50 protein-coding genes (2 of these 50 running past the window's edge) are annotated in these 57,135 nt (G+C 63.5%); 29 read left to right on the top strand and 21 right to left on the bottom strand.

Features of this window, described 5'->3' with window-relative positions; all coding sequences use genetic code 11:
- The 5 genes from mmsA to araD all read left to right on the top strand — a co-directional run.
- Nucleotides 1-549, top strand: the 3' end of a protein-coding gene (mmsA, locus tag AC0C6X_RS18900) for a multiple monosaccharide ABC transporter ATP-binding protein (RefSeq protein ID WP_472954590.1). It extends 987 nt beyond the left edge of the window; 549 of the gene's 1,536 nt are visible here — the last part of the coding sequence; its start codon lies off the left edge, out of view; its stop codon occupies nt 547-549.
- Nucleotides 549-1,757 carry a multiple monosaccharide ABC transporter permease gene (gene mmsB, locus AC0C6X_RS18905; protein WP_472954592.1) on the top strand — a complete coding sequence of 403 codons (1,209 nt, stop codon included), beginning with the start codon at nt 549-551 and terminating at the stop codon, nt 1,755-1,757. Before mmsA ends, mmsB begins: the two co-directional genes overlap by 1 nt.
- Before the next feature lie 170 nt (nt 1,758-1,927).
- Entirely contained in the window at nt 1,928-2,923 is a 996-nt protein-coding gene (gene araD1 / locus AC0C6X_RS18910; RefSeq protein ID WP_173517492.1) for an AraD1 family protein, read from the top strand.
- Nucleotides 2,924-2,990: 67 nt separating this feature from the next.
- Nucleotides 2,991-4,424, top strand: coding sequence for an aldehyde dehydrogenase family protein (locus tag AC0C6X_RS18915; RefSeq protein WP_472954596.1), 1,434 nt, complete (start codon nt 2,991-2,993; stop codon nt 4,422-4,424).
- 54 nt (nt 4,425-4,478) lie between these two features.
- Nucleotides 4,479-6,224 carry an L-arabinonate dehydratase gene (gene araD / locus AC0C6X_RS18920; protein ID WP_173517490.1) on the top strand — a complete coding sequence of 582 codons (1,746 nt, stop codon included), beginning with the start codon at nt 4,479-4,481 and terminating at the stop codon, nt 6,222-6,224.
- Nucleotides 6,225-6,365: 141 nt separating this feature from the next.
- Here araD and AC0C6X_RS18925 read toward each other — a convergent pair whose 3' ends face one another.
- The 4 genes from AC0C6X_RS18925 to AC0C6X_RS18940 all read right to left on the bottom strand — a co-directional run bounded on the left by AC0C6X_RS18925 (nt 6,366) and on the right by AC0C6X_RS18940 (nt 10,851).
- On the bottom strand, nt 6,366-7,190 hold the full coding sequence (locus AC0C6X_RS18925) for a transglutaminase family protein (protein ID WP_472954598.1): 825 nt from the start codon (nt 7,188-7,190) through the stop codon (nt 6,366-6,368).
- 15 nt (nt 7,191-7,205) lie between these two features.
- Nucleotides 7,206-8,144, bottom strand: a complete 939-nt coding sequence (locus AC0C6X_RS18930) for an alpha-E domain-containing protein (protein ID WP_173517488.1) — start codon at nt 8,142-8,144, stop codon at nt 7,206-7,208.
- Nucleotides 8,145-8,147: 3 nt separating this feature from the next.
- Nucleotides 8,148-9,542 (bottom strand): circularly permuted type 2 ATP-grasp protein, encoded by a 1,395-nt coding sequence (locus tag AC0C6X_RS18935; protein WP_472954713.1) that lies wholly within the window; start codon nt 9,540-9,542, stop codon nt 8,148-8,150.
- 223 nt (nt 9,543-9,765) lie between these two features.
- Nucleotides 9,766-10,851: a YeiH family protein gene (locus AC0C6X_RS18940; protein WP_472954601.1), complete on the bottom strand. Its 1,086-nt coding sequence runs from the start codon at nt 10,849-10,851 to the stop codon at nt 9,766-9,768.
- A gap of 81 nt (nt 10,852-10,932) precedes the next feature.
- Here AC0C6X_RS18940 and AC0C6X_RS18945 point away from each other — a divergent pair, with 81 nt between their 5' ends.
- The 3 genes from AC0C6X_RS18945 (at nt 10,933) to AC0C6X_RS18955 (ending at nt 13,401) form a co-directional block, all read left to right on the top strand.
- A complete protein-coding gene (locus AC0C6X_RS18945) occupies nt 10,933-11,802 on the top strand; it encodes a LysR substrate-binding domain-containing protein (RefSeq protein WP_472954603.1) in 870 nt (289 codons plus the stop codon).
- Between the two features lie 80 nt (nt 11,803-11,882).
- The gene (locus AC0C6X_RS18950) at nt 11,883-12,338 is read left to right on the top strand and encodes a GyrI-like domain-containing protein (RefSeq protein WP_210266457.1); all 456 of its coding nucleotides are present in this window, start codon (nt 11,883-11,885) and stop codon (nt 12,336-12,338) included.
- Nucleotides 12,339-12,522: 184 nt separating this feature from the next.
- Nucleotides 12,523-13,401: a DMT family transporter gene (locus AC0C6X_RS18955; RefSeq protein WP_472954605.1), complete on the top strand. Its 879-nt coding sequence runs from the start codon at nt 12,523-12,525 to the stop codon at nt 13,399-13,401.
- Nucleotides 13,402-13,511: 110 nt separating this feature from the next.
- On the opposite strand, the gene AC0C6X_RS18960 is transcribed toward AC0C6X_RS18955, so the two are convergent.
- From AC0C6X_RS18960 to AC0C6X_RS18970, 3 genes are all read right to left on the bottom strand, one after another.
- Nucleotides 13,512-15,050, bottom strand: a complete 1,539-nt coding sequence (locus tag AC0C6X_RS18960; protein WP_173517484.1) for a DEAD/DEAH box helicase — start codon at nt 15,048-15,050, stop codon at nt 13,512-13,514.
- Nucleotides 15,051-15,345: 295 nt separating this feature from the next.
- On the bottom strand, nt 15,346-16,446 hold the full coding sequence (locus AC0C6X_RS18965) for a DNA alkylation repair protein (protein ID WP_472954607.1): 1,101 nt from the start codon (nt 16,444-16,446) through the stop codon (nt 15,346-15,348).
- 34 nt (nt 16,447-16,480) lie between these two features.
- A complete protein-coding gene (locus AC0C6X_RS18970) occupies nt 16,481-16,780 on the bottom strand; it encodes a hypothetical protein (RefSeq protein WP_173517482.1) in 300 nt (99 codons plus the stop codon).
- Nucleotides 16,781-16,925: 145 nt separating this feature from the next.
- On the opposite strand from AC0C6X_RS18970, the gene AC0C6X_RS18975 reads away from it, so the two are divergent.
- Nucleotides 16,926-17,600, top strand: coding sequence for a helix-turn-helix transcriptional regulator (locus AC0C6X_RS18975; RefSeq protein ID WP_173517481.1), 675 nt, complete (start codon nt 16,926-16,928; stop codon nt 17,598-17,600).
- A gap of 127 nt (nt 17,601-17,727) precedes the next feature.
- On the top strand, nt 17,728-18,177 hold the full coding sequence (locus tag AC0C6X_RS18980) for a host attachment protein (RefSeq protein WP_173517480.1): 450 nt from the start codon (nt 17,728-17,730) through the stop codon (nt 18,175-18,177).
- A 54-nt stretch (nt 18,178-18,231) separates the two neighbouring features.
- Here the strand turns inward: AC0C6X_RS18980 and AC0C6X_RS18985 are convergent, their stop codons facing one another.
- Together AC0C6X_RS18985 and mnmC2 are read right to left on the bottom strand one after the other, a co-directional pair.
- A complete protein-coding gene (locus AC0C6X_RS18985) occupies nt 18,232-19,818 on the bottom strand; it encodes a trimethylamine methyltransferase family protein (protein ID WP_173517479.1) in 1,587 nt (528 codons plus the stop codon).
- A gap of 171 nt (nt 19,819-19,989) precedes the next feature.
- Complete coding sequence (mnmC2, locus tag AC0C6X_RS18990; RefSeq protein WP_173517478.1) at nt 19,990-20,706, bottom strand: tRNA (5-methylaminomethyl-2-thiouridine)(34)-methyltransferase MnmC2; 717 nt, start codon at nt 20,704-20,706, stop codon at nt 19,990-19,992.
- Between the two features lie 39 nt (nt 20,707-20,745).
- Between mnmC2 and AC0C6X_RS18995 the strand changes: the two genes are divergently transcribed.
- Nucleotides 20,746-21,888 carry an NAD(P)/FAD-dependent oxidoreductase gene (locus AC0C6X_RS18995; RefSeq protein WP_472954611.1) on the top strand — a complete coding sequence of 381 codons (1,143 nt, stop codon included), beginning with the start codon at nt 20,746-20,748 and terminating at the stop codon, nt 21,886-21,888.
- A gap of 63 nt (nt 21,889-21,951) precedes the next feature.
- Here the strand turns inward: AC0C6X_RS18995 and AC0C6X_RS19000 are convergent, their stop codons facing one another.
- Nucleotides 21,952-22,338 carry a PRC-barrel domain-containing protein gene (locus AC0C6X_RS19000; RefSeq protein WP_472954613.1) on the bottom strand — a complete coding sequence of 129 codons (387 nt, stop codon included), beginning with the start codon at nt 22,336-22,338 and terminating at the stop codon, nt 21,952-21,954.
- Between the two features lie 242 nt (nt 22,339-22,580).
- Here AC0C6X_RS19000 and AC0C6X_RS19005 point away from each other — a divergent pair, with 242 nt between their 5' ends.
- From AC0C6X_RS19005 to uraH, 5 genes are all read left to right on the top strand, one after another.
- Nucleotides 22,581-23,381: a DUF1045 domain-containing protein gene (locus tag AC0C6X_RS19005; protein ID WP_173517475.1), complete on the top strand. Its 801-nt coding sequence runs from the start codon at nt 22,581-22,583 to the stop codon at nt 23,379-23,381.
- 126 nt (nt 23,382-23,507) lie between these two features.
- Nucleotides 23,508-24,437, top strand: coding sequence for an allantoinase PuuE (gene puuE, locus AC0C6X_RS19010; RefSeq protein ID WP_173517474.1), 930 nt, complete (start codon nt 23,508-23,510; stop codon nt 24,435-24,437).
- On the top strand, nt 24,437-24,940 hold the full coding sequence (gene uraD / locus AC0C6X_RS19015) for a 2-oxo-4-hydroxy-4-carboxy-5-ureidoimidazoline decarboxylase (protein WP_173517473.1): 504 nt from the start codon (nt 24,437-24,439) through the stop codon (nt 24,938-24,940). Before puuE ends, uraD begins: the two co-directional genes overlap by 1 nt.
- Before the next feature lie 96 nt (nt 24,941-25,036).
- Nucleotides 25,037-25,534 (top strand): ureidoglycolate lyase, encoded by a 498-nt coding sequence (locus AC0C6X_RS19020; protein WP_247958562.1) that lies wholly within the window; start codon nt 25,037-25,039, stop codon nt 25,532-25,534.
- Nucleotides 25,535-25,577: 43 nt separating this feature from the next.
- Nucleotides 25,578-25,940, top strand: a complete 363-nt coding sequence (uraH, locus tag AC0C6X_RS19025; protein WP_247958561.1) for a hydroxyisourate hydrolase — start codon at nt 25,578-25,580, stop codon at nt 25,938-25,940.
- Between the two features lie 226 nt (nt 25,941-26,166).
- On the opposite strand, the gene AC0C6X_RS19030 is transcribed toward uraH, so the two are convergent.
- From AC0C6X_RS19030 to AC0C6X_RS19045, 4 genes are all read right to left on the bottom strand, one after another.
- Nucleotides 26,167-27,303, bottom strand: a complete 1,137-nt coding sequence (locus AC0C6X_RS19030) for an alpha-hydroxy acid oxidase (RefSeq protein WP_173517470.1) — start codon at nt 27,301-27,303, stop codon at nt 26,167-26,169.
- A 114-nt stretch (nt 27,304-27,417) separates the two neighbouring features.
- The gene (gene guaD, locus AC0C6X_RS19035) at nt 27,418-28,734 is read right to left on the bottom strand and encodes a guanine deaminase (RefSeq protein WP_247958560.1); all 1,317 of its coding nucleotides are present in this window, start codon (nt 28,732-28,734) and stop codon (nt 27,418-27,420) included.
- Nucleotides 28,731-29,969 carry a urate hydroxylase PuuD gene (gene puuD, locus AC0C6X_RS19040; RefSeq protein ID WP_247958559.1) on the bottom strand — a complete coding sequence of 413 codons (1,239 nt, stop codon included), beginning with the start codon at nt 29,967-29,969 and terminating at the stop codon, nt 28,731-28,733. The genes guaD and puuD overlap by 4 nt, the downstream gene beginning before the upstream one ends.
- Before the next feature lie 253 nt (nt 29,970-30,222).
- Nucleotides 30,223-31,137 carry a LysR substrate-binding domain-containing protein gene (locus AC0C6X_RS19045; RefSeq protein ID WP_173517467.1) on the bottom strand — a complete coding sequence of 305 codons (915 nt, stop codon included), beginning with the start codon at nt 31,135-31,137 and terminating at the stop codon, nt 30,223-30,225.
- Between the two features lie 101 nt (nt 31,138-31,238).
- On the opposite strand from AC0C6X_RS19045, the gene AC0C6X_RS19050 reads away from it, so the two are divergent.
- Complete coding sequence (locus AC0C6X_RS19050) at nt 31,239-31,487, top strand: hypothetical protein (RefSeq protein ID WP_247958558.1); 249 nt, start codon at nt 31,239-31,241, stop codon at nt 31,485-31,487.
- 79 nt (nt 31,488-31,566) lie between these two features.
- On the opposite strand, the gene xdhB is transcribed toward AC0C6X_RS19050, so the two are convergent.
- The 3 genes from xdhB to AC0C6X_RS19065 form a co-directional block, all read right to left on the bottom strand.
- Nucleotides 31,567-33,903, bottom strand: a complete 2,337-nt coding sequence (xdhB, locus tag AC0C6X_RS19055) for a xanthine dehydrogenase molybdopterin binding subunit (protein WP_247958557.1) — start codon at nt 33,901-33,903, stop codon at nt 31,567-31,569.
- Nucleotides 33,904-33,905: 2 nt separating this feature from the next.
- The gene (gene xdhA / locus AC0C6X_RS19060; protein WP_247958556.1) at nt 33,906-35,381 is read right to left on the bottom strand and encodes a xanthine dehydrogenase small subunit; all 1,476 of its coding nucleotides are present in this window, start codon (nt 35,379-35,381) and stop codon (nt 33,906-33,908) included.
- Between the two features lie 105 nt (nt 35,382-35,486).
- On the bottom strand, nt 35,487-36,263 hold the full coding sequence (locus AC0C6X_RS19065) for a 3-hydroxybutyrate dehydrogenase (RefSeq protein ID WP_173517464.1): 777 nt from the start codon (nt 36,261-36,263) through the stop codon (nt 35,487-35,489).
- A 260-nt stretch (nt 36,264-36,523) separates the two neighbouring features.
- Here AC0C6X_RS19065 and glpK point away from each other — a divergent pair, with 260 nt between their 5' ends.
- From glpK to sbmA, 5 genes are all read left to right on the top strand, one after another.
- Nucleotides 36,524-38,011: a glycerol kinase GlpK gene (gene glpK, locus AC0C6X_RS19070; RefSeq protein WP_173517463.1), complete on the top strand. Its 1,488-nt coding sequence runs from the start codon at nt 36,524-36,526 to the stop codon at nt 38,009-38,011.
- Nucleotides 38,012-38,178: 167 nt separating this feature from the next.
- Nucleotides 38,179-39,234 (top strand): LLM class flavin-dependent oxidoreductase, encoded by a 1,056-nt coding sequence (locus tag AC0C6X_RS19075; RefSeq protein WP_472954620.1) that lies wholly within the window; start codon nt 38,179-38,181, stop codon nt 39,232-39,234.
- Between the two features lie 101 nt (nt 39,235-39,335).
- Nucleotides 39,336-40,085, top strand: a complete 750-nt coding sequence (gene map, locus AC0C6X_RS19080; RefSeq protein ID WP_247958554.1) for a type I methionyl aminopeptidase — start codon at nt 39,336-39,338, stop codon at nt 40,083-40,085.
- Between the two features lie 272 nt (nt 40,086-40,357).
- Entirely contained in the window at nt 40,358-41,557 is a 1,200-nt protein-coding gene (locus tag AC0C6X_RS19085; RefSeq protein WP_472954622.1) for an MFS transporter, read from the top strand.
- Nucleotides 41,558-41,764: 207 nt separating this feature from the next.
- Complete coding sequence (gene sbmA / locus AC0C6X_RS19090; RefSeq protein WP_173518183.1) at nt 41,765-43,024, top strand: peptide antibiotic transporter SbmA; 1,260 nt, start codon at nt 41,765-41,767, stop codon at nt 43,022-43,024.
- A gap of 104 nt (nt 43,025-43,128) precedes the next feature.
- On the opposite strand, the gene AC0C6X_RS19095 is transcribed toward sbmA, so the two are convergent.
- Nucleotides 43,129-44,136 carry a polysaccharide deacetylase family protein gene (locus AC0C6X_RS19095; RefSeq protein ID WP_472954624.1) on the bottom strand — a complete coding sequence of 336 codons (1,008 nt, stop codon included), beginning with the start codon at nt 44,134-44,136 and terminating at the stop codon, nt 43,129-43,131.
- Between the two features lie 226 nt (nt 44,137-44,362).
- Here AC0C6X_RS19095 and AC0C6X_RS19100 point away from each other — a divergent pair, with 226 nt between their 5' ends.
- From AC0C6X_RS19100 to der, 3 genes are all read left to right on the top strand, one after another.
- On the top strand, nt 44,363-44,950 hold the full coding sequence (locus AC0C6X_RS19100; RefSeq protein WP_472954626.1) for an NnrU family protein: 588 nt from the start codon (nt 44,363-44,365) through the stop codon (nt 44,948-44,950).
- 177 nt (nt 44,951-45,127) lie between these two features.
- Nucleotides 45,128-45,796 carry a tetratricopeptide repeat protein gene (locus AC0C6X_RS19105; protein ID WP_173517457.1) on the top strand — a complete coding sequence of 223 codons (669 nt, stop codon included), beginning with the start codon at nt 45,128-45,130 and terminating at the stop codon, nt 45,794-45,796.
- Between the two features lie 339 nt (nt 45,797-46,135).
- The gene (gene der, locus AC0C6X_RS19110; protein WP_472954629.1) at nt 46,136-47,569 is read left to right on the top strand and encodes a ribosome biogenesis GTPase Der; all 1,434 of its coding nucleotides are present in this window, start codon (nt 46,136-46,138) and stop codon (nt 47,567-47,569) included.
- A gap of 18 nt (nt 47,570-47,587) precedes the next feature.
- Here der and AC0C6X_RS19115 read toward each other — a convergent pair whose 3' ends face one another.
- Complete coding sequence (locus AC0C6X_RS19115; protein WP_472954632.1) at nt 47,588-48,505, bottom strand: sugar kinase; 918 nt, start codon at nt 48,503-48,505, stop codon at nt 47,588-47,590.
- 164 nt (nt 48,506-48,669) lie between these two features.
- On the opposite strand from AC0C6X_RS19115, the gene bglA reads away from it, so the two are divergent.
- Complete coding sequence (bglA, locus tag AC0C6X_RS19120) at nt 48,670-50,304, top strand: beta-galactosidase BglA (RefSeq protein WP_472954634.1); 1,635 nt, start codon at nt 48,670-48,672, stop codon at nt 50,302-50,304.
- The gene (gene aac(6'), locus AC0C6X_RS19125) at nt 50,304-50,768 is read left to right on the top strand and encodes an aminoglycoside 6'-N-acetyltransferase (RefSeq protein ID WP_173517453.1); all 465 of its coding nucleotides are present in this window, start codon (nt 50,304-50,306) and stop codon (nt 50,766-50,768) included. The genes bglA and aac(6') overlap by 1 nt, the downstream gene beginning before the upstream one ends.
- Before the next feature lie 25 nt (nt 50,769-50,793).
- Here aac(6') and ade read toward each other — a convergent pair whose 3' ends face one another.
- Both ade and aptA read right to left on the bottom strand, forming a co-directional pair.
- A complete protein-coding gene (gene ade / locus AC0C6X_RS19130; RefSeq protein ID WP_472954636.1) occupies nt 50,794-52,491 on the bottom strand; it encodes an adenine deaminase in 1,698 nt (565 codons plus the stop codon).
- A 140-nt stretch (nt 52,492-52,631) separates the two neighbouring features.
- Nucleotides 52,632-53,957, bottom strand: a complete 1,326-nt coding sequence (aptA, locus tag AC0C6X_RS19135) for an omega-aminotransferase AptA (protein ID WP_173517451.1) — start codon at nt 53,955-53,957, stop codon at nt 52,632-52,634.
- Between the two features lie 271 nt (nt 53,958-54,228).
- Between aptA and AC0C6X_RS19140 the strand changes: the two genes are divergently transcribed.
- Both AC0C6X_RS19140 and AC0C6X_RS19145 read left to right on the top strand, forming a co-directional pair.
- A complete protein-coding gene (locus AC0C6X_RS19140; protein WP_472954637.1) occupies nt 54,229-56,481 on the top strand; it encodes a glycoside hydrolase family 9 protein in 2,253 nt (750 codons plus the stop codon).
- 60 nt (nt 56,482-56,541) lie between these two features.
- Nucleotides 56,542-57,135, top strand: partial view of a Gfo/Idh/MocA family protein gene (locus AC0C6X_RS19145; protein WP_210266579.1) — the 5' portion only. The gene runs 495 nt beyond the window's last position; the window shows 594 of its 1,089 coding nt (coding positions 1-594); its start codon is at nt 56,542-56,544; its stop codon lies beyond the right edge, outside the window.

Consider the following 57,135-nt stretch of genomic DNA (forward strand, 5'->3'; position numbering starts at 1 on the left):
GTCGATGTCAGCACCATTCCGCGGGCGATCGATGCGGGTCTCGCTTACGTCACCGAGGACCGCAAGCAACTCGGCCTCGTGCTGATCAACAACATCAAGGAGAACACGACGCTCTCCAACCTGAAGGCGGTTGCCTCGAACGGGGTCATCGACGACCGCAAGGAAGCGAAGGTCGCCTCCGACTATCGCTCGAAGCTGCGCATCCGTTCGCACTCGATCTATCAGGAAACGGTCAACCTTTCGGGCGGCAACCAGCAGAAGGTCGTGCTGTCCAAATGGCTGTTCACCAATCCGGAAGTTCTCATACTCGACGAGCCGACACGCGGTATCGATATCGGCGCGAAATATGAGATCTACTCCATCATCAACCAACTTGCCGCCGAGGGTAAAGGCATTCTGATGATATCATCGGAAATGCCGGAGCTGCTTGGAACCTGTGATCGCATCTACGTCATGAATGAGGGCCGCATCGTCGCCGAGCTCTCGAAGGCGGAGGCGAGCCAGGAATCCATCATGCGTGCCATCATGCGTTCAGGGGAGAAACACTAATGGTCGCCGATACGAGCACCCAAACCAACAAGCCCTCGATCGGGGACTATCTCAAGAACAATATCCGCGAATACGGCCTGCTCGTCGCGCTTGTCGTGATCATGCTGTTCTTCCAGTTCGTGACCGACGGCGTGCTGTTCAAGCCGGTCAACATCACCAACCTGGTGCTGCAGAACTCGTTCATCGTCATCATGGCGCTTGGCATGCTGCTGATCATCGTCGCCGGCCATATCGATCTGTCGGTCGGGTCGATCGTCGCCTTCATCGGGGCGATTTCGGCGATCATGCTGGTCAAGTGGGGTCTGCCGGCCTTTGTCGTCATCCCGGCCTGTCTGATCGTCGGCGGCATCATGGGGGCGGCCCAGGGCTATTGGGTTGCCTACCAGAAGATCCCGTCTTTCATCGTCACGCTTGCCGGCATGCTGGTTTTCCGCGGGCTCACCTATGTCGTGCTCGGCGGCCGCCCGATCGGCCCGTTCCCGAAGGAGTTCCAGCTGCTGTCGACCGGCTTCGTTCCGGATTTCCTCAATTTCCTCAATCCGGCACCCGAGACCATTCAGAACGTGGTGGCACTCATCGCGGTCATCGCGCTCGTCGGCTACGCGATCTACGCGGGGCTTCGCGACCGCAAGATCAACGAGCAGCACGGCACGGAGAACGAGCCCTTCGTCTTCTTCGCGGTGCAGATGGCGGTGATCGCCGCCGTGGCGTTGTTCATCGGTTTCCAGCTTGCGACCTACCGCGGCCTGCCGAACGTGCTGATCGCCATGGCCGTTCTCATCGCGCTCTACACCTTCATCACCACGCGCTCGACGATCGGCCGCCGCATCTATGCCATGGGCGGCAACGTCAAGGCGACCAAGCTCTCGGGCATCAATACCGAGCGGCTGACCTTTTACACCTTCGTCAACATGGGCGTGCTGGCGGCACTTGCCGGCATGATCATCACCGCCCGCCTCAACTCGGCAACGCCGAAGGCCGGTGTCGGCTTCGAGCTTGACGTCATCGCGGCCTGCTTCATTGGCGGCGCCTCGGCATCCGGCGGTGTCGGCAAGATCATCGGCGCGGTGATCGGCGCCTTCATCATGGGCGTGATGAACAACGGCATGTCGATCATGGGCATCGGCATCGACTACCAGCAGCTGATCAAGGGTCTCGTCCTGCTCGCTGCCGTCTTCTTCGATGTCTACAACAAGAACAAGGGTTGAGCCGAAAGCCATAAGACCCGACGCGAACCAGTAACATTCACCGGCAGCCGCGGTTGCCAGGATCGGCGGATTGGCCCGCTGGAATTGGGTGGTGAAAGTCACCCACGGGGACGCTTTTGCCTTGAGAAGGCGAAAACTGCGACCCGAACGACGACAGGAAGGACAGGATCGTGCTGATTTCGCAGATCAGGAACGAAGACGGATCGATAACGGTTGCGGTGCGTTTGCCCGGCGAAACCGCGCATGCGATCAAGGGCGCTGCAAGCGTCTATTCCCTGGCGATGGAAGCGGCCAATGCCGGGCGCAGCCTGAAGGAGACGATAGAGGCCAAGGGTCTCGGGGCGACCGTCGATCTCGACAAGGCCTATGCGGAGGGACGCTTCCTGCCGCCGATCACCCATCCGGATCCGGCGCATCTGCACCTGACCGGCACGGGCCTCACCCATCTCGGCTCCGCCGCGACCCGCGACGCCATGCACAAGAAGACGAGCGAGGCGGCCGAGGAAACGCTGACCGACTCGATGAAGATGTTCCGCATGGGGCTCGAAGGCGGCAAGCCGAAGGCCGGCGAGATCGGCGTGCAGCCGGAATGGTTCTACAAGGGTAACGGCACCAGCGCCGTGGCCCCCGGTGCTCCGCTCGTCTCGCCCTCCTTCGCGGAGGATGGGGGTGAAGAGCCGGAAATGGCCGGCATCTACGTGATCTCCGACAAGGGCGTGCCGTTCCGCATCGGTTTTGCCGTCGCCAACGAATTCTCCGACCACAAGACCGAGCGGGTCAACTATCTCTGGCTGGCGCATTCGAAGCTGCGGCAGGCGAGCTTCGGTCCGGAAATCCGCGTCGGCGCAGCACCGGAAGATATCCGCGGCATGTCCCGGATCCTGCGTGGCGGCAAGGTGCTGTGGGAGAAACCGTTCCTGTCTGGCGAAGCCAACATGTCGCACAGTTTCGCCAATCTCGAGCATCATCATTTCAAGTACGAACTGTTCCGCCAGCCGGGTGATATCCACGTTCACATGTTCGGGACGGCGACGCTTTCCTTCGGCGACGGCATTCGCACCGAGGAAGGTGACGTGTTCGAGATCGAGGCGTCGGGCTTCGGCCTTCCGCTCCGCAACGCCCTTGCCATCGCCGCGGAAGAACAGGTCGCCATAAGCCAGCTCTGACACATCTCCTAAGCGCGACCGTTCACGAGGAACGGTCAAGCGCCTTTATCAAGGAGGCTCGAAGCCTATGACGTTGCACCAGAACCTGATTGCCGGCGAGTGGGTCGGCGGTGACGGGGTTGCCAACATCAACCCGTCGAACACCAATGACGTGGTGGGCGAATATGCCCGCGCCTCGGCTGACGATGCGCGCGCGGCGATCGCGGCGGCCAAGGCGGCGTTTCCCGCCTGGTCGCGCTCCGGCATCCTCGAGCGCCATGCGATCCTGAGGAAGACCGCCGACGAGATCCTCGCCCGCAAGGACGAGCTCGGAAAGCTTCTGTCGCGCGAGGAAGGTAAGACGCTGGTCGAAGGCATCGGCGAGACCGTGCGCGCCGGCCAGATCTTCGACTTCTTCGCCGGCGAGTGCCTGCGCCTGGCCGGCGAAGTCCTGCCGTCCGCCCGGCCCAATATCGGCGTCGAGATCACCCGCGAGCCGGTCGGCGTCGTCGGCATCATCACGCCCTGGAACTTCCCGATCGCCATTCCCGCCTGGAAGATCGCCCCGGCGCTCTGCTACGGCAACACCGTCGTCTTCAAGCCGGCCGAGTTGGTGCCCGGCAGTTCCTGGGCGATCGTCGACATCCTCCATCGCGCCGGCCTGCCGAAGGGGGTCTTGAACCTCGTCATGGGCAAGGGCTCGGTCGTCGGCCAAGCGATGCTCGACAGCCCGGATATCCACGCCATCACCTTCACCGGCTCGGTCGGCACCGGCAAGCGCGTCGCTGCCGCCTCCGTCGAGCACAATCGCAAGTACCAGCTGGAGATGGGCGGCAAGAACCCCTTCGTCGTGCTCGACGACGCCGATCTGTCGGTGGCGGTCGAGGCGGCGGTCAATTCCGCCTTCTTCTCCACCGGCCAGCGCTGCACCGCGTCCTCGCGCATCATCGTCACCGAAGGCATTCACGATCGTTTCGTGGCGGCGATGGGCGAACGGATGAAGGGGCTGACGATCGACGATGCGTTGAAGGCCGGCACCCATATCGGCCCGGTGGTCGACGAGAGCCAGCTCAACCAGGACACCGACTACATCGCCATCGGCAAGCAGGAAGGCGCGAAGCTGGCCTTCGGCGGCGAGCTTCTGAAGCGCGACACGCCCGGCTTCTATTTGCAGCCGGCGCTGTTCACCGAGGCGACGAACGCGATGCGCATCAGCCGGGAAGAGATCTTTGGGCCGGTCGCCGCCGTCATCCGCGTCAGGGATTACGACGAAGCGCTCGCCGTCGCCAACGACACGCCCTTCGGCCTGTCCTCCGGCATCGCCACTACTAGCCTCAAGCACGCGACCCATTTCAAGCGCAATGCCGAAGCCGGCATGGTGATGGTCAACCTGCCGACCGCCGGCGTCGACTTCCACGTGCCCTTCGGCGGCCGCAAGGGCTCGTCCTACGGCTCGCGCGAGCAGGGACGCTATGCCGCCGAGTTCTACACCACCGTCAAGACGGCCTACACCCTGGCTTAAGGGAAGCCGTGCAGGGCCCGCGTGATCTGCGCGGGCTGCTCAAGGAAGGAAAAGATGAAGAAGAAAGCTGAGTGGCCACGCCGGCTCCGTTCCCAGGAGTGGTTCGGCGGTACGGGCAAGAATGCCATCATGCATCGCTCCTGGATGAAGAACCAGGGCCTGCCCGCCGATACGTTCGACGGGCGGCCGATCATCGGCATCTGTAATACCTGGTCGGAGCTGACGCCGTGCAACGCGCATCTGCGTGACCTTGCCGAGCGGGTGAAGCGTGGAGTCTACGAGGCGGGCGGCTTCCCGGTCGAGTTTCCGGTCTTCTCCGTCGGCGAAAGCACGCTGCGCCCGACGGCGATGATGTTCCGCAATCTTGCGGCGATGGACGTGGAAGAGGCGATCCGCGGCAATCCGGTCGATGGCGTCGTGCTGCTCGGCGGCTGTGACAAGACCACGCCGAGCCTGCTGATGGGGGCTGCCAGCGTCGATATCCCGGTCATCCTCGTCTCCGGCGGCCCGATGCTGAACGGCAAGTGGCGCGGCAAGGACGTCGGTTCCGGCACGGCGATCTGGCAATTCTCGGAAATGGTGAAATCCGGCGAGATGTCGCTGGCCGAGTTCATGGATGCAGAGCAGGGCATGGCCCGCTCGGCCGGAAGCTGCATGACCATGGGCACCGCTTCCACCATGGCCTCGATGGCGGAAGCATTGGGAATGACGCTGCCCGGCAATGCGGCAATCCCCGCGGTCGACGCACGTCGGCGGGTGATCTCGCAGCTTTCCGGCCGCCGCATCGTTGAGATGGTCAAGGAGGACCTGAAGCCCTCCGACATCCTGACGAAGCAAGCCTTCGAAAATGCCATCCGCGTCAACGGCGCCGTCGGCGGCTCGACCAACGCCGTGCTCCACCTCCTGGCGCTTGCCGGCCGCATCGGCGTCGACCTGACGCTCGACGACTGGGATCGCCTCGGCCGCGACGTGCCGACGATCGTCAACCTGCAGCCGTCGGGCAAATACCTGATGGAGGAGTTCTACTACGCCGGTGGCCTTCCGGTCGTGATCAAGGCCGTCGGCGAAATGGGCCTCTTGCACAAGGAGGCGCTGACCGTCACTGGCGATACGATCTGGAACGACGTCAAGGATGCGGTGAACTACAACGACGACGTCATCGTGTCGCGCGACAAGGCGCTGACCAAGTCCGGCGGCATCGCGGTGCTGCGCGGCAATCTGGCGCCGAAGGGCTGTGTCCTGAAGCCGTCCGCCGCTTCGCCGCACCTGATGCAGCACAAGGGCCGTGCCGTCGTGTTCGAGAGCATTGAGGACTATCACGCCCGCATCAATCGCGATGATCTCGATATCGACGAGACCTGCATCATGGTGCTGAAGTATTGCGGCCCGAAGGGTTATCCCGGCATGGCCGAGGTCGGCAATATGGGCCTGCCGCCGAAAGTCCTGAAGAAGGGCATCACCGACATGATCCGCATTTCCGATGCGCGCATGTCCGGCACGGCCTATGGCACGGTCATCCTGCATACCGCACCGGAAGCGGCCGATGGCGGTCCGCTGGCGCTCGTGCAGAATGGCGACATGATCGCCGTCGACGTGCCGGCTCGCACCATCCACCTCGAGGTTTCGGATGAGGAACTGGCTCGCCGTCGCGCAGCCTGGGTGTCGCCGGTGAAGCCGCTTGCCGGCGGCTATGGCGGCCTCTACGTCAAGACGGTCATGCAGGCCGATACCGGCGCGGACCTGGACTTCCTCGTCGGTCCGCGCGGCGCGGAAATTCCGATGAACCGCGACAGTCACTGATTTTTCTGGCTGCTGGAATGCAATGCCGCACCGCTTGTCGGTGCGGCATTTCCATTTCATCCAACCGGTCGAAAGGGTGCGCAAGCTTTGCGCGCCTTCGATGGCGCACCATCGCGAAAGTTACTTGCCCTATGACTGGCCCTATGACTGGCTTTGACTCTGGCTTTGCTGCTGTTGTTCGACCGTTACCGATACTTTGAGCGTCTCCTTGGCTTCGCCATGGATCAGCCCCGATATGGGCGCGGCGTCGCGGTAGCAGAGGCCAGAGGCGATCCGGACATAGCGGTCGTCGGGGCAAATCTTGTTGGCGGCGTCGAAGCCGACCCAGCCCAGTCCGTTCAGATGAATTTCCGCCCAGGCGTGGCTCGCCGTCTGGTCGGGCTGACCCTCCATCATCAGATAGCCTGAGATGTAGCGGGCCGGCAGGGCAAGCGAGCGCGCTGCCGCGATCAGGATATGGGCGTGGTCCTGGCAGACGCCGCTGCCGCTTTCCAGCGCATCCTCGGCCGTCGTCTCCGCATGGGTCTCGCCGGGCTTGTACTCCACCGCCTCGTGGACCGTCGCCATCAGCGCATGCATGCGGGCAAGATCGGTGTCGCCCTCGGCGGATTTCGCCAGTTCCCGGATCAATTTGCCGGCCTTGGTCAGAGGCGTCTCGCGGGCATAGAGCCACAGCGGCACGTAGGACTGATGCGGACCGAAGACGCCGGCGCGGTCCTCCGTATGCACCTCGCCCGAGGCCGTGATGCGGATCGCCTCGCGGTCGCCGTCGACGCTGACCAGGTGAACCCGGTTGCCGAAGTGATCGTCATAGCTCACTTCGATCGCGGCGCCATCGACGAGCGTCTGCCAGCCGAGCACGGTCTGGCCAGGCTGGGTCAACGGCGTCAACCGCAGGCGCTGGAGTGCGTATTGCACGGGCTCGTCATAGTGATATTCGGTCGTGTGGCTGATCTTCAGGTGCATGCCATCCTCCCGAACTCAATAGAACCGGTAACCGTCGGAGATTTCCTGTCCCAGACGGTTGTTGTGGCTGATGAAGTCCTCGAGATATTCGTGCAGACCCTGGTCCATGATGTCCTTGATGGACTGGCTGCGCAGCGATGCGAGCGTGCGGTCGGCCGTGTCGTGGGCGGCGTGGCGCTCGCCATATTCCCGCTCGAGATAGCCGAGGTTGCTGGCGATCTTTTCGTAGCAATAGGCAAGCGAGCGCGGCATGCGGCCATTGGAAATCAGGAAGTCGGCGATGTTGGCTGGCCGGAGCTCGGCATCATAGACCCAGCCATAGGCGCGATGCGCCGAGACCGACCGCAGGATCGATTCCCACTGCACATTGTCCATGGACGAGCCGACGGCGGCGACCGCCGGCAGGAGTACGTAGTATTTCACGTCGAGGATCCGGGCGGTGTTGTCGGCCCGCTCGATGAAGGTGCCGATGCGCGAGAAGTTGAAGATCTCGTTTCGGAGCATCGTGCCGTGGAAGGCGCCGCGAATAAGGCCGGCTTGCCGCTTGATCGTGTCGATGATCTCCGGCATGTCGGTCGGGCGCGCCCTCTTGGAAAGCATCGCCTTCATCTCGAGGTAGCATTCGTTGGTCGCTTCCCAGGTTTCGCGGGTGAGCGCGGTGCGCACCATGCGGGCGTTGTGGCGGCCTGCCTCGATGCAGGACATCACGCTCGACGGATTGGCGCGGTCGCGCAGCAGGAAGTCGATCGCGTCGATGCTCGTCAGCTTGTCGTGCACCTCGTCATAGTTTTCACGCACGCCGGCGCTTTGCAGCACGCCGTCCCAATCGTCTTCGCTCGCTTCGCTGCGCGTCAGCGACATGCGCAGGCCGGCGTCGATCAGTCGGGCGCCGTTTTCCGCGCGCTCGATGTAGCGGAACATCCAGTAGAGGCCGTTTGCAGTTCTTCCCAGCATCTCTCAGTCCTCCAGCACCCAGGTGTCCTTGGTCCCGCCGCCCTGGCTGGAATTCACGACCAGCGAACCGGCCTTCAGCGCCACGCGCGTCAGGCCGCCGGGGATGATCTGCACCTTGTCGGAGACGAGGACATAGGGGCGAAGGTCGACGTGCCGGGGCGCAATGCCCTTGTTGACGAGGATCGGCACGGTGGAAAGGGAAAGCGTCGGCTGGGCGATGTAGTTGTTGGGGCGGCTCTTCAGCTTTTCCGCGAAGACGGCGCGCTCCTTCCTGGTCGCCGTCGGCCCGACCAGCATGCCGTAGCCGCCGGAACCGTGCACTTCCTTGATCACCAGCTCTCCCAGGTGTTCGAGCACGTATTTCAGGCTCTGCGGCTCGGAACAGCGCCAGGTGGGCACGTTTTCCAGGAGCGGCTTGCGGCCGGTATAGAACTCGACGATCTCGGGCATGTAGGAATAGATCGCCTTGTCGTCGGAAATCCCGGTGCCTGGGGCATTGGCGATCGTGATGTTGCCGGCGCGGTAGACGTCCATGATGCCGGGAATGCCGAGTGCTGAATCCGGGCGGAAGGTCAGCGGATCGAGGAAGTCGTCGTCGACGCGGCGGTAGAGCACGTCGATCGCCTCGTAGCCGCGGGTCGTACGCATCTTCACCTTGCCGTCGATGACGCGCAGATCCGAGCCCTCGACGAGTTCCACGCCCATCATGTCGGCGAGGAAGGCGTGTTCGTAGAAGGCGGAGTTGTAGATACCGGGCGTCAGCACCGCGACGCGCGGCTTGCCGCTGCAGCCGGGAGGGGCGAGCGAAGCGAGGCTCTGGCGCAGCAGGTAGGGGTAGTTCTCGACCGGGCGCACGCGGTTCTGATGGAAGAGTTCCGGGAACATCTGCATCATCGTTTCGCGGTTTTCCAGCATGTAGCTGACGCCGGACGGTGTGCGCGCATTGTCCTCCAGCACATAGAACTGGTCTTCGCCGGTGCGCACGATGTCGGTGCCGACGATGTGGGTGTAGACGCCGCCCGGCGGCCTAAAGCCGATCATCTGCGGCAGGAAGGCTTCGTTCCTCTCGATCAGTTCGCGCGGGATGCGGCCGGCGCGGATGATTTCCTGCTTGTGGTAGATGTCGTCGAGAAAGGCGTTGAGGGCGATGACCCGCTGTTCGATGCCCTGGGCCAGCTTGCGCCATTCGCGGCCGGAGATGATGCGGGGGATGAGATCGAAGGGGATGAGCTTTTCGGAGCTGTCTGCGTGTCCGTAGACCGCGAAGGTGATGCCGGTTTTGCGGAATATGTTCTCGGCTTCCTTGGATTTCGCTATGAGCCGATTTCTGTCCTGGCTGGCATACCATTCATGATAGGTCGAATATGGCTGGCGCGGACTGCTGTCCGCATTCATCATTTCGTCAAATGCCAAAGGCGTGGTCCCCTTATTTTTGACCATTTGAGTACAACGCTGGTTGCAATGCAAGAAGCGTGCTCAGTCGCCTGAAAAGAAAATTGACGCCTGTTTGCCGGGGAAACTGCCCAACAACCGGGCAGCGGGATGCAGCCGCCGAAAAGCTGCGGCGGCTGCACGGCTACAAAATGTGCACATGCCCTAAAATTGGACTTGAGTTTCGAGGCTAACCGAGACCCAGGCAGGCGATTGCGAGCGCCGACAGAATGCAGAGAACGAGGAGCGAGAGCAGGGCAGCGGCACTGGCGCGCGGGCCGGCATTGGCGAGCGTACGGATGTCGACCTCGAGGCCGAGTGCGGCCATGGCGATGACGGTCAGCCAGGTGGAGGCCTTCACGGCGCCTGTCGCGAGCGGATCGGAGATTACGCCGCTGTTGCGGGCGATGGCGACGGCCAGGAAACCGAGGATGAACCAGGGAACGAAGTGGGCGACGGTGGCGAGGCGCGAACCCGTTTCACGGCGCTCGCCCGGCATGGATCCAGACTCGGCATCGCGGCCGCCGATCAGCGAGAAACAGAAGACGATGGGGCCGAGCATCAGCACACGCATGAGCTTGACGAGCGTGCCGACCTTGACCGAGAGCGAACTGAAAGGGCTGGCAGCGGCCAGCACCTGCGGTACGGCGTAGACCGTCATGCCGGCAAAGACGCCGTAGCCCTGCGGCGTCATGCCGAGCCAGCCGCCGACGAAGGGCAGAGACAGGACGACGGCGATGCCGAGGATGGCGGTAAACGAGATGGCGGCTGCCACCTCTTCGCCGCGGGCGCCGATCGCTGGGGCAACGGCCGCGATGGCGGAGTTGCCGCAGATGGCGTTGCCGCAGGCGATCAGTGTCGCCAGGCGTTTCGGCAGGCCGAGCAGCCTTGCGATCAGGTAGCCGGTCGAGATCGACAGCAACACCATGGAGACGACGGTAGCGAGCAGCGTCGGCCCGCTCGCGGCGATCGCGTCGAAGCTCAGCATGGCGCCGATCAAGACGATCGCGGTCTCCAGCAGAACCTTGGCGGAGAAATGGATGCCGGAGAGGAAGCGGGCGCTGGGCGTCCAGATGGTGCGGACGACGGCGCCAAGAAGAATGGCAAGAACAAGGGCCTCCAGCCAGGCCCGACCTGTCCAGCGCCACTCGATCCATTCGAGGCCGATGGCCGCGAGCGCGACGAGACAGCAGAGGAATAGTCCCGGAAGAATACACGTCAGGCGGGAAATGGAGGACGAAAAAGTGAAGCGAAATGTAGGATGCAATCTGGACATGGCGCGCAACCTACGCCGATCCATGAATCAGTCTAACGGATTATTCTTGTCATTCTGATCGATTTTTGAGATTGATCTGCCATGACACTCGATCAGCTTAGAATCTTCGTCGCGGTCGCCGAGCGCCTGCACATGACCAAAGCCGCCGAGGCGATGAACGTCACCCAGTCAGCGGCAAGTGCTGCAATCGCCGCGCTCGAAACCCAGCACGACGTGCGGTTGTTCGATCGGGTCGGCCGCGGCTTGGCGCTGACGGATGCCGGCAAGGCGTTCCTGCCGGAGGCGAGGGCGGTCCTCGCCCGGGCGACGGCAGCGACTGCCTGTCTCAACGATCTCTCGCAGCTTCGCCGCGGCGAACTCTCGATTGCCGCAAGCCAGACGGTTGCGAGCTACTGGCTGCCGGTGCGCCTCGCCCGCTTCACTCACGACTATCCGCAGGTCGACGTGAAGCTGACCGTGCGCAATACGGCCGTCGTCGCCGAAGCAGTGGAGGAGGGGACCGCACAGCTCGGCTTCGTCGAGGGCCGCGTCGATGGCGCCAAGCTCGACCATCGCCGCGTCGCGATCGATCGCATCGCGGTCTACGCTTCACCCGCGCATCCGCTCGTCGGTGCCCCGGTCAATCTGGCGATGCTGCTTGCGGCGCGTTGGGTGCTGCGTGAAGAGGGGTCTGGTACGCGGGCAATGTTCCTGCAATCGATGGCTGATCAAGGAGCGGACCTCGAGGGGGTGAAGATCGAGCTCGAATTGCCTTCCAACGAAGCGGTGTTGACGGCTGTCGAAAGCGGTCCATTCGTGACGGCCGTCTCCCGGCTTGCCGCCCAGCCCTTCGTCGACAGCGGCCGGCTGGTCGAGCTGCCATTCGGACTGGCGGAGCGCAGCTTCGAACTGCTGACGCATCGTGAAAGGCAGTTCAGCCGCGCGGCGCGCGCCTTCGTGGAACTGCTTTGAAGCAAGCCCGTTCACATCGACGATTGCCATTCGACGTAACCGGTCGATAATTGAGAGATCCTCGACTCGAAGAGGTGATCATGGCATTCGAAATCGTGGAAAGACCCGCGCAGCGGATTGCCGGCGCCTTCTGGGAAGGCACGTTCGTCGAGGCTGCCGATGGCGCCGTGCGCCGGCTGATTACCGAGGTGCAAGGGCATCATCGACGCCTTCACCCCAGGGATCATGCGGCCTTGGTCGGTCTTTCCTGGAACGATCGCCCGGACGGCTTTCGTTACCTCGTCGGCTATGTCTCGGACAAGGCCGAAACAACGATTCACCCCGGGCACGTCGACCTGCCGGCCATGCGCTTCGCCACTGCCCTGCATCATCCGGACAGCGGCGACGCTTTCGTGCACTATCAGAAGATGTTCGATTGGATTGCGGCCGAGGGCTACGCAGTCGATACCGCCCTGCTGCACTATCGCGAGGAGTACGAACCCGGATTCGTCTCGCTGTCGCTTTCCTCGCTGCGGCTGATGGTTCCGATTGGCTGATGCTTGCCATCAGAAAAATTGTTTTGACCATCAACAGGGTCGCGGCTACCTGCTTGAGTGCTCAAATCACAGGGATTTGAGCCGAAATCAACGGCAGATCAAAGTGTTACAGCGGCTTGGAGCTATTCCGGAGGGCGCGTTGCACTGCTCTGCCGTCTGCCACCGTCATCCTGATAGGCCCATCATGCTCGCCCGCCTGGCTCCCGCCATCTTCGTTCTGCTCTGGTCGACCGGCTGGGTCGTCGCGAAATATGCGGCCGCTTACGCCGATCCGCTGACCTTTCTGGTGCTGCGCTATACGCTGGCGATCGCGCTCTTCATCCTGTTCTGTGTCGCGACCGGCGCCCGATGGCCGAAATCCCTGGCGACAGTGGGTCACGCCGTGGTGTCGGGCATGTTCCTGCATGGGCTTTATCTCGGGGCGGTCTGGTGGGCGATCGGCGAGGGCGTGCCCGCCGGCATTTCCGGCATCATTGCCGGCCTGCAGCCGCTGATGACGGCGGTCGCCGCCGCCTTCGTCATCGACGAAAAACTGACGACCCAACAGAAGCTTGGGCTGGTGCTCGGCTTCTTCGGCATAGCGCTCGCCGTGCTGCCGAAGGTGCTGGCGATCGATACCGGCGCGACGCCGATCCATCTCCTGCCCGTCATCGTCAACGTGCTCGGCATGGGCGCCGTCACCTACGGCACGCTCTACCAGAAGCGCCATCTGCAGAGCGGCGATATCCGCACCATCGCGGCGCTGCAATATCTCGGAGCGCTGATCGTCACAGTCCCGCTGGCGCTGCTGCTGGAGGACCTGCATGTCACCTGGAATCTTCAGGTCGTTGCGGCGCTCGCCTGGTCGGTGCTGGGGCTTTCGATGGGGGCGATCGCGCTGCTGCTCTATCTCATTCGGCGTGGCCAGGTGTCGCGCGCGGCGTCGCTGATCTATCTCGTGCCGCCGCTTGCGGCCGTGCAGGCGGCCATTTTCTTCGGCGAGGCGCTGACCCTGCCGATGATCATCGGAACGGTGATCGCCGTTGCCGGGGTCTATCTCACCAACCGCAAACAGCGGGCATAAAGCATGTCGCCCAAAATGTGCGGCGGTTTTGCGATAACCACACGCGAATAACCAAAAACTGAAACGGCGGGCCGAAACAACCCGCCGTCCGTATCGATGATCTTCGGAGATCAGCCCTGGTGGCCGCGGCTGCCACCGGCGCCGCGGCGCATGCCCTGGCCACCGTCGCGGCGCTCGCCGCCAGCGCGGTTTTCGTTGCGGCCGCCATGGTTGCGGTCGCGCCGTTCGCCCTGCTTCTGGCCGGGGCGACCATGGTGCTTCTTGCCTTCGTGGTTGCGGTTACCCTCGCCACGGCCGTCGTTCTGCGGATGGCCATGGTCGCGGCGCTCCTGCTTCTGCGGGCGGCGTTCGTCGCGCAGCAGGTCATCGCCGGTGAAGCCGCTGGTAACGGCAATTGGTTCGCCGGCCGGGCGTTCACGACGCGGGCGACCGCCGTTCTGATGCTGGCCGCCGCCGTTGCCCTTGCGATGGCCATTGCCACGGCCGCTGCGGCCCTTGGCGGCGCGAGCCTGGTCGGCCGGCGCTTCGCCGCTGGCAACGGCGATCGAGATGCCCATCAGCTTCTCGATGTCACGCAGCAGGCGGATTTCGTCCGGGGCGCAGAAGGCGATCGCGATGCCGTCGCGGCCGGCGCGGGCGGTGCGGCCGATGCGGTGAACATAGGCGTCGGGCACTTCCGGCAGGTCGTAGTTGTAGACGTGGGTGACGCCGGGAATGTCGATGCCGCGGGCGGCGACGTCGGTTGCGACCAGCACGCGGATTTCGCCGTCACGGAACGCCTTCAGCGCGCGCTCGCGCTGGCCCTGGCTCTTGTTGCCGTGGATCGAAGCGGCCTTGAAGCCGACGTGGTCGAGATGCTTCATCAGCTTCTCGGCGCCATGCTTGGTGCGGCTGAAGATCAGCGACAGGCCGTCCGGATTATCGGTCAGCGACTGCTTGAGGATCTGCGTCTTCAGGTCCTTGCCGGGCACGAAGTGCACATACTGCTCGACCTTGTCGGCGGCCTTGCCCGGAGGCGTGACCTCGACCTTGACCGGGTTGGTCAGATATTCACCCGCGAGATCCGCGATCTGCTTCGGCATGGTGGCCGAGAACAGCAGCGTCTGGCGGTTCTTCGGCACGAGCTTGGAGATCTTGCGCAGGTCGTGGATGAAGCCGAGGTCGAGCATCTGGTCGGCTTCGTCGAGCACGAGGTAGCGCCCTTGCGTCAGCGTCACAGCCTTGCGGGCGACGAGGTCGAGCAGGCGGCCCGGTGTTGCGACCAGGATATCGACGCCGCGGGCGAGCTGTTCGGTCTGCTTGTTGATGGAGACGCCACCGACGACGACGCCGATCTTCAGCGGAGACTTCCTGACGAAGAGCTTGAGGTTGGCAGCGATCTGGTTGACCAGTTCGCGGGTCGGAGCGAGCACGAGGGCGCGGATGTTGCGAGGATCGGGGCGCCTTCCTTCGGCAACGAGCTTTTCGATCATCGGCAGGCCGAAGGCGGCCGTCTTGCCGGTGCCGGTCTGGGCGAGACCGATGAGATCGTTGCCCTTCAGCACCTGCGGAATGGCCTGCGCCTGGATCGGCGTCGGTTTTTCGAAGCCGTTGGCGGACAGGGTGTCCAGAATGTGCTGGGAGAGGCCGAGATCTTTAAAGGTGGACAAATGCATATACCTTTTGGGGGCGCCAAACGCATTCGCCGGAACCGCATCCTTGCTGTTCCGGTGTCGTTCGGCGTCAAGAACCCCGCGTGAATTGGGAACTTGTGGGTTAAAGAAAGTCGTCAAGCGCCTATGCTATGCCGCCTAGTGCGGCGATGGGTGCGCTATACCTTCTTCTCGGCTTTCAGTGGTTGCCGAGGGCGCGCTCACGCGGCGGCCGGAAGGTGACGCTGGGCACCATGTCGTTGGTTTGGACGAAAAAGTCAAGCTGCATCTTTTCGCAGGTGCGAAATGAGATCTACTCCAGCGCGAGTTCAAAACCGGCTTCCGCCGCTTCCTGTCCGTTGACGAGGATGACGATGCGGTGTGTGCCGGCATAGTAGCGGCGCGTCGTGATCGGCCGGATCGCATGGCGTTTCTCGATCTCGATCGAGCCGCCGGGCGCGAGCGTCGCCGATGTCCATTTGAAGACTTTGGGTGACGTCGAGCCATTCGCCTTGCGATGATGCACCGCGTAGTCGATCATCACCTTTTGGCTGGTTTTGGCCTGATGGCTGATCGCAAGGCGCAGGCCGAGGCTTTCGCCGAGCACGATTTCGGAGCGGTCGAGCGAGAGACGGGCATGGATGCGGCTCGGAGCGGCGAAGCCGAAATTCGAAAGCGCGGCCGAATGCCCCTGTTTCAGGAGCGTGCGCGAGGCGTGGCGCAGAAGCTGGCGGCGCTCCGGCGACGCATCGCCGATATGCTCGGCGACGAAGGCAGCCACCATGTCCGGGTGGTCCTTGGCGATGTCGTTGAGGCTGTTGGCGACCGACCGGCGCACATAGTCTTCGGGGTCGTCGAGGAGCGCCGTCAGGATCGGCAGGATCGGTTTCGGATCACGGATGAGTTTCGGCAGACGCATTGCCCAGGGCAGGCGCGGCCGCGTACCTTCGCTCGCCAGCCGCCGGACGTGATGGTTGGCGTCGCCGGACCAGGTCCGGATCGTTGCCAGTGCGCGATCCTGGTCGTGATCGATGAAGACGCGAATGCCGAACTCGCCGGTGAAATGCGGCGTTAGGGCGCGCAGCAGCGATAGCGACAGGTCAAAGTCCCCGAGACCGCGCAGGGCGACAAACTGGCTGACGGGCAGGAGCGCCCAGCCGTCGATACCGGGAACGCCATCCCGGGGCAGGCAAGCCGCGAGAATCTCGGCGGCTTCGGCAAACGGCTGCGGCAAGGTCTCGACGAGCGCGTCGCGGATCTTGAGCGAACGCTGCATCAGTTCCAGCGCTTCGAGACCGTCGCCTGCGAGCCGCAGGAATTTTTCCCGATCGAAGGCGTTGGTGTCGCGGGCGATCCGGTCGGCAATGTCCATGACGACCCCGGGGTGCAGCAGGTTCTTCAGCGGCTCGGCCATTGTCAGGCAGTCCTTCCCTCGTTTCTCTGGCCGCTCAGATCTTCTGGCCGTCGGTAAAATGCTGCACCAGCATGACCGCACTGATCGTTGCCGCATAAGGCGCAAACTCCGGATCGACCCGAACGCGCTCGCCGGCCGATCGGGCGGCCTCCAGCGTCTCCCATTCGACCAGATCTGCAAACATTCCCGACGTCTCGCACGAATCGACCGCGCGCCAGGAGATGAAGCCAGGATAGCGGGAAACGGCTTGCATCGCCCGGTGGCGCGTGGCTGTCGCCGCGGGTTTGTCGAGGACGATGCAAACGGCAAGCTCGAGGATGTGATCGCTGGTCATGTTCATGCTCCATGTCTGTTGGAGCTTGATTTAGCACAGGGCAACTGACAGCCTTATGGCCATAGTCGATGGTCGCATGCTTGTGCGTGTCGGGCGGCCGCTGTAGCCCTTCAAACGTGCGGCAAGATGGCGAAGGAGGCCACGCATGAGACCTGCCGACCGGCTCTTTCGCATCATCCAGCTCATGCGCGCCACCGGGCGGGCGATGACGGCGCGTGAGATCGCCGAGAAGATGGAGGTCGCTCAACGGACGATCTACCGCGACATGGAGCATCTGATCGCCTCGGGCGCTCCGATCGATGGCGAGCGCGGCGTCGGTTATCTGCTGCGCGGGGCCTTCGACGCGCCGCCGCTCGCCTTCACCTTCGAGCAGCTCGAAGCGCTCGCCTTCGGTGCCCGGGCCGTGCAGATGCTGGGCGACGGGCGGCTTGCCCAGTCGGCGCGCGAGGCGATGGAGAAGATCGCCCACGGTCTGCCTCCCGAACACCGCCAGCGGCTGACGGCGGCACCGCTTCGCGCCTTCCGCTCGGCACTCCAGCCGGAACCGCCGGCATTGCTCGGCGATCTCCGTCAGGCGATCGCCGAGAGGCGCAAGCTTCGGCTCGCCTATGACAGCCTCAAGGACGAGCACTCCGAGCGTACCGTCTGGCCGCTCGGCCTCAGCGTCTTCGGTCATAACTGGCTGCTGACCGGCTGGTGCGAGCTGAGGTCGGACTTCCGGGATTTCCGGGTCGACCGGATCAGTTCGCTTGAGGTCGAGCGCGAGCGCTACGAGGCGATGCCCGAGCGCAGCTTCGAAGCCTATCTTGCACGGATGTAGATGCAACCGCGGGCGCAAACAATTGGCGCGGAAGCGTGCCGCCGATGGAACCGAACCGAGCCTCGTGCGTTTCTTTAAAGGGCCTTTTCGGCCCAACACGATCCACAGCTTTCACTGGGAGACAATCGTGCAGAACCGGACATGGATATTGGTCGCGGACGGCAACACCGCGCGCATCGTCAAGGGCGTTAATCTCTTGAAAGAGTGCCGCCAGCGACCGGACGAGGAGACTTTTCACACCGAACCCAAGCGCGTGCAGGACATCATGGCCGACAAGCCGGGTCGGTCGCACACTTCGGTCGGATACGGCCGATCCGCAATGGAATACAAGAGCGATCCCGTTCGCGAGGAGCAGCAACGCTTCGTTGCCGACGTGGCTGAAAAACTGGAGAGCTACGCCGCCGACCATGCTTTCGACAGCCTGGTGATCTGCGCGGCTCCAAAGACGCTCGGCGATCTCAGGAAGCACCTCTCTGCGCACGTCCGGGAGCGGACGGTCGCCGAGATCGACCGCAATTGCGTCGCTGCAACCACCGAGCAACTGATCGCGACAGCGCGGGCCGCAGTGTTCCCCTAAGCCCGGCGAGGCTGCGCTTTCGCAACGTTCACTGCATCTCTTGGGGGCGTCCCGTCAGAAGTCCGTCGGGACGCCGCCTTCCGCCTTGCGCTTGGCGACGAAGGCATCGAGCTCCTCCTCGATCGCAGGGTCGAGGGGCGGCCGCTCGTATTCGTTGAGCTTCTGCTTGAAGATCCGGTTGGCGTGGTCGTAGGTTGTCGGCCGTCCGGCTTCGGTCCAGGTCTCGAAATTGCGCCAGTCGGAAAGGATGGGCGAATAGAAGGCCGTTTCGTAGCGCTGCAGCGTGTGTAACGTACCGAAGTAGTGGCCACCGGGGCCGACGTCGCGCACGGCGTCGAGGCCGAGCGCATCCTCGCTGACATCGAGCGGCGCCAGATATTCCGCCACCATCTGCAGCATGTCGACGTCGAGGATGAATTTCTCGAAGGAGGCGGTGAGCCCGCCTTCGGTCCAGCCGGCGGCATGCATGACGAAATTGCCGCCCCCTTGCGTCAGCGCCCAGAGCGACATCGCCGACTCGTAGGCCGCCTGGGCATCGAGCGTATTGGCGGCATTGGTATTCGAGGTGCGGTAGGGGATGTTGTATTTGCGCGCGAGCTGGCCGCCGGCGACCACCGCCTTCATGTATTCGGGCGTGCCGAAGGCCGGCGCGCCGGTCTTCATGTCGACATTCGAGGTAAAGCCGCCATACATCACGGGCGCCCCGCGCCGGACCATCTGGGTGAAGGCGATGCCGCAGAGCGCTTCGGCATTCTGTTGCACCAGGGCGCCGGCGATCGTCACGGGGGCCATGGCGCCGGCCAGCGTAAAGGGCGTGACCACCACCACCTGATTGCGCGACGACATCTCGATGATCCCTTGCAGCATCGGTCCGTCGAGGCGCAGCGGCGAGGAGGTGTTGATGATGGTGAAGAGCGACGGCTCGCGCTCCATCTGCTCCATGGAAATGCCGCGGCCGATGCGGGCGATCTCAATGCCGTCGGTATTGCGCTGCCGCCCGAGCGAATAGACGTGGAAGACCTTGTCCGTCAGCTTCACCATGTCGGAGAGGCAGTCGAGGTGGCGCACGGACGCGTGCAGGTCCACGGGCTCGACGGGATAGCCGCCGGTCGTGTGGACGATGTCGTAGGACTGGGCGAGCTTCACCAGCTTGCGAAAGTCTTCGTGGTTGCCGGTGCGGCGACCGCCGTCACGATCGGCGACGAAAGGCGCGCTGGCGATCTGGGCGAAGACGAGATTGTTGCCGCCGATCGCGACGTTGCGCGCCGGGTTGCGGGCATGCATGGTGAAGGAGGAGGGGGCTGAGGCGACCATCTCCATGATCAGGCCGCGGTCGAAGCGCACCCGGTCGGTGCCGGGCATCACGTCGGCGCCGGCAGCCTTCATCCGGTCACGCGCTTCCGGCAGGATGATGTCCATGCCGATCTCTTCGAGGATGGTCAGCGACGCGTCATGGATCGCCTCGAGCGCATCTTCCGAAAGGACCGTAGATTTGCTCAACATATTGACGAGATTGAGATATTTTCCGCCTGTTGACTTGCGGGCCCGTTCGGCCCCGCGGCCGCCCGGCCTGCGTCGCCGCTCCAGCGGCGTCGAAGCCGCATCGCCGGTTGCTGCATCGGGAAACTGATCGTTGTTCATGATGGTCCCACCGCGTTGCCGATGGGTGTGTGTCGCAGATTCTCGGTGGCGATGGCCCGCCATTTGCGACAGTTCAGTTCTCTCGTGGAGTAAATCGTTCCCGCTGACGCATTTTCGCAGTCCGATGGCGCAACCGTTCAAGACGGGTCGAAATCGGGGGGGGAAGGCGATTTAGGGGCGGTCGCCCCGCAGCATCTCGCGCTTGCCGGCAAAACCCTTGCGCTTTTCAACGACGAAGCCGGCGGCCTGGAGATTGCGGCGGACGAAGCCGGCGGCCGCGTAAGTCGCGAAGCTGCCGCCTGATGCCGTCTTTTCGAAGACGAGCCGCATCAGCTCTTCCGACCACATGTCGGGATTGCGCGAGGGGGCGAAGCCGTCGAGATACCAGGCGTTGAACCGGTCTTCAGCCCGGGCAACGCCTTCGAGCGCAGGGCCGCAGACGACGGTGAGGGTGACACCGTCGCCAAAGTCGATGTGGACGTCACCGTCGGGGCTTGCCGGCCAGCGGGAGACCAGGGCCTGCCGTTCCGCGTCGATCTCCGGCCAATGGCTCAACGCGCGGGAAATCTCGTCGGCGGCCATGGGAAATCGCTCGAACGAGACGAAATGCAGGCGGTCGCCGGCGCTCGCGGTCATTTTCCACTGGCGCCATGTCTCGCAGAAATTGAGCCCGGTGCCGAAGCCCAGTTCGCCGATGCGGAACGTGCCCGCGCCGACCCAGCGATGCGGCAGGCCGTTGCCGGAAAGGAAGACGTGGCCGCATTCCAGCCGGCCATCGGTACGGCAATAAAAGTGATCGCCAAACTCCCGGGAATAGGGCATATCGCCCTCGTGCCAATCGAGGTTTTGGTGCGCCGGGGGCTCGAACGGGTCTGCGGGTCCTGTCATGGCGAAGGCGATAATCCGCCGGCCGGAGAAGGTCAATCGATGAGCGAACTTTTGGTCGTCGGCGCCGGCGTCATGGGGCTGTGGGCCGCCCTTTCCGCGGCGCGCAAGGGCATGGAGGTGCGGCTGGTCGAGCAGCAGGCGATCGGCGCCGGCGCGAGCGGCGGCCTGCTGGGCGCGCTCATGCCGCATATGCCCGACCGCTGGAACGCCAAGAAGCAATTCCAGTTCGATGCGCTGGTGTCGCTCGAAGAGGAGATCGCGCAGCTCGAAGCAGAAGCCGGGATGTCGACCGGCTATCGGCGCACCGGGCGGCTGATGCCGCTCGCCAAGCCGCATCTGCGCGACATCGCGCTCCGGCACGAGCGGGACGCGAAACAGCAATGGCGCGCGGGCGACCGGCAATTCTTCTGGCATGTCCAGGAGAATGGACCGGAGGGTTGGCCGACCGGGGAGGCAACGGCGCACGGCGTCGTTTTCGATACGCTGGCCGCGCGGGTGTCGCCGCGTCGAACGCTGTCGGCACTGCGTGCCGCCCTGTTGCAGTTCTCCAATGTTCAGATCGAGGAAGGCTCAGGCGTGCGCGCCATTCTCCCGGCGCATCGCCGGATCGAGCTCGACGATGGCAGCCAGCGCAGCTTCGACCATTGCATCATCGCTGCCGGCATCGGCAGTTTCCCGCTGATCGATGCGGTGTCAGGCCCGCTGAAAGCGACGAGCGGCACGGCGGTCAAGGGACAGGCCGCGCTGTTGCGGGCAGAGGTGGATCCCGCCTTGCCGGTCATCTTCACGGACGGCGTCTATATCATCGCCCACGACGACGGCCATGTGGCGGTGGGCAGCACCAGCGAAAACAGCTTTGCCGATCCATTGTCCACGGACGAACAGCTCGACGATCTGTTGCGGCGCGCCATCCTCTTGGCGCCGCGTCTGGCGGATGCCCAGGTGGTCGAGCGCTGGGCAGGGCTCAGGCCAAAGTCAGCGGGGCGCGAACCCATCGTCGGCCGGCATCCTGATCATTCGAACATTTCCGTGCTGACCGGCGGCTTCAAGGTCAGCTTCGGCATCGCGCACCGCCTCGCGCGATTTGTCGTCGACGAGATCGCCGGCATTCCGACGATCGACATTCCCGAATCCTTCCTGAGCCGGAATCACTTGGAGGCGCTGCGCGAGGAGCATCTATAGGGCTGGATCGAGGAGGGGCTCCGCCCGCCGGCGGACCCCGTTCGGACAATCGAAAATCCGACCTTACATCCAGTAGGGTACGCCGTAGTAGTCGGAGACGCGGCGGCCGTTTTCCTCGTTCCAGTCGTATTCCTCGTCGCCGCGATACTTCGGTGCGCGCTCCACCTGATCACGCGTCACGTCGGTGCGGTAGCCGCCGAGGTTTTCGTCATAGGTCAGCTTCGCCCAGGGCAGCGGATAGTGATCTTCGCCGATGCCGAGAAAGCCGCCGAAACCGAGCACGGCATAGGCCACGCGACCGCTGCGCTTTTCGATGATCACGCGCTCGATCGAGCCGATGTGCTTGTTGTCGGCGCCATAAACCTTCGTGCCTTCAACCTTGTCGCTCGCGATCAGGTCATGGGTTTCCTTGATTCCGGCGTCCTGCAGGCTTGCGTTGTAGTCGCTCACGCTTCTTCTCCATCCTTGATTGTTACCTTGAAGGAACGGCCCCTGGGCCGGATGGTTCCGATGTCTCGACGCAAACCGGTGGCGCCGGGCGGTTTTGCCCGGCCCACTTCGTCATTCTGTCACGCAAATCACCTAAGACGCGGCCAATGGATCATCATGATCCATTCTCATGAGTTTGGGCGGGATGCGGGCGGAAATCGTACGTGTTTTCCTCATCCGCTCAAGGACAACCGGAGCCACCGATGCGCTACGCCATTTGTTTCACACCGCCGATGGCCGACCCGCTTTCCGCGGTTGCCGCAAGCTGGCTGGGGCGCAACGTCTATTCCGGCGAGCCGACGGAGCTGCCTTCGGTTGCCGGCTTGAGCTCTGCCGACATTGCCTACCACACGGCCGTGCCGCGCCGCTTCGGTTTCCATGCGATGATGATGTCGCCGTTCCGGCTGCACCCGGACATGACGGAATCGCAGCTCCTGAAGGCGCTCATGCACTTTGCCGGCGCGCAGACGCCGTTCGAAACCGACCGGCTGGAAGTCGCCCGCATCGGCCGGTGCCTCGGCCTGATGCCGCAGGTGCCGAGCACTGCCATGCACCTGCTGGCAGCCAATGTCGTGCAGGAGTTCAATGCCTTTCGCGCACCGCTCAGCGAAGACGAGATCGAGCGTTCCGATCCGGACCGGCTGACCGCGCCGCAATTCTCCAATCTGCACCGCTGGGGCGCTCCTCACGTCATGGACGAGTATCGCTTCCATATGCTGCTCACCGGCCCGCTGGCCCCGGACGCGCTGCGTCAGGTCGAGGCGCCGCTTCGCGACCTGTTCGAACCGCACCTGGCGACACCGCTTGCCATCGGCAGCCTCGCTCTCTTCGTCGAGCCGGAGACCGGCGCACCCCTGCGCGTGCATTCGCAGCACCCGCTCGGCAAGATCTCCACCAATGCGCGCACCGAGCGCGCCAAACGTGTTGCCGCCGATCCCTCCCTTGGTCCGGGATCGATCCGGCCCTTGCCGCTCATCGTTGCGGCATTGATGGCGCAGCGTTAACAAGAGCGCGGTTCCCCATCTTCCTCTCCCTCCGACATCGCTGCCCGGCGCTCCCCACGGGTGGATTTCGGTATCGACAATCCGGCCGGCGGTGATACCGTTCTGGAAAAATCGAAGGGTGATTTCATGTCTGAGACGAAGTATCCACGCGACCTCGTTGGCTACGGCCGCAATCCGCCGAAGGCAAACTGGCCGGGCGATGCGCGCATTGCCGTGCAGTTCGTGCTGAACTACGAGGAGGGCGGCGAAAGCTGCATTCTCGATGGCGACCCGGCGTCCGAATGTCTGCTCTCCGAGATCGTCGGCGCACAGCCCTGGCACGGCCAGCGCAACCTCAACATGGAATCGATCTACGAATATGGCGCCCGTTCCGGCTTTTGGCGGCTTTGGCGCATGTTCACGAGCCGCAACGTGCCGCTGACCGTCTATGGCGTGACGCTTGCCATGGCGCGCAACCCGGAGGCGGTTGCGGCGATGAAAGAGGCCGGTTGGGAGATCGCCAGCCACGGCCTGCGCTGGCTGGAATACAAGGACTTCCCGGAAGAGGTCGAACGCGAGCATATCCGCGAGGTCGTGCGGCTGCATACGGAATTGACCGGCGAGCGCCCGCTCGGCATCTACCAGGGCAAGCCCTCGGCCAATACGCTGAAACTGGTGCTGGAAGAGGGTGGGTTTCTCTATTCCTGCGATTCCTACGCCGACGAGTTGCCCTATTGGGTGCCGGGTCTGCCGGCGGACAAGCCGCACCTGATCATTCCATACACGCTCGATGCCAACGACATGCGCTTTGCCACCAATCAGGGCTTCAACTCGGGCGACCAGTTCTTCACCTACCTCAAGGACACCTTCGACGTGCTCTACGAGGAGGGCCGCCAGGGCGATGCCAAGATGATGAACATCGGCCTGCATTGCCGGCTTGTCGGTCGCCCCGGCCGAGCCGCCGCGCTCGCCCGCTTCATCGATTACGTCATGTCGCACGACAAGGTCTGGGTGCCCAGGCGCATCGACATCGCCCGCCATTGGTACCAGCACCACAAGCCGGAAGGGGCGCTTTGATGTCCGACCGCGACGCCTTCGTCGCTCGATTCGGGGGGGTGTTCGAGCATTCGCCCTGGGTGGCCGAACGCGCCTTCGATCGCGCCGCGACGACGGGTCTGACGGCGGGCAACGTGCATTCGGCGCTCTGCCAGGCCTTTCGTGCGGCGCTGCCGCGCGAAAAGCTGGAGGTCTTGCGCGCCCATCCCGATCTTGCCGGCAAGCTGGCGATCGCGGGCAAGCTGACGGCGGACTCGACGGCGGAGCAAGCGTCTGCCGGCCTCGATCGGCTGACGCCCGAGGAGCATCAGCGCTTCACCGCGCTCAACGACGCCTATACACAGAAATTCGGATTTCCCTTCATCATCGCGGTGAAGGGGCTCACCAAGGGCCAGATTCTCGCCGCCTTCGAAAGCCGCATTGACAATTCGCCCGAAGAGGAATTTGAAACCGCTTGCGCGCAGGTGGAAAAAATCGCCCGCCTGCGGCTGCAGTCGATGCTTCCTGGAGACGAATATGCCTGATAAAACCGTTCGATACGCGCTCTCACGCACTGGGGAGGCCGTCGAACTGGAGCTGATGTCCGCAAGTGCAGCCCCGTCTCATGAGGCCAACGTCTGATGTCGCGCCTGCTTGAGATCGAGCCGCTGACGCGCGACGCCTTTGCACCCTTCGGAACCATCATCGAAGCGGATCCGGCGACGATGCGCTACATTAACGGCGGCAACACGGAACGCTTTCACGGGCTGGCGCGCGCCGATGTGGTCGGCGACGGCGCCAATGTCATCATCAACATCTTCCGTGGCCAGCCGCGCGCGTTTCCCTATGCCGTGACCATGATGGAACGCCATCCGCTCGGCAGCCAGAGCTTCTCGCCGCTCGACGACCGCCCCTGGCTCGTCGTTGTCGCCGAAGACGAGGACGGGCGCCCGGGCAGGCCGAGGGTATTCCAGGCGAGCGGCCGGCAGGGCGTCAACTATGGTCGCAACGTCTGGCATCATCCGCTGATGTCGGTCGGCGCCGTCAGCGATTTCCTGATCGTCGATCGCGAAGGGCCGGGCAACAATCTGGAAGAATATTTCTACGACGAGCCTTTTGTCATTCCGAGCCCAGTCTAGCGGGCTGGACGCCCGCATGCCGCGCCAGCAGAAAGAGGATGCCATGAGCAGCACCGGCCGCCTGACGACCCATGTTCTCGACACCGCACTCGGCAAGCCGGCCGAAGGTCTGCGCATCGATCTCTACTGGCTCGAAGGCGAGGAACGGCAACTGATCCGCACCGTTCACACCAACAGCGATGGGCGCGTGGACGGGCCGATGGTTGAAGGCATCGGCTTCATGGCCGGCAATTACGAATTGGTCTTCCATGCCGGTGACTATCTGCGTCGCACCGGCGTGACGCTGCCGGAGCCGGCCTTCCTCGACCGCATCCCCTTGCGCTTCGGCATCGCCGATCCGGCCAGCCACTATCACGTGCCGCTGTTGCTCTCGCCCTATGGGTACTCGACCTATCGGGGAAGTTGAGGGCTTAACGCGCTTCCTGGCCGCTCGTCCGTTGCTTGGCGAGAGGCTCATCCCACTCTCCCTCATCCTCGCCCTTGTGGCGGGGATCCAGCGACCCGACGTCCGTCGGGTCGAAGAACCTCTTCAGCCCAAGGACTTGGGCTGGCTGGATCCCTGTGACAAGCACAGGGAAGAGGGAGGTCTGGGAAGTGGCTAGGGCACAGCGACCTGACGTCGCGCCCGCGTCTCAATCCGCCAGAATGCTGCGGTCGACGTCGTTGATATCGCGCTTGCCGCAGAGCGCCATGGTGATGTCCATCTCCTTGCGGATGATTTCCAGCGCCTTGGTCACGCCCTCCTTGCCCATGGCGCCGAGGCCGTAGAGGAAGGGGCGGCCGATATAGGTGCCCTTGGCGCCCATGGCGACGGCCCTCAGGACGTCCTGGCCGGAGCGGATGCCGCCGTCGATATGCACCTCGATCTGGTGACCGACCGCATCGACGATGCGCGGCAGCATGCTGATCGAGGAATGGGCGCCGTCGAGCTGGCGGCCGCCATGGTTGGAAACGATGATCGCGTCGGCGCCGGTCGCGGCCGCCATCTTGGCGTCTTCGGGGTCAAGAATACCCTTGAGGATCAGCGGCCCGCCCCAACGCTCCTTGATCCAGGCGACATCCTTCCAGGAGAGTTGCGGATCGAACTGTTCCGCCGTCCAGGCGCCGAGCGAAGAAAGGTCAGTGACGCTCTTTGCGTGGCCGACGATGTTGCGGAAGGTGCGGCGCTTGGTGCCGAGCATCTTCATGCACCAGCCGGGGCGCGTCGCCATCTGCCAGAGATGCTTGGGCGTCATTTTGGGCGGTGCCGAAAGGCCGTTGCGCAGGTCCTTGTGACGCTGGCCGAGGATCTGCAAGTCGAGCGTCAGCACCAGCGCCGAGCATTTCGCTGCCTTGGCGCGGTCGATCAGGTTCAGCACGAATTCGCGCTCGCGCATCACGTAGAGCTGGAACCAGAAGGGCTTGGTGGTGACCGAGGCGACGTCCTCGATCGAGCAGATGCTCATGGTCGAGAGCGTGAAGGGGACGCCGAAGGCTTCGGCCGCCTGGGCTGCCAGCATCTCTCCGTCGGCATGCTGCATGCCGGTGAGGCCGGTCGGGGCGAGCGCCACCGGCATCGAGACCTTCTGGCCGATCATCGTCGTTTCCAGCGACCGGTTGCTCATGTCGACCAGCACCCGCTGGCGCAGTTTCACCTTGGCGAAATCCTCCTCGTTGGCGCGATAGGTGCCTTCGGTCCAGGCGCCGCTGTCGGCATAGTCGAAGAAGAGCTTCGGCACGCGGCGCTTGGCAAGAGCCTTGAGGTCGTTGATTTCGAGGATTTGCGTCATGGAAACGGCCTTCATCAATGGACGACTGCCGAGCCATTATCATGTTTGCCGGAGGCTTGTTAATAGCCAGATCGCGGAGAGGTCAATTTTCTTGACCTCTCCGCACTTGGCGCGTCACGCGGCGGCGAGTGCCGATTTCGCCGGCTTGCCGGCGACATAGGTTTCGACGATCGCGCGGTCGTCGCCCATGGTCTGCAGCAGGAAGAGTTCGTCAGCCAGTGAATTGACCACTTCGGCCCGGAGCGCCATCGCCGGCGTCGCCGCCATGTCGAGCACGACGAAATCGGCGTCGGTTCCAGCTTCGAGCGTGCCGATCCTGTCGACGAGCGAGAGTGCCTCGGCGTTGCCGCGGGTCATCATGAAGAAGCTGTCGAAGGGGTTCAGCCGCTCGCCCTGCAACTGCAGGATCTTGTAGGCCTCGTCGAGCGTCTTCAGCATGGAATAGCTGGTGCCGCCGCCAATGTCGGAGGCGACCGAGGTGCGAACCGGCTTGTCGCGGCGGGTGAGTGCGCGCAGCGGAAAGAGACCGGAGCCGAGGAAGAGGTTGGAGGTCGGGCAGAAGACGGCGACGGAACCGGTTTCGCTCATCGCATCCGCCTCGCGCTCCGAGAGATGGATGCAATGGCCGAAGAGGCTTTTCGGCCCGAGCAGGCCATAGCGCGCGTAGACGTCGGTATAGTCCTTGGCTTCGGGATAGAGATCGCAGGTAAAGGTGATCTCGTCGCGGTTTTCCGAAAGATGGGTCTGGACGTGCAGGTCGGGGAACTCCTGCACCAGCGACCTGGCAACCTCCATCTGTTCCGGCGTCGAGGTGATGGCGAAACGCGGCGTGATGGCCACGTGGTTACGGCCCTTGCCGTGCCATTCGCGGATCACCGCGCGGGTCTCGTCGTAGCTCATCTCAGGCGTGTCGAGCAGCCCTTGCGGCGCGTTGCGGTCCATCATCACCTTGCCGGCGACCATGCGCATGTCGCGGCGGAGCGCCTCGGCGAAGAAGGCATCGGCGGAGGCCTTGTGCACCGAGCAATAGGCGGTTGCCGTCGTCGTTCCGTGCCGCACCATCTCGTCGAAGAAGCGCGTCGCAATGCGTTCGGCATGGGCGGTTTCGACGAAGCGGCATTCCTCCGGGAAGGTGTAGGTGTTCAGCCACTCCAGCAGATTGGCGGCATAGGAGGCCATCACCTGCATCTGCGGGAAATGCAGGTGCGTGTCGATGAAACCGGGAACGATCAGGTGCGGGCGGTGATCGATTTCCGCCACGCCCTCAGGAGCGCCCGCCTTGACCGCAGCGTAGCCGCCGCTGGCAATGATCTGCCCACCTTCGACCAGCAGCGCGCCGTCGCTCTCGTAGCTATAGGCGGCGCTGTCATTGATCGCCGTTGGCGCGCGATGGAAGCTTAAGAGTCGGCCGCGGATGAGGGTGGTTGTCATTGTGTCCTGCCTTCCTCGACGGCGCCTTCGAACCAGGCTGTCAGAAGCTGGCGTTCGTCCGTCGTCATGTCTGTCACGTTGCCGGGCGGCATCGCATGGCTGCGCCCGGCCTGGATATAGATTTCACGGGCATGGGCGGCAATCTCCGCGTCGCTTTCCAGCACCACACCCTTCGGCGCCTGGGTGATGCCTTCATAAACCGGTTCCGCCGCATGGCACATGGAACAGCGGGTCGAAACCGTGTCCTTGACGGCGGGGAAGTGGGCGTTCGCGGCAAAGCGGGCGAAGGCCGGCGCGACTTCCGCCTTTTCGCCGCCGGTCAGAACCTTCGGCACGGTCGAAAGCCACATGATCAGGACGAAGATCAGCGCGGTGGCGAGCCAGGTCCAGGTCGGCTTGCCCTTGCGGGCGTGGGTGGTGTTGAACCAGTGGCGGATGGTGACGCCCATCAGGAAGACGAGCGCCGCGATGATCCAGTTGAACGCCGTCGCAAACGCCAGCGGATAGTGGTTCGACAGCATGAAGAAGATGACGGGAAGCGTCAGGTAGTTGTTATGGAGCGAACGCTGCTTGGCCTGGGCGCCGAGCTTCGGATCCGGCGTGCGGCCGGCGATCAAATCCGCGACGACGATCTTCTGGTTGGGAATGATGATGAAGAAGACGTTCGCCGACATGATCGTGGCGGTGAAGGCGCCGAGATGCAGGAAGGCGGCGCGGCCGGTGAAGAGCTGGGTATAGCCCCAGGCCATGGCGACGAGCGCCACATAGAGCAGCGCCATCAGTCCCCAGGTGTTCCGGCCGACCGGCGATTTGCACAGGAGATCGTAGAACAGCCAGCCGACGCCGAGTGAGGCGAGCGAGATCAGGATCGCGGTCGTTGCGGAAATGTCGAGCACGTGGCGGTCGATCAGGAACAGATCGGCGCCGCCGTAATAGACGACACAGAGCATGGCGAAGCCCGAGAGCCACGTCATGTAGGATTCCCATTTGAACCAGGTGAGATGCTCCGGCATCGTGGCCGGCGCCACCAGGTATTTCTGGATATGGTAGAAGCCGCCGCCATGCACCTGCCACTCCTCGCCATAGGCGCCGACGGGCAGGTGATCGCGCTTCATCAGGCCGAGGTCGAGCGCGATGAAATAGAAGGATGAGCCGATCCAGGCGATGGCCGTGATCACGTGCAGCCAGCGCACGGCAAAGGCCAGCCATTCCCAGGCAATGGCGAACTCGTACATTCAGATCCCCTTTTGTCTCCGCTCTAGCTCACGTTTATGATTTTGGGTCGGATCGACCCAAAATCATAAACGTGATCGATTCTAATAAGTTAGAGCGAGATGCGGGCGGAAAACCGCACACACTTTTCCTAATCCCGCTCTAGCACTTTGATCCCAGAGCATCTTTCGGCTTTCAAGTCATTCCGACCTGAAAGGCGGATGCTCCAGCACCTTGCGCAAAAACAACGGAGGGGAAAAGGGGCTTGTGAACCCCTCAAGCCCTATTTGCTTGCAGGAACTGCGGCGGGCAGAGCTCGCCGAGGATCCAGTCGCGGAAGATCCGGATCTTCGGCGTGTTGCGGCGGGCGTGCGGATAGGCGAGCCAGTAGTCGCAACCGTCGCTGCAGCGCAGATCGAACGGCTGGTAGAGGCGGCCGAGCGCCACATCGTCCGGATAGAATTCCGGCGTCAGGATCGCGACCCCTTGGCCTGCGACGGCAGCACGCGCCTCGAAGGATTGCGCGCCGAGCCGGCTGTGCGGCCGCCCTTCGAGATCCGGATCGTCGACCCCGGCCGCCTTGAACCACATCCGCCACCAGGGATCGCCGGCATCGATGATCCTGAGTTTCAGCAGGTCGCGCGGCTCGTGCACGCCGCCGATGGTTTCGGCAAGTGCCGGGCTCAGCATCGGGCTGAATTCCACGCGCATCAGCGGGTGTGTGTCGAGGCCGGGCCAGACGCCGGCGCCTGAGCGGATCGCGAGATCGGCCGGCTCCCGGGTGAAGTCGGTGAGCGAGTCGCTCGTCGTCAGCCGGACGGCAATATTGGGATGGGCGAGTTGGAAGCTGCCGATGTTGCGCGCAAGCCATTGCGAGGCGAAGGTCGGCGTCGAGCTGATCAGCAGCGCGCTGTCGATATCGCCGCGGGCGTTGGATACGGCTTCCTGCAGCATTTCGAAGGCTTCGGTCACACGCGGGGCCATGCGTTGGCCGACTTCCGTCAGCGAGATCTGGCGCGGGCGGCGCAGGAACAGCGGCTCGCCGACATTCTCCTCGATCAACTTGACCTGGTAGCTGACGGCCGTCTGGGTCATGCCCAGCTCTTCACCGGCCTTGGTGAAGCTGCCGAGTCTCGCGACCGCTTCGAAGACCCGCAGCGCATTCAGCGGAAACTGCTTCGACATCTTCATGGATAAGTTCTCTTGATGCATGCAGACGGATGTTCGATTGGATTTCGATCCTCCTCCACGGCATCCTCCAAGTCAACTTCCCAAGATGAACAGGTGCTGAGATGACTTGCGATACTTTCGAACGTACTGAAAGAAAACCATTTCTTTCCCTCGAGCCGGTGGCCCGGCTCACCGCCGCCCTGTTCGGCGGCCTCGTTGCCCCCAAGCCGATGCTGGATGTCAACGCGCTCTCCGATCACATGAAGAGAGACATGGGTTTCATGGATGTTCACAGCCCCCACAGCGATGACGAGGAGGCAATGGCCAACGCTCGCCGACTGCTCAGCATCAATGAACTTCCGCGGCTCTAGAGGCCGTGCGTTCTGTTTCCTTTCCGCTTCCGGTGATGCCACTTGCAAGCGGGATGCTCTAACACCGGATTGATGGCCGTCAGGCGCGCCGAAGGCGTTCGACGGCCATCAGCACACGCTCCGGTGTTGCCGGCGCGTCGAGCCGCGGGCATTCTCGGTAATCCGCGACACTGGCGACCGCCATCGACAGGGCTTCCAGTACCGAGATCGGCAGCATGAAAGGCGGCTCGCCCACCGCCTTGGAACGACCAATGGTTTTCTCGACGTTGCTCGACCATTCGGCAAGCCTGACGTTGAAGATCTTCGGTCGGTCGGAAGCGAGCGGGATCTTGTAGGTGGAGGGGGCGTGGGTGCGCAGCCGACCCTTGTCGTCCCACCAGAGTTCTTCCGTCGTCAGCCAGCCCATACCCTGCACGAAACCGCCCTCGATCTGGCCGAGATCGATCGCCGGGTTGAGCGAGCGGCCGACATCGTGCAGCACGTCGACGCGATCGACCATGTACTCGCCGGTCAGCGTGTCGATCGAGACCTCCGAAACCGCAGCGCCATAGGCGAAATAGTAGAAGGGCGTGCCGCGGCCGGTGGCGCGATCCCAGTGGATCTTCGGCGTCTTGTAGTAGCCGGTGGCCGAAAGCTGGATGCGGCCCATATAGGCCTGCTTGATGAAATCGGGGAAGGGCACCAGCTCCTCGCCGATCTTCACGTGGTTGGCCACGAAGCTGACATTGTCCGGCGTCGTCTGCCAGCGCTCGCAGGCGAAGCTCACCAGCCGCTCCTTGATCTGGCGTGCGGCGTCGAAGGCGGCCATGCCGTTGAGGTCGGAGCCGGAGGAAGCGGCGGTCGCCGACGTATTCGGCACCTTGCCCGTTGTCGTCGCGGTGATGCGGACGCGATCGAGATCGACCTGGAAACTGTCGGCGATCACCTGCGCCACCTTGATGTAGAGGCCCTGGCCCATCTCGGTGCCGCCATGGTTCAGGTGGATCGAACCGTCCTGATAGATATGCACCAGAGCGCCCGCCTGGTTGAAGGCGGTCATGGTGAAGGAGATGCCGAACTTCACCGGCGTCAACGCAATGCCCTTGCGGATGACGCGGCTCGTCCGGTTGAAGTCGAGGATTGCCCGGCGGCGCGCCTGATAGTCCGCACTCTCCTCGAGTTCGGCGACGATCTGCGCGATGATGTTGTCTTCGACCTGCTGGTGGTAGGGAGTGATGTCGCGGCCGGAGCCCTTCTCGCCATAAAAGTTCAGCTTGCGGATCTCGAGCGGGTCCTTGCCGAGCTGATAGGCGATCTCTTCGATGATGCGCTCGCCGCCGAGCATGCCCTGCGGCCCACCGAAGCCGCGATAGGCGGTGTTCGACACCGTGTTGGTCTTCAGTGGTTGCGACGTGAGCTTCACATGCGGGTAGAAATAGGAGCTGTCCGCGTGGAAAAGGGCCCGGTCGGTGACCGGTCCGGAGAGGTCAGACGAGTAGCCGCAGCGCGCCGCATAATTGGCATGGACGGCGTGGATGCGGCCCTCGTCGTCGTAGCCGACGTCATAGTCGACCAGGAAGTCGTGACGCTTGCCGGTTGCCGTCATGTCCTCGTCGCGGTCCGGGCGGAACTTGACGGCGCGGTTGAGCTTCTTCGCCGCAACGGCTGCAAGCACTGCAAACTGGTTCCCTTGTGTTTCCTTGCCGCCGAAGCCGCCGCCCATGCGGCGCACGTTCACCGTCACCGCGTTCGAGGGCACGCCGAGCACGTGCGAGACCATGTGCTGGATTTCGCTCGGATGCTGGGTCGAGGACCAGACGGTAACCTCGTCGTCCTCGCCGGGAATGGCGAGCGCGATATGGCCTTCGAGGTAGAAATGCTCCTGGCCGCCGATCCGCATGCTGCCTTTGAGCCGGTGTGGGGCCTTTTCCAACTCCGCCTCGGCGTCGCCGCGCTGCAGGATCAGCGGCTGCGTCACCAGGTCGCCGCCATGGGCGACAGCGTCGAGAATGTCGGTGACGTGCGGCAGGTCGCGGTAGGTGATCTTCGCCAGCCGCGCGGCCCGGCGGGCAATGTCGCGGGTCTCTGCAATCACGGCAAAGGCCGGCTGACCGTGGAACTGCACCAGCCCATCGGCGAGCACCGGCTCGTCGTGCCGGTGGCTGGGGCTGATGTCGTTGGAATGCGGCATGTCCTTGGCGGTCAACACCAAGACGACGCCGGGTACGGCGACGACGGCCGAGAGGTCCATGGCTATGATTTCCGCGTGCGCCCGGTCGGTCATGCCGAGCGCGCCATGCAGAGTGCCTGCCGGTTCGGGCATATCGTCGATATAATCGGCCGTGCCGGCCACATGCTTGTGGGCGCTGTCATGGCGCTGCGGCGCATGCATCTCGCCGCGGATCGCCTTGCGTTCCTCGAAGGTGGATTTGTCCATGGCTATCTCTCTCCCGTGGCGTAACGCACCAGTTGCGCAGGCTCGCCGCCGCTTTCCAGGAAGAAACGCATCAACAGGTTCTTCGCCGCCAGCATGCGATAGTCGCTGGTGGCACGCCAGTCGGTGAGCGGCTGGTAGTCGGTCTCGAAGGCCGGCTGTGCCGCATGGATCGTTTCCTCGGTCCATGGCTTGCCGATCAGCGCCGATTCCACGGTCGTGGCGCGCTTCGGCGTGGCGGCCATGCCGCCGAAGGCGACACGGGCAGAGCGGACAACGCCATCTTCCACCGATAGGCGGAAGGCGCCGAGCAGGGCGGAGATGTCCTCGTCCCGGCGCTTGGAGACCTTGTAGGCGGCAAAGAGATCCCCGGCCGGCAAGCGCGGCACGAAAATGCTTTCGACGAATTCGCCCGGTTGGCGATCCTGCTTGCCATAGGCGATGAAGAAGAATTCGAGCGGCAGCGTGCGCCGGCCCTTGGTCGAGCGCAGCGTCACGGTGGCATCGAGCACGATCAAGGGCGGCGGGCTGTCGCCGATCGGCGAGCCGTTGGCGATGTTGCCGCCGATCGTGCCCATGTTGCGCACCTGCTCGCCGCCGATCCGGTTGATCAACGGGCCGAAGCCGGGATGGATCTTGGCGAGGGCCGAAAAGGCGGCGGTATAGGTGACGCCGGCACCGATCGTCAGGCCGGCTTCGGTCTCTTCGATGCGCTGCAGTTCGGCGATGCCATTGATGAAGATGACCGGGTTGATCGGCCGCATCTGCTTGGTCACCCAGAGGCCGACATCGGTGCAGCCGGCAGCGACCGTTGCCCCCGGATTGTCGGCGAGTGCGGCGGCCAGGCCGTCGCTGTCCGCCGGCACGATCAGACAGTTTTCGCCCTGGCGAATGGTGATGGTTTCGGCGGGTATCAGCGCCTTGAGCCTCGCGGTGACTGCTTCGCGCTCCCTGGTGATCGGATCGAAGACGGCGGAGGGCCGCGCCTTCGCGGCCGCTTCCGCGGCGCGCACGATCGGCTCGTAGCCAGTGCAGCGACAGAGATTGCCTTGCAGCGTCTTTTCGATATCGGAACGGCTCGGGTCGTCGTTCGCAATCCAGAGGCCATAGAGCGACATGACGAAGCCGGGCGTGCAGAAGCCGCATTGCGAGCCGTGGAAATCGACCATCGCCTGCTGCACCGGATGCAGCGTGCCGTCCTTGCCGGCGAGATGCTCGACCGTGACCACATGCGTCGCCTGCAGCGAGCCGAGGAAGCGGATGCAGGCGTTGACGCTTTCATAGACGAGCGCATCGCCCGCGAGCCGCCCGACCAGCACGGTGCAGGCGCCGCAGTCACCCTCGGCGCAGCCTTCCTTGGTGCCGGTCAGCCGGCGCTCGAGCCGCAAATAGTCGAGCAGGGTCGTGGTCGGCGCGATATCCGAAAGCGAGACCTCGCGGTCGTTGAGGATGAAGCTGATCGTTCCATTCGACTGGGCCATGCCATTCATTCCCTGCGGCTGCATTACCTGAAATCACTTTGATTTTAGGTGGTTATGCAGAAAAGCAAAGGGCCGAAGAAACTTTTGCCTGCTCCAGGGGCGTGCCTATTGCGCCGTCCAGCCGCCGTCCATGGAAACATGGGTGCCGGTGATCTGGGCCGCGTCGTCGCCGGCGAGATAGACGGCGAGGGAGGCGACCTGTTCGACGGTGATGAACTTCTTGGTCGGCTGGCCCTTCAGCATCACGTCGTTGATCACCTGCTGCTCGGTGATGCCGCGGGTGCGCGCCTGATCCGGGATCTGCTTTTCGACGAGCGGCGTCAGCACGTAGCCGGGGCAGATCGAATTTACGGTGATGCCGTTTTCCGCGACTTCGAGCGCCACGGTCTTCGTCAGGCCGAGGACGCCGTGCTTGGCCGCGACATAGGCCGCCTTGAACGGCGAGGCGACGAGGCCATGGGCGGAGGCGATGTTGATGATGCGGCCCCAGCCTTTCGCCTTCATGCCGGGAATGGCGGCGCGGATCGTATGGAAGGAAGAGGAGAGGTTGATCGCAATGATGCGGTCCCATTGCTCGATCGGGAAATCCTCGACTTTCTCCACATATTGAATGCCGGCATTGTTGACGAGGATATCGACGCTGCCGAAGCGCTCGGCGGCCGTCGCGATCAGATCGGCGATCTCGGCCGGCTTCGTCATGTCGGCGCCATGATAGACGACTGTCCCGCTCGTCAGTGCGCCGACGTCGTCGGTCGCTTGTCTGATTTCATCGGGGCTGCCGAAGCCGTTCAACACGATGTTGGCGCCGCCCTTGGCGAAGGCCTTGGCGATCGCAAGCCCGATGCCGCTCGTAGAACCGGTGATGACCGCTGTTTTCGTCATTGCTGCTCTCTCCCTTTGCGGCGCCGCGGACTGCCCTTTGTTGCGGCGCAACAGCGCCAGCCTACGCGTAAAACCGCGGCGCTGACAATTGTGTTTTTTGCCCTCGGCCCCCAGACTTCGTGGCAAGATTGGCGAAGTGGATTGCTTGCGTTTTGTTTTCGTTTGACATTCGTTTTGCCATCGTATTGAAGTTTTCGAAATGACGTCCCGCCCTTGAGGAAGGGCGACGAATACATTTGGGTGCGGCCGGGGAGGGGCATATGGGCGGATATATTCTCGCGATCGATCAGGGTACGACCTCGAGCCGTGCGATCATCTTCGACGGTCGGCAGCGGGTCGTCGGTGCCGGGCAGAAGGAATTCAAGCAGCACTTCCCGAAATCCGGCTGGGTCGAGCACGATCCCGAGGAAATCTGGCAGACGGTCCTTTCGACGGTCCAGGAAGCGATCGCCAAGGCAGGTATAACCGCTGGCGACCTCTCGGGCATCGGCATCACCAACCAGCGCGAGACCGTCGTCGTCTGGGATCGCGAAACCGGCAACCCTATCCACAATGCGATCGTCTGGCAGGACCGCCGCACCGCCGCCTATTGCGACAAGCTCAAGAAGCAGGGGCTTGAAAAGACCTTCGCCAAGAAGACCGGCCTGTTGCTCGATCCCTATTTTTCCGGCACCAAGCTCAACTGGCTGCTGACCAATGTCGAGGGCGCGCAGGCGCGCGCGACCAGGGGCGAGCTCTGCTTCGGCACGATCGACACCTTCCTCATCTGGCGGCTGACCGGTGGCAAATCCTTCGCGACCGACGCCACCAATGCTTCGCGCACGCTTCTTTACAATATCGCCGAGAACGCCTGGGATGACGAGCTGCTGAAGATCCTCGAAGTGCCGCGCGCCATGCTGCCGGAGGTCAAGGACTGCGCTGCCGATTTCGGCGTCACCGATCCGGCGATCTTCGGCGCCGCTATTCCGATCCTCGGCGTTGCCGGCGACCAGCAGGCGGCGACGATCGGCCAGGCCTGCTTCAAGCCGGGCATGCTGAAATCCACCTATGGCACCGGTTGCTTCGCACTGCTCAACACCGGCAAGGACATGGTGCGCTCGAAGAACCGGCTGCTCACCACCATTGCCTACCGGCTCGACGGCGAGACGACCTATGCACTGGAAGGTTCGATCTTCGTCGCCGGTGCTGCCGTGCAATGGCTGCGCGACGGGCTCAAGGTCATCAAGGCCGCACCGGATACCGGTACGCTCGCTGAAAGCGCCGATCCGACGCAGGAGGTCTATCTGGTCCCGGCCTTCACCGGTCTCGGCGCGCCGCACTGGGATCCGGATGCGCGCGGTGCGATCTTCGGCATGACCCGAAACACCGGCCCGGCCGAGTTTGCCCGCGCCGCGCTCGAGGCTGTCTGCTACCAGACGCGCGACCTGCTGGAGGCGATGCACAAGGACTGGCGCAGCAACGGCAAGGAAACGGTGCTGCGCGTCGATGGCGGCATGGTTGCGTCCGACTGGACGATGCAGCGGTTGTCCGATCTGCTCGACGCACCGGTCGATCGCCCCGTCATCCTCGAAACGACCGCGCTCGGCGTCGCCTGGCTCGCCGGCGGCCGCGCCGGCGTCTGGCCGAAACAGGAAGCGTTCGCCCAGTCCTGGGCGCGCGACCGTCGCTTTGAGCCGGCCATGGACGAGAAGACGCGCAAGGCCAAGCTTAGGGGATGGCGCAACGCCGTGAAGCGCACGCTGAACTAACAGCGCGGGCGAGACGCGGTTTTCAGCCGTAACATCCGGTTCTCGCCAATCATCCGACACAGGCTCCATTCATGTTCATCCGGGAAACACAGCGTTTCCCGGATGAACATTTGCTGCTCCTGCGCGCGGCAACTATCTGTTGTCACAACAGAAACAGGACGGGCATCATGGAACTCGGGCTTTATACTTTCGCGGATGTCGATCCGACTGCTGAAGAAAAGGGCAAAGAGGGGCAGCGCCGCCTCAAGAACCTTCTCGAAGAAATCGAGCTCGCCGATCAGGTCGGGCTCGATGTTTTCGGGCTCGGCGAGCATCATCGCCCTGATTATGCGGCCTCCGTACCATCCGTCATTCTGGCTGCCGCCGCCGCCAAGACGAAGAATATCCGGCTGACCAGCGCCGTCACGGTGCTGAGTTCGGACGATCCCGTGCGCGTCTTCCAGCAGTTCTCGACCCTGGACCTGATCTCCAATGGTCGCGCCGAGATCATGGCAGGGCGCGGGTCCTTCATCGAATCCTTCCCGCTCTTCGGCCAGTCGCTCGACGACTACGACCAGCTTTTTGCCGAGAAGCTCGATCTCCTGATGGCTCTGCGCGACAGCGAGAAGGTCAGGTGGTCGGGCGAGATGCGGCCGGCGATCCATGATCGCGGCATCTATCCGCGGCCGCTGCAGGACCCGTTGCCGCTCTGGATCGCCGTTGGCGGCACGCCGCAATCGGTGGCGCGCGCCGGCGCGCTCGGCCTGCCGGTAGCGCTTGCGATCATCGGCGGCGAACCGCGCCGTTTCGCGCCACTCTTCGACCTCTACCGCGAGGCCGCGCGCCGCGCCGGCCAGGATCCGGCCAAACTGAAGACCAGCATCAACGTGCACGGCTTCATCGCCGACACGACCGATCTGGCTGCCGACCAGTTCTACGGGCCGCAGGCGGAAGTGATGAACCGCATCGGCCGCGAGCGCGGCTGGGGACCGACGAACCGGGCGCATTTCGACCAAGCGCGCGGCCCGAGCGGCAACCTCTTCCTCGGCGATCCGGAGAGGGTGGCGGCGAAGATCGTCGAGAACTGGAAAGTCTTCCGCAACGATCGCTTCCTGCTGCAGATGGCGATCGGACCGATGCCGCACGACCAGATCATGCGCGGCATCGAACTTTACGGCACCAAGGTGGCACCGCTGGTGCGCCAGGCAATGGCGGAAGAGAAGGCGGCGGCGCCGGCCGTCTGACCTGCAATGCGGGGTTTCAGGACTCGATTGCCGGCCGTCCCGTTCGGCGCTGGCGTAACGCATGGCGACACGCTACATGTGGGCGCGAAAGCGAGACACGGATGACCCTCAACAACGAAGAAGATTTGCTGCGGCTGAAGGAAATCGGCCGCATCTGCGCCAATGCCCTGCAGGCCATGGGCGAGGCGCTCGAGCCCGGCATCACCACGGCGGAACTGGATGCGATCGGCCGCAAGGTGCTGGAAGAGGCCGGCGCACGCTCGGCGCCGGAGCTCTGCTACAATTTCCCCGGCGCCACCTGCATCAGCGTCAACGAGGAAATCGCCCACGGCATTCCCAGCAGCCGGGTGATCCAGGCGGGCGATCTCGTCAACATCGACGTCTCGGCCGAGAAGGATGGCATCTTCGCCGACACGGGCGCTTCCTTCCCGGTGCCGCCGGTCAGCGTCGCCATCGACAGGCTCTGCCGCGATGGCAAGCGGGCGATGTGGGTCGGCCTCAAACAAGTGCGTCCCGACCAGCCGCTGGCGGCCATCGGCAACGCGATCGGCGACTTCGCCCGCAAGAACCGCTATTCGCTCGTCACCAATCTCGCAAGCCACGGCATCGGCCGCTCGCTGCATGAAGAGCCGACCGAGATCGCCACCTGGCCGGACCCGCGCGAGCGCCGCCGGATGACCGACGGTATGGTCTTCACCGTCGAGCCCTTCCTGTCCATGGGCGCGCAATGGGCCGAAGGCGGCAATGACGACTGGACTCTCTACAGCGATCCGCGGGCGCCGACGGTGCAATACGAGCACACCGTCGTGGTCACCCGCGGCGGGCCGCTGGTGGTGACGCTGCCCGGCTAAAGCAACGCCAGGAAAAGTGCGAAGCGGTTTTCCGTCCGGCGTTGCGTCTACAAGGACAACGCCAGGAAAAGTGCGAAGCGGTTTTCCGTCCGGCGTTGCGTCTTACAAGGACAACGCCAGGAAAAGTGCGGTTTCCCGTCCGGCGTTGCGGGCAGGTTTCGGGGGCGCCGGTCCCTGTAACCCATTGAAGTCGTTCGATCGTTCGATTTCTTCAATAGGTCCTTCAATTATTGTCATTTGTGGGGGCCCTTGTTGCAGTGCAATAAAAGGGCATGACCACGCTCGACAGACCGCTCCAGACCAGCATCTCCGCCACGGCCACTGCAGGCGCTATCGCCATGGCTGTCGCCATGGGCTTTGGCCGTTTCTCCTACACGCCGATCCTGCCGGCGATGATGGCCGATCTCGGCCTCTCACCGGGTGACGCCGGCCTCATCGCCTCGGCCAACTTCGTCGGCTATCTGGCCGGTGCCATTCTCGCTGCCTATGGCTGGGCGCATGGGCATGAGCGGCGGATTGGGCTGGCGGCGCTCATCGCCACGACAGCTCTGCTTGCGGCGATGGGGCTCTCGTCCTCCGTCGCCGTGCTGGCGCTCATCCGCTTCCTGGCCGGCCTTGCCAGCGCCTTTGCCATGATCTTCATCTCCGGCATCGTGCTTGGCCATGGCCTGCTTGCGCAGTCGGAGCATGTGCCCGCCGTCCACTTTGGCGGCGTCGGCCTCGGCATCGCATTTTCCTCGCTCTGCGTCTGGGCAAACCCGCTTGCGGGGCATGCTGACTTGACGACTTCGATGAGCGATTGGTTCACCGGTGCCCTCGTTGGGCTGGTCGGGACCATTTTTGTCGCAGCGCTGCTGCCCGGCGTTCCTTCGTCCGGTGGGGGCACGGTGCGCGAGAAGCCGCTTGCCTGGACACGACCGCTCACGGTGGTGACGTTCACCTATGCACTGTTCGGCTTCGGCTATGTCATCACCGCCACCTTCCTTGTCGCCATGGCGCGGGATCCCAGCGGCGGCCACAGCATCGAGTTTCTCGCCTGGCTGCTGACCGGCCTTGCCGCAGCGCTCTCCGTCCATCTCTGGCGCTTTGCCGTCCCGCGGCTCGGTCTGGCCGGTGTCTACGCGGTCGGCCTTTTGGTCGAGGCAGTAGGCCTGGTGCTGACGGTTGGACTGCCCTTGCCCTATGCGCCGCTTGCCGGCGGGCTGATGCTTGGGGCTACCTTCATGATGATAACCGCCTATGGCCTCCAGATCGGCCGACGGCTCGCGCCGGAAAGCCCGCGCAAGGCGCTCGCCCTGATGACCGCCGCCTTCGGTATCGGCCAGATCATCGGCCCGCTGGTTGCCGGCTGGCTTGCGGAGCGCACCGGCAGCTTCGCCGCGCCGACCTTGATTGCGGCCGTCGTCCTCTTCCTATGCAGCGGCGTCATCCTTGTCGAACTGAAGCGGATTTCAGGGGCGTTGAAGTATTGACCAGCGCCAACGGCGGCCAAAAATCCGTCGCCTGATGCTCGCGTTCGCGATGATGAAATAACAGTAAGGTTTGTATTACCGGATTGTTGACGAAGCCGCTTTGCCGTAGTTTCGGCGCATCGGTGGGCGTATCTCGCGTCAACCTACAACAGTCGATCACGATGGTGGCTGCAAGCCATCGTGAAAAAAAAACGAAAGTGCCGTACCTTGCTCGAATCCTTCTTTCCGAAGCCGAAGCTGTTCTTCCCTTCCGTTGTTCTGTGGTCGCTATTTCTGGTCGCCTTCTGGTACACCGCCGGCGAGCAAATGGGAGCGGTGTTCGGTCTGCCGCCCTTGGCAGGCGAGGCGCCCATCGGTCTTGGGCATTTCTTCACGACGGCGTCAGTTTGGTTCTACATATATTTCACTTCGAGCATGGCGCTGTTCTGCCTGTTCTGGCAGTTTTACGCCGCTGATAATCCGTGGCGGAAATGGTCCGTCTGGGGATCGGCATTTATCGTTTTTACTGTCTATTTCTCCGTCGACATCAGTGTTGCGCTCAACAACTGGCGCCGCCCTACGTTCGATAGGATCGTCGAGGCGCTGAAAGCACCGAACACGGTACAGGCCTCGGAAATATACGGTTACGCGCTCATATTCTTCGAACTGGCCAGCGTTTATATCGTTTCGGCGGTGCTGATCAGCTTTTTCACCAGCCACTACCTGTTCCGCTGGCGAAACGCGATGAACGACTACTACTATGCGAAGTGGTCAAAGGTCCGCCATATCGAGGGTGCCTCCCAGCGTATCCAGGAAGATACGATGCGCTTCGCAACCACCGTCGAAGGGTTGGGCGTCCGGCTGATCGATTCGCTCATGACTTTGATCGCCTTTTTGCCGGTGCTGCACGCACTTTCGGCCAACGTCAAGGAACTGCCGATCGTCGGCGCCGTGCCCTATCCCCTCGTGTTGGCGGCGATTTTCTGGTCGCTTTTCGGCACGGTGCTGCTTGCCGTGGTCGGCGTAAAGCTGCCGGGGCTCGAATTCCGCAACCAGCGCGTCGAGGCTGCTTACCGCAAGGAACTCGTCTACGGCGAAGATCACCCGGACCGTGCGCTCCCCCCGACCGTCACGGAACTATTCAGTAATGTGCGGAAGAACTATTTCCGCCTCTATTTTCATTATATGTATTTCAACGTTGCGCGATATTTCTATCTGCAGACGGATAACATCTTTCCGCTTTTCCTGATGGTTCCGGCAATTGTGGGAGCGACAATCACCTATGGGCTTTTTCAGCAGATCCAGGGTGCGTTCTCGCAGGTGACGAGCTCGTTCCAGTACCTCGTCAATTCTTGGCCGACCGTCATCGAGCTGATTTCCATCTATAAGCGCCTGCGCGCCTTCGAAGCGGCAATCGAAGAGGAGCCGCTGCCGCAGATCGATCAGCAGTTCATCGAGGCCGGCGGAAGGGAAGAGTTGGCGCTCTGACTCGTGCTCGGAGCGCGTCGCGTGACAGCGAGTCGCGCGGCGCGCTCAGTCCCGCGCTGCATATCGGCTGAGGCTATGGAACCGAGCGAGCGATATGTCCCAAGTTAGAAGGCGGAGCGATCCGCCTTCTTTTTTGCCTGCTCGATCATCGGCAAGGCCTGGGCATAACTGACACAGGCAACGTCGGGCTTTCCGCAGACATCCGTCAGCAAACGATCGAGGGCGCGCCAATAGGCGCCGCCATTCATCTCGACGAAGTGAAAGCCGAGCTGCAGGGGAATTCGGTCGCCGCCATATTCGCGGTCGAAGGCCTTCCTGTAGGCCTCGTAGGTGCGCTCCTCGAAGCGCGCGCTGTCCTTCTTGTTCTCGACACCCATGGAGTGGCGAACGAAGAGATTGTAGTCCATGCCGATGACCGGGCGCTGCGACGGTCCCTCGGGGATCAGCGGCAGGCCGAAGCGCGGCAACCCGTCCTTGGCCGTCGGCCAGCCCGGTCCCTTGGTCACCAGGCTGGCGTCATAGGTAAAGCCCGATTCCATCAGGGCCGGCAGCAGACCGTCGCTCAGCGAAAGATAGGGAGCACGGAAACCCTTGACGTCGGCCTTGGCGAACTCGGCCCAGCCCTCGGGCTCCGCCTCTGGCCTGTCCGCCTTCTTCCAGGCGTCGCGGAGCGCAGTGTTGAAGGTCGCGAATTCGCTCTGCCAGTCAGCCTTGCTCCAGCCCTTGCCGTCGAAATGGCCGCAGGCGTGGCTGGCGATATCGTGGCCATCGAGATGGGCCTGCCAGATATGACCGGCGCGAACCGCAATCTCCTCGCGGCTCTGGGCGAAGCCGACATTCGAGCGGCCGGGCTTCTGGCCCGGCGGCCTATAGATCTCCTTGCCGTCGGCCCTGGTCATCAGGAAGGTGCAGGAGAGAAAATAGGTGAAATGCGCGCCGGTGTGCTTCGCCATCGCCAGGCTCTTTTCCCAAAGCGCATTGTCATGGGCGCCGTCGAAAGAGACGATGACGAGCTGCAGGTCGGCGGTGGGGACGGTGGCCGGCGTCGCCGGTTCGGAGCGCGCAAGCGCAGGTACCATGGCAATGGAAAAGGCGAGAGATATACGAATCATGATCAACTGCAGCGAGGAAATTTTCGTCGCAGATGGTTCGAAATTGCGGCAATCCTTTGATCGGGCTGGAAAAAGGACGCCATCAAGGCTACTCCATAGCCACCCGGGCCAGAATCGGTCCAAGGGCGAATGGCATAAAAAATCAAAGAGCTACAGCGACTCAAGCGCGCCTGCCCGGCACGCGGACGCTGTCTTGGTCCGATATCTCGAACAAAGCGGTGGCCCCATGGCGATACTCGTTCTCGGCATCATCATCTTTCTCGGCATGCATCTCATCCGCGTGGTTGCGCCCGGTTTCCGGGCCAGCGTCATCGAGAGCCGCGGCAAGGGAACCTGGATGGGGATTTATGCGATCCTCAGCCTCATCGGCCTCTGTCTGATCATCTACGGCTTCGGCCAGGCCCGCAGTGAAACGGGCATGCTCTACGATCCGCCGGTGTTCCTGCGCCACATTGCGCTTCTGCTGATGCTTTTCGCATTTGTCTCCCTGGCTGCAGGCTTCCTGCCGGCGGGCCGCATTGCGGTGGCGGTGAAGCATCCGCAGATCCTGTCGATCAAGCTCTGGGCCTTCGCGCATCTGCTCGCCAACGGCGAGACATCTTCCGTCCTGCTGTTCGGTTCGTTTCTCGCCTGGGGCGTGATCCTGCGCATCTCGCTGAAGCGCCGCGAGCGGGCAGGGGAGCGCGTGCTGCCGGTGTTCAAGTCATCGACGAACGACGTGTTGGCAATCGTCATCGGTCTGGTCGGCTATGTGCTGTTTACCTGGAAGCTTCACGAGTGGTTGATCGGCGTCGCGCCGGTGGTGATGGGCTAAATCACGTCGGCCCCCTTACAAGCGCCGCAAAATCGGGTAGAAGGCGCAAAATCCATGAGAGCGCGGTGCGTGGGCAAGAACGCATCGCGCGTGCTCGAACAGTTTGAGATCGTGCGCTGTTCCCGTCGATGACGGTCGGGATGGCGCATCAGTGGGCAGGCAAGGCCGGGGCAGTAGATGGCGAACCAAGACGACAGCTTTATCCGCGAGGTCAATGAGGAACTGCGTTCCGACCAGATGAAGAACATCTGGGCGCGCTTCGGCGGTGTCATCGTCGGGATCGCCGTGCTCATCGTCCTCGGAACCATCGGCAAGGTCGGATTCGACTACTGGCAGGAGGGGGCCTCGTCGAAGTCGGGCGACGCCTTCCTGCAGGCGCTCAATCTCGCCAAGGAAAACAAGACGGACGAGGCGCTTGCTGCCTTGAACGCGCTGGAGAAGGACGGCTACGGCGCCTATCCGGTGCTGGCGCGCCTGCGCGCGGCGACGCTTCAGGCCCAGAAGGGCGACACCGATGCGGCGGTAAAGGCATTCTCGGCGATTGGCAGGGACGGCAGCGTACCGGCGGCCATCCAGGACGCGGCGCGGCTGCGTGCCGCCTATCTGCTGGTTGACGTCGGCAGCTACGACCAGGTTTCGGCCGAAGTCGAGCAGCTCGCGACGCCGCAGAACAACATGCGCCATTCGGCGCGCGAAGCGCTCGGGCTTGCGGCCTACAAGGCCGGCGATTACGCCAAGGCAAAGACCTGGTTTCAGCAGATCGTCGACGATCAGCAGAGCCCGCGCAACGTCGCCGGCCGCGCGCAGATGCTGCTCGACGTGATCACTGCCAGTGGCAAGGCCTGACGTTTCGCCCATCCGCCATGTGGATGGGTACAGGGTGCACGACCCTTTCGAATCAGCGCATGATCCCAAAATCGATCTCGATCTTGGGGTTGTGCGCTAAAGCATTTAAAGCAGTTCCAGCAAAAGTGCGTAGCGGTTTTGCGGCCGGAACTGCGAAAGACAGACAAGCAGTTCCAGCAAAAGTGCGCAGCGGTTTTGCGTCCGGCACTGCATGAAGTCATCAGCAGAGCCGTTCCCCTGTGGAACGCTTCGGCGCCACCTCAATGCGGTGGAGAACGAAATTACGAACGCGGCCCGCCCAAATCGGCTGCCGCGCTCCAAGCGGAAACGGATAGATCCATGAGCTTCACCGTCGCCATCATCGGGCGTCCCAATGTCGGCAAGTCCACCTTGTTCAACCGTCTGGTCGGCAAGAAGCTGGCGCTTGTCGACGATACGCCAGGCGTTACCCGCGACCGTCGGCCGGGCGACGCCAAGCTGATCGACCTCAAGTTCCGCATCATCGACACCGCCGGGCTCGAACAGTCGCCGCCCGACAGCCTGCAGGGGCGCATGTGGGCGCAGACGGAAGCCGCGATCGACGAGGCCGATCTCACGCTGTTCCTGATCGACGCCAAGGCCGGCTTGACGCCGGCCGACGAGACATTGGCCGAGATGCTGCGCCGTCGTGGCAAGCCCGTCATTGTCGTCGCCAACAAGTCCGAGGCGCGCGGCTCCGACGGCGGATATTACGACGCTTTCACGCTAGGCCTCGGCGATCCTTGCCCGATTTCGGCCGAGCATGGCGAAGGCATGCTCGACCTGCGCGACGCCATTGTCGCCGCGCTCGGGGAAGAGAGAGCCTTCCCGCCCAGGGAAGACGTGGCGGAGACCGACGTCGATATCCGTCCGGCCGGTGCCGGGGAGGGGGCCGAGGACGAGGAGGCCGAGCCGGCCTATGACGAGACCAAGCCCTTGCGCGTGGCGATCGTCGGCCGTCCGAATGCCGGCAAGTCGACGCTGATCAACCGCTTCCTCGGCGAGGACCGGCTTTTGACCGGACCGGAAGCCGGTATTACCCGCGATTCCATTTCGGTCGAATGGGAATGGCGCGGCCGCACCATCAAGATGTTCGACACGGCCGGCATGCGTCGCAAGGCGAAGGTGCAGGAGAAGCTGGAAAAGCTTTCGGTTGCCGATGCGCTACGCGCGATCCGCTTTGCCGAAACGGTCGTCATCGTCTTCGACGCGACCATCCCCTTCGAGAAGCAGGATCTGCAGATCGTCGATCTCGTGCTGCGCGAGGGCAGGGCGGCAGTGCTCGCCTTCAACAAGTGGGACCTGGTCGAGGACTGGCAGGCGGTGCTTGCCGACCTTCGTGAAAAGACCGAGCGGCTGCTGCCGCAGGCGCGCGGCATCCGCGCCGTGCCGATTTCCGGCCACACCGGCTATGGCCTCGACCGGCTGATGCAGGCGATCATCGAGACGGACAAGACCTGGAATCGCCGCATCTCCACCGCGCGGCTCAACCGGTGGCTGGAATCCCAACAGATCCAGCATCCGCCACCGGCCGTGTCCGGCCGCCGCCTGAAGCTCAAATACATGACGCAGGTGAAGGCCCGCCCGCCGGGCTTCATGATCTCCTGCACGCGCCCCGACGCGCTGCCGGAGTCCTATGTGCGCTACCTGATCAACGGTCTGCGCAACGATTTCGACCTGCCGGGCGTGCCGATCCGCATGCATTTCCGTTCGGGCGACAACCCGTACGAATCGAAGGCAAAGAAGCGGCGCTGAGCAAGGCGAGCCAGCCGATTAAGCCGCAGGCAGCTTTTCCTTGGGGACGAGCGCCCCATGATGGCCGATAACACCGGCCGCCACCGCGGCGGCAAAGGCGGCGGCCTCGGCCGGCTGATCACCGGCGACCAGTCGGCCGACGAAGGCACCGTTGAAACTGTCGCCGGCGCTGGTCGTGTCGACGACAAGTTCGACCGGCGTTGCGGGCACGTGTTGGAGGGGGGCATCCCCGAAGGCGAGCGTCACGCCCTTCTCGCCATCTTTCACGACGACATTGGCGGCGCCGAGACCCTTGTAGCGCGCGATCGTCGCTTCGGTCGATGCGTCGCCGAAATGGGTGACCTCGTCGTCGAAACTCGGCATGACGAGGCTTGCCGCGCGGGCGCCATCGGTCAGCGTCCGGCGCATGCGTTCCGCGTCGTCCCAAAGCCGCGGGCGAATATTGGGGTCGAAGACCACCAGCTTGCCGGCGGCTTTCGCGCGACGCAGCTCCGAAAGCAGCGTCTCCACCGCATCGGGAGCAAGGATCGCCAGGGTGATGCCGGAATAGAGGATGAGGTCGGAGGCCTCTATCGCGCGCCGTAGATGATCGGCATCGTCGGCCAGCAGCTTGGCGGCCGAGTGTGAGCGCCAGTAGGAGAAGCTGCGCTCGCCGTCCTTCAGGTGGATCATATAGAGCCCGGCCGAACGGTTCTCGATCCGGCGCACGGCAGAAGTGTCGATCCCTTTTTCCGCCATGAAGGCCAGCATCTCGTCCGAGACCGTATCGGTGCCGACGGCGGAGCAATAGGCGACGGTCCAGTCGGCAGGCATGAACAGCCGCGCATAGTAGGCGGCGTTGAAGGTGTCGCCGGCATAGCCTTTGCGCAGCAGCCCGCCTTCCGCCTGCATGAGCTCGACCATGCACTCCCCGATCGCAAGCATCTTCCCGGCCAACGACTTTCCTCCTCGCAAGATTTTGCCTGAGACGGGATAAGGGGCTCCGCCGCTCTCGGCAAGCGATTGTTTCCGGTGGCGTACGTGACGAAACAAGTCGGCGTTTACTGATCCGCCGAGCAACGCTACACCTTTGCGGGCGAACCGTCTTCAAGGGGGCATTCATGACGTCTCGGCAGGTATCGGGCGACGATTGGTGGCGCGGCGCGGTGATCTACCAGGTCTATCCGCGCTCCTTCCAGGATACCGACGACGACGGCATCGGCGATCTGAAGGGCGTCACCCGTCGGCTGGCGCATATCGCCTCGCTCGGCGTCGACGCGATCTGGCTGTCGCCTTTCTTCACCTCACCGCAGGCCGACATGGGCTACGACGTATCGGACTATTGCGGCGTCGACCCGATGTTCGGGACGCTCGCCGATTTCGACGAGATGCTTGGCGAGGCCCATCGTCTCGGCCTCAAGGTCATCATCGATCAGGTGATTTCGCATACGTCCGATCGCCATCCCTGGTTCATCGAAAGCCGGTCGGACCGGACGAATCCGAGGGCCGATTGGTATGTCTGGGCGGATCCGAAGCCGGACGGCACGGCGCCCAACAACTGGCTGTCGATCTTCGGCGGGCCTGCCTGGGAATGGGACGGGGTGCGCAAGCAATACTACATGCACAACTTCCTCGGCTCGCAGCCAGACCTCAACTTCCACAATCCCGCAGTCCAGGATGCCGTGCTCGATGCCGCCCGCTTCTGGCTCGATCGCGGCGTCGATGGCTTCCGCCTCGATACCGTGAACTTCTATTTTCACGACCGGCATCTCAGGGACAACCCGCCGCTCGTTCCCGATCCGGACGCAACCAGCAACGATGCGCCTGACGTAAATCCCTACGGCATGCAGGACCATCTCCACGACAAGAGCCAGCCCGAAAACATCGCCTTCCTCCAGCGCTTCCGGGCGCTGCTCGACCGTTACGAGGGGCGCATGACCGTCGGCGAAGTCGGTGATGGCGCCCGCTCGCTGAAGACCGTAGCCGCCTATACCGGCGGCGGCGACAAGCTCAACATGTGCTACACCTTCGATCTGCTCGGTCCGGACTTTACAGCGCGGCATATCCGCCGCTGCGTCGAGAATTTCCAGAAGGTGGTCACCGACGGCTGGGTCTGCTGGGCCTTTTCCAACCATGACGTGACGCGCCATGTCAGCCGCTTCGCCCGGAACGAGGCCGAGCGGGAGAGGGTGGCGCGGCTGGCGATCACGCTGCTTTCCAGCCTGCGCGGGTCGATCTGTCTCTATCAGGGCGAAGAACTGGGGCTTCCGGAGGCGGCGCTTGCCTTCGAGGACCTGCGCGATCCCTATGGCATCCGCTTCTGGCCGTCCTACAAGGGCCGCGACGGGTGCCGCACGCCGATGGTCTGGGAAGAGGCTGCGGCCAATGCCGGCTTCTCCGCTGGCAAGCCCTGGCTGCCGGTGCCGGCTGAACACCGCCGCTTGGCCGTGGACGCGATGGCCGCGGGCGTGGATACGACCCTCGACCACTACCGGGCGACGCTCGCTTTCCGCAATGCACAACCGGTATTGCGTGATGGCGCGATGCGTTTCCTCGACACGAACAGCGACCTCTTGGCCTTCGTTCGCGAAAAGGACGGCGAGCGCCTGCTCTTCGTCTTCAACCTCACTCGCGAGCCGCAGGTGTTCCTGCCGCCCGCTCCGGTGCACCCCCTGGATTTGCCCGGATATCCGGCGCGCCTCGAAGCCGGTAGCATTCAGCTCTCCGGATTGTCGGCCTTCTCAGGGAAATTCTGATGCGCGTCTTGTTGATGGATGGTGAAACCATCGGCCGCTGGATCGAGATGCGTCTGGCACTCTGGCCAGATACGCCGGAAGCGGAGCATCGCGCCGAGGTCGAATCCTCCCTTGCCGAACGCGATCGCTATGCGTCGTTCCTATGCGAGGACGAGGCGGGGGTCGCCGCGGGCTTTGCCGAGGCGTCGATCCGCAGGGACTATGTCAACGGCTGCCAAACCTCGCCCGTGGCCTTTCTCGAAGGGATTTACGTGTTGCCTCGGTATCGCCGCCGTGGCGTGGCGCGTGCGCTGATCACCGCGGTGGAACGCTGGGCGACGAGCCAGGGATGCCAGGAGCTTGCCTCCGACACGGCGACCGACAATCTCAGGAGCCAGAGCCTGCACATGGCTCTCGGCTTCGAAGAGACGGAGCGGGTCGTCTATTTCCGCAAGGAGCTGGCGCCCGCCGCGGCGGACAATTGAGCGCTCCAGCGGCCAGAGGCGGGCCTCAGCCGATCAGCATGAACTTGTCGACGTCGACCAGCCCGCGGTCGGAGATCTTCAGGTGCGGGATGACCGGCAGCGGCAGGAAGGCGAGCTGCAGGAAGGGCTCTTCCAGCGTGGCTCCGAGCGCGAAGGCGGCGTGTCTCAGGTGGTGCAGGGTATCGCGCACGGACTCGTAGGGCTCCAGGCTCATCAGGCCCGCGACCGGCAGCGCGATCTCGCCGGTCACCTTGCCGTCTTCGACGACGACGAAACCGCCCTTGATTTCGCCGAGCCGGTTGGCGGCGATCGCCATGTCCTCGTCGTTGACGCCGACGACGCAGATATTGTGGCTGTCATGGCCGACGGTCGAGGCGATTGCGCCCTTCTTCAGCCCGAAACCCTGGACGAAGCCGTTGGCGTGATTGCCGTTGACGCCGTGGCGTTCGATGACGGCCACCTTGATGATGTCGCGACCGAGGTCGATGCCGGTCTGGTTGCCGACGGCCGGCAGGCGGTAGCGGCGGTGTTCGGTGATGATCTTGCCGGGGAGCACGCCGATGACCGAACTGTCGCCATCGGTCACGGGGATGCCGAAGGCGCTGGCATGAACCTGGCCGGCCTTGACGCTGTCGAGCCCAACGGGCGCAACCGGATTGCGAGTGGCAAAGAGCGCGTCCGTGACGCGCCTTCCGCCTGAGAACACCATCTCGGCTTTGCAGTTTTCCAGGCTGTCGACGACCACGAGATCCGCGCGCCAGCCGGGGGCGACAAGGCCGCGGTCGGAGAGCCCGAAGGCGCGGGCGGCCGAGATCGAGGCGGCGCGATAGATCGCCAGCGGCTCGACGCCGGCGGCGATGGCCGTGCGGATCATGTGGTCGAGATGGCCCTGCTCGGCGATATCGAGCGGATTGCGATCGTCGGTGCAGAGTGCCAGATGCGGTGACAGGCGTTCGGTGATGATCGGCATCAGCGCATTGAGGTCCTTCGAGACCGAACCCTCGCGCACGAGGATGTGCATGCCCTTGCGGATCTTCTCCATGGCTTCTTCGGCACTGGTGCATTCGTGGTCGGTGCGGATGCCGGCGGCGAGATAGCCGTTCAGATCCTTGTCGGAGAGCAACGGCGCGTGGCCATCGATATGGCCGTTCTGGAAGGCGTCAAGCTTGGCGAGACAGACGGGATCCTTGTGGACGACGCCGGGGAAGTTCATGAACTCGGCGAGGCCGATGACCTTGGGATGATGGCGGAAGGGCAAGAGCCTTTCGATCGGCAGGTCGGCGCCCGACGTTTCCAGGTGCGTTGCCGGCACGCAGGAGGAGAGCTGGACACGGATATCCATGATCGTTTCCTGGGCCGAATCCAGGAAGAACTGAATGCCCTCGGTGCCGAGCACGTTGGCAATTTCGTGCGGATCGCAGACGACGGTGGTGATGCCGAGCGGCAGGACGCAGCGGTCGAACTCGTGCGGCGTGACGAGCGAGGATTCGATGTGCAGATGCGTGTCGATGAAGCCGGGTACGACGATGCGGCCGGTGATGTCGATCTCCTCGCGCCCCTCGTAGCTCCCGAAGGTGCCGACGATGCGGTCGCCGGAGATCGCAATGTCGGAGGCGACCAGCTCGCCGGTCACGAGATCGAAGAAGCGCCCGCCCTTCAAAACGATATCGGCCGGTTCGCGTCCGACGCCCTGATCGATATAGCGTTCCAGCGCTTCGGACATGGGGCAACTCCAGTTCTTGTGTGAATCGAGCCACCGGTCTGGCTTCCGTAGCGACCGTGCTTCGGCTCCGCGTGGCAGATAAGAGTAACCCTCTCCCCGTCGCCGGGGAAAGGGTCATTGATGGTCGGCGCGAGGCCGGATCAGATGTTGTTGTTGAGAACGGCGCGCAGCTTGCCGAACAGCTCGTCGATCTGGGTCTTGCTGATGATCAGCGGCGGCGACAGCGCGATGATATCGCCGGTGGTGCGGATCAGCAGGCCGCTCTCATAGGCCTTCAGGAAGGCGGAGAAGGCGCGCTTGGTCGGCTCGCCCGCGATCGGCTGGAGCTCGATCGCACCGATCAGGCCGAGATTGCGGATGTCGATGACATTTGGGCAATCTCTCAGCGAGTGCAGCCCGTCTTCCCAGTAGGGGGCGAGCTCGGCAGCGCGCGTCAGCAAGCCTTCTTCCTTGTAGGTATCGAGCGTGCCGAGGGCGGCGGCCGAGGCGATCGGGTTACCGGAATAGGTGTAACCGTGGAAGAACTCGATCATGTGCTCCGGACCGTTCATGAAGGCATCATGGATCTCGGAGGTGACGAAGACCGCGCCCATCGGGATGACGCCGTTGGTCAGGCCCTTGGCGGTGGTGATGATGTCGGGCTTCACGTCGAAATACTGTGCGGCAAAAGGCGTGCCGAGGCGGCCGAAACCGGTGATGACTTCATCGAAGATCAACAGGATGCCGTGCTTGGTGCAGATGTCGCGGAGCTTCTGCAGGTAGCCCTTCGGTGGGATCAGCACGCCGGTGGAGCCGGCCACCGGCTCGACGATCACGGCGGCGATGGTGGAGGCGTCATGCAGGGTCACGATGCGCTCGAGCTCGGTGGCGATGTCGCCGCCATGTTCCGGCTCGCCGCGGGTAAAGGAATTCTGGGCGGGCAGATGGGTGTGCGGCATGTGGTCGACGCCAGTGAGCAGCGTACCGAACATCTTGCGGTTGGAGACGATGCCGCCGACCGAGACGCCACCGAAGTTGACGCCGTGATAGCCGCGCTCGCGGCCGATCAGCCGGAAGCGCGAGCCGTCGCCCTTGGCGCGGTGATAGGCGAGCGCCACCTTCAGCGCCGTATCGACCGATTCCGAGCCGGAATTGGTGTAGAGGACGTGGTTCATGCCTTCAGGCGCGATGTCGACCAGGCGGTTCGCAAGCTCGAAGGCCTTGGGGTGGCCGAGTTGGAAGGCCGGCGCATAATCGAGCTCGCCCGCCTGTTCGCGAATCGCCTCGGTAATCTTCGGGCGACAATGGCCGGCGTTTACGCACCACAGACCCGCCGTCCCGTCCAGAACCGTACGACCGTCATGGGTCGTGTAGTACATATCCTTGGCGCCGACGAACAGGCGCGGTTCCTTCTTGAACTGCCGGTTCGCGGTGAACGGCATCCAGAAGGCGCGCAGATCGTTCGGGGTGTTGAGACGGTTCGACATTCCAGTTCTCCTCGGTCCGTTTTTCGTCAGGCGCTCGCCGCCCGCATTTTTTACCCTTTGGTCAAACTATCAGCGCCCCGGGAGGCGTCAAGCCTTGGAAGCCCCCCACAGAGAGCCTTCGGGGTGGCGAATTTTTGTCTCGGGGCTGGATATTTTCTCTAGCTTAACTTGTTTGCGTCAACGCTGCGTTGCCATGCCTTGCCGGGTCCATGGCCGCCTGTGAATGGGTCTTCGCGCCTGCGGCCCGGCTGAGCCACTTGGGAGCTTGGACGTGTCTCGGTTCGGGATAGTACACGCGGCAATTGCCGCGCTCTTCCTGCCTGCCCCGGCTGCTGCTGCCGAACTGATCGCCGACGGTCGCTTCGAAAAGGGGCAGGACGCGTTCTGGGCGAGCGACGGATTGACGCTCGAGCGAGAGAGCGGGCAGCTCTGTGTCGAGACCCGGGGCGGAGGAGAGGTCTGGAGCCAGATCATCGGCGTCAATGGATTGAAGCTGGTGCCGGGACATGTCTATCGCCTCTCGGCTAAAGTTATCGCCCAGCCGGCGCGCGCGATCCTGGCAAGAGTTCAGCGAGCTGCAGATCCCTGGACTGCCGTTGCCGAATTTACGATGCCGGGGTCACCCGGTGGCACCTCGTTCCCGGTCGACTTTGAGGCAAGAGTACCGGAAGAGGCGCAGTTTGTGATGCCGCTCGGGGGTGGAGTGGCCGGCCGCCTCTGTCTTGACGACGTATCGTTGGTCGTGACCGGCGCCGTCCTGCCGATGGCAAGGCGAGCGACCGAGGGACCTGCCATTCGCGTCAACCAGTTCGGCTACTTCATCAGCGGACCGAAGCGCGCGACCGTCGTTGCCAATACGAAGCGGCCGATGGATTTCCAATTGCTCGATGCCAAGGGCGACGTCGTCGGCAAGGGCCGGACACAACCAAGCGGATTCGATCCGATGGCGGGCGTCGAAACCCAGGTCGCGGATTTCTCATTCTTCGCAACGGCTGGAGACGGCTATCGTCTGGTGGCCGGCGACTGGGCGAGCGATCGTTTTTCGATCGGCGATGATCTCTATCACCGCCTGCGCGTCGATGCCCTGTCCTGGTTCTATCCGCAGCGAAGCGGCGTCGAGATCAAGGCGGCGATTGCCGGCAAGGCCTACGCCCGCTCTGCCGGCCATATAGGCGTGGCGCCGAACCAGGGCGACAAGGCGGTCGCATGCCTCAATGGCAAGCGAGCCGAAGCGCTCTACGGCGGCTGGTCCTGTTCCTATCGGCTGGACGTTTCCGGCGGCTGGTACGACGCCGGCGACCACGGCAAATACGCCGTGACCGGCGCTTTGTCGGCGGCGCAACTGCTTGCCGCCTACGAGCGCGGCCGCGTCTATGCCACGGGGTCCCCGGTGACCCACGACGGTCTCTCGCGCATTCCCGAAAACGGCAACGGCATGCCCGACATTCTCGACGAGGCGCGGTGGGAGCTCGAGTTCCTGTTGCGCATGATGGTGCCGGATGGCCAGCCGCTCGCGGGAATGGTGCACCACAAGGTCCATGACATCGCCTGGACCGCGGTGCCGATGCTGCCCGGCGACGACCCGCAGCCGCGGGCGCTTCACCGTCCGTCGACTGCCGCAACGCTCGACGTCGCAGCCGTCGCGGCTCAGGGCGCCCGGCTTTTCGCCGGTCCGGATCCGACGTTCTCGGCGCGGTTGCTTGCGGCCGCACGCAAGGCCTGGGTGGCGGCCAATGCCAATCCGACACTCTTCGCGCCAAGATCGGACGGACTTGCCGGCGGCGGCGACTACGACGACGACAGCATTTCTGACGAGTTCTTCTGGGCGGCGGCCGAGCTCTATCTGACGACCGGTGACGACGCCTATCTCGACGTGCTGCGGGCGTCGCCGCTTTGGGCGGCCGATACGCTTTCTCCCGGCGGCGCCTTCGACTGGCGCAACGTCGCAGGCTTTGCACGGCTGCAACTGGCCCTTTATGGCACCCGGTTGCCGGACGGCGACCGTGACGCGATCAGGAACTCGGTGCTTTCGGCAGCGCGCCACTTCCTGTCGCTGCAACAGACAGAGCCTTTCGGTGTCGTCTACCGACCCGAGGACCGGCGTTACGGCTGGGGATCGAACCAGCTGATGCTGCAGAACATCATCGTGCTCGCGGCCGCTTTCGATCTCTCCGGCGAGAAGGCCTTTCTCGACGGTGCGCGCGAGGGCATGGATTACATTCTCGGCCGCAATGCGTTGGCCCTAGCCTATATCACCGGCTACGGCACGCGCGCGGCCAAGAACCAGCACAGTCGCTGGTACGCGCACCAGCGCGACCCGCAGCTGCCGAACCCGCCGGCTGGCTCTCTCGCCGGCGGCCCCAACTCCACCCTTGTCGATGACGTCGCACGGCAGCGCTTGAAGGGCTGCGCGCCGCAGACCTGCTATGCCGATGATATCGAAGCCTATGGATCCAATGAAATCGCCATCAACTGGAATGCGCCGCTCGTCTATGTCGCGTCGTTCCTCGCCGATGCGCGCTAGGAGAGTGAAAGCGTGACCGGAATAGCCTTCGTCGGAACCGGCTTCGTCGCCGACTATTACATGACGACGCTTGCCAATCATCCGCAGCTCCGGCTCGTCGGCGTCTGGGATCGCGATGCGGAGCGTCTCGATGCCTTTGTGCGCTACTGGAAAGTTTCGGCCTATGCTTCGCTGAATGCGGCGCTCGCCGATCCCGCCGTCTCGATCATCGTCAATCTGACGACGCCGGAAAGCCATTACAGCATCAACTACGCCGCTCTCTCCGCCGGCAAGCATGTCTATTGCGAGAAGCCGCTGGCAATGACGGTCGAGGAGGCGAGCGAACTGGTGGAGCTTGCCCGCGAGCGTGCACTCGTGCTTGCCGGCGCGCCTGCCAATGGCCTCAGCGATGCGCAGGCGCTCTGTGCGGACCTGCTTGCAGCCGGGACCATAGGCAAGCCGCGGCTGGTCTATGCCGAGATGGAGGATGGCCCGGTCTTCAAGGCGAACTGGCGCGCCTGGCGCAGCCGCTCAGGCGCCCGTTGGCCGGGCGTGCACGAATTCGAGGTTGGCTGCACGCTCGAGCATGCAGGCTATGCCGCAAGCTGGCTCGTCTCGCTCTTCGGACCGGTCGCCGAGGTCAGCGCCGTTTCCGCTCTGACCTTTCCGGACAAG

Source organism: Ensifer sp. VA4 (assembly GCF_055710065.1).

Bases quoted from the DNA above. Each gene is read 5' to 3' on its own strand.
- der (WP_472954629.1), top strand. From the start codon at position 46,136: ATGAGCTTCACCGTCGCCATCATCGGGCGTCCCAATGTCGGCAAGTCC.
- AC0C6X_RS18970 (WP_173517482.1), bottom strand. From the start codon at position 16,780: ATGACCAGCGATCACATCCTCGAGCTTGCCGTTTGCATCGTCCTCGAC.
- AC0C6X_RS19085 (WP_472954622.1), top strand. From the start codon at position 40,358: ATGACCACGCTCGACAGACCGCTCCAGACCAGCATCTCCGCCACGGCC.
- AC0C6X_RS18945 (WP_472954603.1), top strand. From the start codon at position 10,933: ATGACACTCGATCAGCTTAGAATCTTCGTCGCGGTCGCCGAGCGCCTG.
- AC0C6X_RS18940 (WP_472954601.1), bottom strand. From the start codon at position 10,851: ATGTCCAGATTGCATCCTACATTTCGCTTCACTTTTTCGTCCTCCATT.
- uraH (WP_247958561.1), top strand. From the start codon at position 25,578: ATGAGCAGCACCGGCCGCCTGACGACCCATGTTCTCGACACCGCACTC.
- mnmC2 (WP_173517478.1), bottom strand. From the start codon at position 20,706: ATGACAGGACCCGCAGACCCGTTCGAGCCCCCGGCGCACCAAAACCTC.
- AC0C6X_RS19030 (WP_173517470.1), bottom strand. From the start codon at position 27,303: ATGACGCAAATCCTCGAAATCAACGACCTCAAGGCTCTTGCCAAGCGC.
- AC0C6X_RS19095 (WP_472954624.1), bottom strand. From the start codon at position 44,136: ATGATTCGTATATCTCTCGCCTTTTCCATTGCCATGGTACCTGCGCTT.
- AC0C6X_RS19050 (WP_247958558.1), top strand. From the start codon at position 31,239: ATGACTTGCGATACTTTCGAACGTACTGAAAGAAAACCATTTCTTTCC.
- AC0C6X_RS19005 (WP_173517475.1), top strand. From the start codon at position 22,581: ATGCGCTACGCCATTTGTTTCACACCGCCGATGGCCGACCCGCTTTCC.
- AC0C6X_RS19045 (WP_173517467.1), bottom strand. From the start codon at position 31,137: ATGAAGATGTCGAAGCAGTTTCCGCTGAATGCGCTGCGGGTCTTCGAA.
- puuD (WP_247958559.1), bottom strand. From the start codon at position 29,969: ATGTACGAGTTCGCCATTGCCTGGGAATGGCTGGCCTTTGCCGTGCGC.
- AC0C6X_RS18995 (WP_472954611.1), top strand. From the start codon at position 20,746: ATGAGCGAACTTTTGGTCGTCGGCGCCGGCGTCATGGGGCTGTGGGCC.
- AC0C6X_RS18935 (WP_472954713.1), bottom strand. From the start codon at position 9,542: ATGATGAATGCGGACAGCAGTCCGCGCCAGCCATATTCGACCTATCAT.
- AC0C6X_RS18965 (WP_472954607.1), bottom strand. From the start codon at position 16,446: ATGGCCGAGCCGCTGAAGAACCTGCTGCACCCCGGGGTCGTCATGGAC.
- AC0C6X_RS19075 (WP_472954620.1), top strand. From the start codon at position 38,179: ATGGAACTCGGGCTTTATACTTTCGCGGATGTCGATCCGACTGCTGAA.
- mmsB (WP_472954592.1), top strand. From the start codon at position 549: ATGGTCGCCGATACGAGCACCCAAACCAACAAGCCCTCGATCGGGGAC.
- glpK (WP_173517463.1), top strand. From the start codon at position 36,524: ATGGGCGGATATATTCTCGCGATCGATCAGGGTACGACCTCGAGCCGT.
- bglA (WP_472954634.1), top strand. From the start codon at position 48,670: ATGACGTCTCGGCAGGTATCGGGCGACGATTGGTGGCGCGGCGCGGTG.
- AC0C6X_RS19100 (WP_472954626.1), top strand. From the start codon at position 44,363: ATGGCGATACTCGTTCTCGGCATCATCATCTTTCTCGGCATGCATCTC.
- guaD (WP_247958560.1), bottom strand. From the start codon at position 28,734: ATGACAACCACCCTCATCCGCGGCCGACTCTTAAGCTTCCATCGCGCG.
- AC0C6X_RS19065 (WP_173517464.1), bottom strand. From the start codon at position 36,263: ATGACGAAAACAGCGGTCATCACCGGTTCTACGAGCGGCATCGGGCTT.
- puuE (WP_173517474.1), top strand. From the start codon at position 23,508: ATGTCTGAGACGAAGTATCCACGCGACCTCGTTGGCTACGGCCGCAAT.
- aptA (WP_173517451.1), bottom strand. From the start codon at position 53,957: ATGTCGAACCGTCTCAACACCCCGAACGATCTGCGCGCCTTCTGGATG.
- map (WP_247958554.1), top strand. From the start codon at position 39,336: ATGACCCTCAACAACGAAGAAGATTTGCTGCGGCTGAAGGAAATCGGC.
- AC0C6X_RS18975 (WP_173517481.1), top strand. From the start codon at position 16,926: ATGAGACCTGCCGACCGGCTCTTTCGCATCATCCAGCTCATGCGCGCC.
- AC0C6X_RS18925 (WP_472954598.1), bottom strand. From the start codon at position 7,190: ATGCACCTGAAGATCAGCCACACGACCGAATATCACTATGACGAGCCC.
- araD (WP_173517490.1), top strand. From the start codon at position 4,479: ATGAAGAAGAAAGCTGAGTGGCCACGCCGGCTCCGTTCCCAGGAGTGG.
- AC0C6X_RS18955 (WP_472954605.1), top strand. From the start codon at position 12,523: ATGCTCGCCCGCCTGGCTCCCGCCATCTTCGTTCTGCTCTGGTCGACC.
- AC0C6X_RS18985 (WP_173517479.1), bottom strand. From the start codon at position 19,818: ATGAACAACGATCAGTTTCCCGATGCAGCAACCGGCGATGCGGCTTCG.
- AC0C6X_RS18915 (WP_472954596.1), top strand. From the start codon at position 2,991: ATGACGTTGCACCAGAACCTGATTGCCGGCGAGTGGGTCGGCGGTGAC.
- uraD (WP_173517473.1), top strand. From the start codon at position 24,437: ATGTCCGACCGCGACGCCTTCGTCGCTCGATTCGGGGGGGTGTTCGAG.
- ade (WP_472954636.1), bottom strand. From the start codon at position 52,491: ATGTCCGAAGCGCTGGAACGCTATATCGATCAGGGCGTCGGACGCGAA.
- xdhA (WP_247958556.1), bottom strand. From the start codon at position 35,381: ATGGCCCAGTCGAATGGAACGATCAGCTTCATCCTCAACGACCGCGAG.
- AC0C6X_RS18930 (WP_173517488.1), bottom strand. From the start codon at position 8,144: ATGCTGGGAAGAACTGCAAACGGCCTCTACTGGATGTTCCGCTACATC.
- AC0C6X_RS19105 (WP_173517457.1), top strand. From the start codon at position 45,128: ATGGCGAACCAAGACGACAGCTTTATCCGCGAGGTCAATGAGGAACTG.
- AC0C6X_RS18950 (WP_210266457.1), top strand. From the start codon at position 11,883: ATGGCATTCGAAATCGTGGAAAGACCCGCGCAGCGGATTGCCGGCGCC.
- xdhB (WP_247958557.1), bottom strand. From the start codon at position 33,903: ATGGACAAATCCACCTTCGAGGAACGCAAGGCGATCCGCGGCGAGATG.
- AC0C6X_RS19020 (WP_247958562.1), top strand. From the start codon at position 25,037: ATGTCGCGCCTGCTTGAGATCGAGCCGCTGACGCGCGACGCCTTTGCA.